This is a genomic window from Pseudomonas sp. NUPR-001, from assembly GCF_052147955.1.
Taxonomy (GTDB): Bacteria; Pseudomonadota; Gammaproteobacteria; order Pseudomonadales; family Pseudomonadaceae; genus Aquipseudomonas.
Window position 1 is genome coordinate 2,902,752 of the sequence record NZ_CP197353.1, and the last position, 57,671, is coordinate 2,960,422.

Consider the following 57,671-nt stretch of genomic DNA (forward strand, 5'->3'; position numbering starts at 1 on the left):
ATGGGAATCTGCGGCTCTCGTAGTCGACCCGTTCACCCGATCGCCTTGGTGCAGCCGGGGGAAAACTAAGACATAGCTAAGATTCTCTAGCCAACCGTGACAAAAACCGCAAAAACTAAGGTAAACCTTAGTTTTTAGATCCCGATCTTAGGCGGTGGGTGCCCAGCCGAATGCGTATGAGGCTCCCCCAGAACTCAACATTTGCTCGGTCGTGGGGAACCCTTCAAGACTGCAGCTGGAGTCCAGGGCCCAAACGACACATTACCCACCTACCCTCGCTTGCGACGGATGCGCTTCGCCGTTGGCTCATTTCTGACGATGAGCAGCTCGGAGTCCAAGACTGTACGCGAAATAAATGCGAGCGTGCGAAGCGTAGGCTCGCCATCGATTGCCCGCGCGACTTCATCTGGATTGACCGACTTGTGCCCGATCAGGCGCCGGCCTCTGCTTTTACGGAGCGCGTCAACGATCAGCTGGCCAAGTTGGCGAATCCCGCCCTCATCCAGATCCCGGGTGGCTCGTTGATCCCGGGAGGTACCTAGAAGATCACTCATCATGTGGGTTTTAACTTGCGATGGGTCATCCGAACATCGGTAGGCCACAGGGTGGCTATTGAACACGACGTAGTGCTCATCATCGTCAGGCAACACACCGATATCATTGGGGCGGAACCCGAATGAGTTGTCGACGATCTGCTTCGACAGGTAATGCGTATTGAGCTCGGCGCTTAGATGGAACGCTGGGGCTACGTAATAGACTTCGCTACCCGTGTTTTCGAGCTCCAGTAGCAAATCATGCTGCGCGGAATGCCGTAACGCATGCAGGTGCCAACGGTAGTAGGCGCCCCCCATCAGCGTGAATTCCTTGCAGTTTGTGCGCTCCAAGCGATGGCTCAGCTTGAACTGCAGAAACAGTGGCGATCCGAAAGGAATCTTGACGTCGTAGCCACCACCCGGTTTTCCCTCCTTCTGCAGTGAAGGAAACTCGGGGGCAGCCACTACATGAGCGCCAGGCGCTGTGATCAGCTCGTTGGTGAAGGCGAAGCCGTAGGAAAATTCTGACATCTCGGGTTTCATTATTGCTGCGTCCTTGCTGTTGGTCATTCATGGCAAAGCATCGGGCTTTACTGTCCGCACAGTGGCGGTCGGTGACTAAGGGGCGGGTGCTGACGCTGCAAGCTCCAGAATCGACCAGCCAGCTTTCTCAAGCGCAGCCCTGCGTTTTACCCCAGTAGCGCCCTCCCCCAATGAACTCTGGCGTATGGCCAAGCACAACATGTGCGACGGACGGGTCATCCCGACGTACATCAGCATCATGTCTTTCTTCGCTGTTTCCTGAGGCCTCTTGGTAGCTGCTTTTTTGCCCTCAAGACATGGCATGAGTTTCTGGATGAAGTGGCTGCCCCTAAAGGTCTCCAAGATTATCGTCGCTGCGTGCGTCTTGCCCTTTTCCGAGTGAATGGATGACATCCGGATATCGACGCCGGCGGAGACATCCTGGAAACGGTAGGTGTTTACAAGGGATCCCCCTGTTTCTCCGGCTTCAGTGGCAACCGGAGCCGGCTCATAGGCAAGGTATTGGCGGCCCAGGATTTCAGCTGCCACACCCTCAGAATCATAGAGCGCGGCAGCCAGCGCCATGAGTTTCGGTGCGATGACCTTGACCCAGTCCTGCTGAGTGATTTCGGACGGCACAAACAGCATCTGCTGGAGACACTCGCGGTACCGAGCGAAGGCTTCGGGCTTGGTCGTGAATTTCTCATGTACAGCGGCTTGGTGCCGACCTCGTATCTGAACCAGGCTACGAGGGAAAGCCAACTCACCGAGGTTGATCAGACACGAGGCCAGAAGCTCAACGGCTGAATTGGCCGTGGGCTCCTTCATCGCATAGCGGCGCGCGATATGTGCGCCCTCGGCAAACGTGCGGGGCTTGAACGACGTCTTGGTCGTGTCAGACCGATAGGATGGCCAATAATGCTCCAAGGCTTTCGGGTACTGGTTGGGTTTGAAGTTCTCAAGCCGATGCACGGCGCCGACGGCGAACACACCCTTCTCGCGGATATCTTCCGGTAGATGTTTCAGCACCAGCTTGCCGAATTCGTCCAGCACTCCGGTTGCATCCTTGTCCGGAAAGACGATGATCGTGTTCGGGATGGTGCTGGGTTCGCCTTTAGTCCGCAGCCCTTTCAAGCCATCTGTGATCGGGACATAGGCAAACGGGTTGGCAATCGACGCAATGGCCTGATCAAAGCGGAAGCTGCTGGCGATCTCCAACTGACGCTTTGGGTCAGGGAACGGATCCGACTGTGGTGTCTTCTTCTCAAAGATTTCCTGGTTTGGGTCGCCAACGCGGATGACGCGAACATCTGGGTCATCGTGGGGAAAAACCCGTTGCAGTATGCCCGCCTGGTCAGGTTGGGTGTCCTGCATCTCATCGATCAACACGCACGGGAAGCGCAGACGCAATGCGCCGCCCACAGCTGGCTCTTGGTCGAGTAAGGCGTGGCCCAGCACGAACACTTCATCGAAGCAGAAATAACCTGCCTTGGCAGCGCCGCTCAGCGATTTCACCACACTTTTGTAGGTGGCGGTGTGTGGCGCAAAACCGATTTCTTCATCCCCCAGTGGATGATCGAAATCAGCAGACCGGACTCGCAAGCTGTGGAGGCTTTTGTGCTTCATCTCAAAGGCCGTCTTAGCACCAAAATGCTCGCTATCCGTCAGCTTTCTTCGGCGTGCCTTATGCGTGAGGTCATCGTCAATGGCCTGCAGTGCAATCCCTTTCGAGCGCAGCCATGGTGAAGCCAAGAATCGTCCGGTGAAACCATGGATGGTGTCGATATAGTGAGGGAAGCGCAGCAGCCGTTGACCTACTTCCGTACCGCCGAGGCGTTTCTCGATCTCTTCCCTGGCCGCGTTGGTGTGTGAAAGCACGCAGATACCCTGCATACGGCTCTTCCAATGGCGAGCCAGGATGGCCAATTTCGCCACGACCAGGGTCGTTTTGCCGCTCCCCGGGCAAGCCGCTACATCGATGGTATCCATGGATTTCAAGAAATCACGACGAGGCTCGTCCAGCGTTTCCAGCCCCATGAGCTTGATGACCCAATCCACATCGGCATCAGTGATGGGGGCAACCAGTTGGCTAAGCGTCATTCGGCGACCTCTTCCAGCGGATCAGCTGAGCCTGCCGGTGCTGCCGACACCACGAGAGTGTGAGCCGGGCTGGAGGTTGTGGTCAGTGCGGCACCTCCGGTTGCGTACTCGATCGCGTGGACAACATAAGTGGGCAGCAGCCCACGCAGCGTCGTGGCGTCCAGGGTTTTGTTTTCAAACCGCTGGTCGATCAAATCGATCAGGTGCTGGGCTGCGATCGCTTTAGAAGCTCTTTTGAACAGTTTGTAGATCGCGGAACACCTTGCATCCTCGGTGGCATAGGTCGTCTGGATCTTGTCGAAAGCTGTCCGCGCCTTCTTCAGCAGCGTGACCTTGGTCTCCTTGCCTTCGTCGATCTTTTCCTCATTGATGGCCAGGTATGCGGCATGGTGGACTTCCTTCGAAAGCCCCTTGAACGCCAGGTCGTACTCAAGCGTCCAGTGATCCGCAACGAATGTGCGCACGCATTGCCCGTCACTTTCTGCTCGCTTCTCGCGGTGATCCTTGAGTCCTTTTTCAAGGTCAAGCGGTGTGGCACCGAAGTCTTTCATCGCGCGCCAGCGTCGATCGGCTTTGTCTGGCCATACAGCCCCTTTTACTCCCTTTAGACTCAAAATCTCGGGGGCACAGTCCGGCATCACGTCCATGTCCGTAATGCAGGCGGTAGGCACGGATATCTCGCCCTTGGAGGTGTCTTTTCGCTGCAGGATTTTCGAGTAGCGCCGCAAACCAACACCGCCCACGTTGATGATCGATACGCCATGCTTGGTGAGATCTTTGCCAAGTCGCCGAGCGAGCGACGGCAACAGAATGGCTTCGGCATCGCCTTCTACGACCAGCAATCCCTTGGCGAAGAACAGACCCGCTTTGGTCACGTCTAGGAAGCGGCTGAGGAAGCGATAGTCGTCAGGAGCAAGGCAGGTTTGCTCTTCTGCAAGGGAGAACGCCTGCTGCCGCTGCATCAGAACCAGGTTCTGCAACGGAATTTTCGAACTCAGGTTGGGGCTGTGCGTGGTCAATATGACTTGAACCGGCCTCAAGCCTGTAGCTGGCTGAGCCGCAGCCTCAAGAAACTCCATCAACTGGAGCTGGCGCTGAGGATGTAGGTGCGCTTCTGGCTCTTCGATGAGGAGCAACGGAAGTCCGTCGGGCTCCTTACCGAGCAGCAGTAGCTCACAGGCCATGAACAGCACGTTGTTCGAGCCCAGCCCATAAACGCCGCGGGCTTCACCTGTGGCGTGATCCAACAGCCCCAGCTCCAAACGCTCCAGGATCTGTTTGAGTTTGGCGGGATCCGTTCCCGCCTCCCCGAAACCAATGCGACTTGTCAGTGGCTGGCCAGCAAGGGAGAGCGGACGCAGGTAGGTGTCGTTGATTTCCTTCTGCGCGGAGACGATTGCGCCGTGGCTGTTCACCAGGTGGCGAAGATAGTCGCCCATGCCTGCAATACTGAGGGCCTCAGCGTCAGCAAGGTCAGCTGGAAGCGCCGCAGGATCAAAGGCGCTGCCGGCGTCAATATTCGGGAAACTACTGAGTACTTGAGACAGGCGGGAGTTTCTGCCCGGCGACATCTCTCGTTCTGCGTCGCGCAGCGGTTTCAGGTACGCGGTGGCCAGTAGTTGCCGTACACCCACGTCCAAGGACGGGCCTTCTCCGTTTTCACCCGAACGAATCGAGATGTCGACCCATTTACGAGTCGAGGCAGAGGCAACGATGCGGCGAGCCGACCAGTGAACGTAGAGCCTCCCAACACCATCCTTGTAGGTCACGTACTCAGCGAAAGCGCCGAGTTCCGCGGAGCTCAGTCCTTCCAGCGTACACCTGAGAGTGATGGCTTCCGCCTGGGTGCCATCGTTGGCGATGTGAAAGTCCTCAATCTGAAGCCTCAGATACTCAGCATCACGAGTCTGCAGAACGTAGCGAATCGCATCGATCACTGCGGTTTTACCCGCGTCGTTTTCACCTACGAGGGCAGTCACGCCTTCGTTGAACTGGATGTTCAACGCATGACCGCCTTGGCCGAACTGGCGGAAGTTTTCGATTTTCAAAGCCGAAAGATACACAGCGCTGCCCTCACCTGATTCAGTGGCAGGGAGAGGGTTGCTGAGCGTCAACCTGGCCGACACCATCCCTCCCTGGATGTGCTAGCTATATGCCATGAAAAATCCATTGGGGCTAGACGATTCGGCCGGTTCCTACCGGGGGGGTTGGTCATTCGGTATACCCGCGTGGTTGTGTAGCCGTCGCGGATATCAGCACAGCCCAAATTGATGGCCGCGTAGCCCGCCCAAGTCGTCAAGTTTCATTTACCATGCTGTCGGCCCAGGCCGGGCGCGAACAGGCCGAAAGCCCCAATACGCACAGGTATTTTCGTTTGGCAGCAAAACCACTAACAGCCCGCGAGGCCTATCAAATCCTGCGAGACATTGCTCTAGGGGTTCGCACGATGCGCCGCATTGGCCAGCAGTCTTGGGCTGAAATCCATTGTGGCTCAATGACAGTCGAGGCCGACGGCTGGGTGCTCACGTTCTACAAAGATTGCGACGCCCTCGATTACTGCGACAGCTGCTACAGCCCAGATGGCCGCGCGTACGTTTTCAATTCGTCGCAGTCGTACAGTAATGACCCTGTAGAGTTATTGAGCACTTGGGAGCATGCGCAGCTTGAAAAGCTGTTGAATGCCTCATAGCCGCCCATGAGAGAGCGACAGGGGTTTGACTTAGTAGACGGTCGGCTAAGGCAGCTAAGATAATCAGCTCCTCATCGCGGTGATTGCCCATGGACGATTTCGCCAGCCGGTTTTCTCAGCAGGGTTATGAACCCCACGCCGACGACCGCTCTCACCTTCTGAAGGCATTGAATGAACAGCTCGGCAGCCCAGGTGACGCTCCTCGTCTCCGACGCCTCTATGACTCATTGATCGATGCTGCAGGTGATGGCGCCGATGAAGGCATCTTGCGGCATGCGACGCAGCTAGCTGACTTAGTGGCTTCGCGCGTCGAGCCGGAGAACGGATGCCTCGTTTACTACTCATGTTCCAATGCATGGGCCGAGCTGAGGAAGCTGGAGGTGCAGTCATGGGAGGACGATACCCTAGAGCACCCTGCTCTGCTAAAACAGCTTTATTTCCTGCGTGCCTCTGTACAGCACTCAGGCTTTAAAGAGCTGGCACCAATGCTTCGATCGAGAATCCATTGTAATCTAGGCAATGCGCTCAGGGCGTGTGGACGTTGGATCGAGGCGCTCGGGGAATGGCGCAACGCCTTGGAAGACAATCCGATCCTGGGTATGGCGCTGGGCAACCTTGGCATTGGCTTGGCTCAATACGGCAGTGCGCTTTACGACCCTAATCACACCTATTGGCTCCTTGTGCATGCCCGACGCAAGCTGGCATCAGCCATCGAGGGTGGCGTGGGCCGTGATGGTGCGACCTATCCTGAAGCGATAGAGTTTTTCAAACAGCATCACGACAGGCTGGCCGAGTCCGTCGACGACGATGGTGACGCAGAGCTGTTAGAGCACAGCCTCGGCTCCTCGAAGGAGGAACGGCGTTACCGGCGATGGTGTCTTCAGGAAGAGCTATTCCTTAATCCCATGAACGACTTGGGAGCATTCCCCGCCGCCGCTCAAGACGTCCTGAGGTTACCCGGTCATGATGCCAAGGCTGGAATCACGTACCTCGGCTTTTACAACCAGCTGAAGCAGGAGTACGGGTTCGCCCGTCATTGTCTCTATTTGGGGGATCACGCCAAACCCGGTCATGTGGCGGACAGGGGCATGTCACTCGCCTTCAATTGCGATTACGCGCTCTATGGCATGGGGCTAGAGCAGATCAAGACTGCCTATCGCAGCGCCTATTCGTTACTGGATAAGCTTGCCTACTTTATCAACGCCTACTGGAAGCTGGGCATACCCGAGAAGGCGGTAGGTTTTCGGACTGTATGGTTCAAATCGGACAAAAATGGCCGTCTACTCCAGCCGCGGGTTGTGCGTGATGAGTTCGTATCCACGCGGAATCATCCGCTTCGCGCGCTGTATTGGGTATCCCAGGACATCTACTCCAAGGAGCTAAAGTATGTGGCTCGACCTGATGCTCAGGCGCTTGATGAATTGAGAAACCACCTTGAGCACAAGTACGCCAAAATCGTGGATTCTTGCCATTGGATTGGCGAGCATTCTGGGCTCTTGAGTGATCACTTGGCATTTGTGCTCGATAGGGATGACCTCTACGCGAAGAGCCTGTTGATGCTGAAGCTGTCCAGGGCGGCGCTTATCTATCTGTGCCTGGCAATGCATTTTGAGGAGTCGCAGCAAAAGCCTGAGGGCCCGGTTGGGGAGTTGCCAGTCGAAGACTACCCGGACGACCTCAAAACCTGAGGCTGGTGGCGACTGCACCGTCATCTATTTTGGCTTAACCAGCCGACAGAGAGAAATTTTGAATTCGCTGGCCGCGGGCTAACCCCTTCGATTAGGTCACAGGGCATTAGGGATACGTCCAGTCGCACGCAGCCCCGCGGGTTGCGCTACGAACACACGTCAAAGCCTGAGTTTGGATGACGACACCCAATCCCACACCCGTGAAGAGCTGAACTTTGTCACCAAACTCGGTCGCGACAGCGATCTTGTTCGATTGACGGTCAATCAGGCCTGCGATGCGAGTACCGGTGTTGTGCCAGTTGAACTGGGTGTCTCCCAGGGTGGGATGCTCATGATAGTCGTAGCCGCAGATCATGGCAGCGATCCGAGGGCTGCGCATCATCATCGGCGGAATATCTTGATCCGGCCACAGGTACCGGCGATCACGGTAAAGCTGCATGGTAACCTTTGGGTATAAAATACAGTCTGAGGGTTTTTAAAGTATCCATTAGATGGTGTAGGGCTGACTTGATAGAGGCGTCTTAAACGTGCTAAAACATCGTCGCGCCAAGTGTTAGGCATGAACTTAAATCTGCGAATCTTTCGCCTTACCCCATCAGGGAGTAGTATGGAAAGTATAATGACGCCAGCTCAGGAAGGATATGTTTTGCGGCTTGACCTGTTGAAAGATGGAGACGTAATTCTAGAGTCCGGCCACAAACCTCACAGTGAGATTATAAAGGCAAAGACTGGCAGCAATTACTCTCATGCTATGATTTATCTTGAAGGCACTATATTCGAATCAACTAAAGGAGGAAGTGTATTCACCAGAGTCCCAAATCGATTCTACGTTAAGAACGAAGATGATTTGAAGGTGATTAGATATAGCGGTGAGCTCAGTGATGAAGCACTAGCAAAGATGGCTTGGCACGCGCGGACAAGCGTCGCCACCACGTACAGCGTTCCAGAAGCTATACGCTCCTCTCGCGAAAAAAAGCCTAAGACGAAAAAATCAACAGGCCAGTTTTGCTCACGATTCGTCGCAGAGTCGCTGAATGCCGGGGGAATCAAGGCCGTAGATAATATTCACTACTGTACTCCCGCAGACATTGAAGGTGCTCACGATTTTAGTGTCGTACCTGATGTAATAAAGAAGGCGACCTCAGAAGAGATTCTGCACGCGGACGCATCTAAACTTCATCCAGCGCATCAGAAAGCGACTGTTCAGTGGACAAGAAAGGCCAAAACTCTACTTAGGCCAATTAACAATAGTGTCCAAACAATAAATGATATTTACCAGGCGCTAATCGACTCTCGAAACCCCAAGATCGACAAGGCCATTGCAAAAGCGATGATTGACAGTGGGTACACTAAAAACCTTGATGATGACAGAGTGGCGAATTCGTATCGGTACGACGAGAATGAGTTCTCCAAGCTACTCAGAGAAGGAAGGATCGATCTTAGTCGCGAGGTTCGGAAAGAGGTACACATCACCAGGCTTTTCATTCGAAACCACAAAATAAATCGCCACAACATAAAGATCACCCACGGAATGTTTAGATCCCTTGAGCTTGAATATGAAGTTAGTGCTGGAAATCTAATGGCCATCAACGATCGCATGGAGACATTAATTTCCGCGTGTGTAGACATGAATATCTCTACAAATAGCGTCGAAGTGGCTCGACAGATCACTCGATCCATTCAGGAGGCTCTGAATTATTAAGCTCGGGATTATCAAGAGCGCAGCTTGCCGAGACTAGTGTAGATTAACTTTCCGCTGCAATGCGGCAGGTTATGAATTGCGTGGTATTCATGCCTATCTGAGGCTTAACGTTGTTATAACTCGCTAACGGTGAAGCTTTCAAAGGCCGCTTCAAGGGCTCTGACGCCGAAGCGCGGGTTGATCACCTGCCGTCCGCAGAATGATCCCTCAGGTTGGTCGGTGGCTACAGTGCCTGTGGTACTCTCTGACGCTCTATATCGGGTCTTCCCGCTGCAACTGATGTGGGTGGGCCCTTCCCGCCTCTCCTTGGCCAGGAGCATGAATGTCGCTTAAAACAGGTTTCGCCACTGTACTGAAATCCATCCGAATTAGCCGCGGGCTCACGCATAAGAAAATGGCGGGTGCTAGCAGCCGTGGCTACATGCTGAAGCTGGAGCATGGGCTTTCAAGCCCAACTGTCGACAAGCTGATAGCCATCAGTGATGCGATGGGGGTGAGTCCTCTGACACTGTTCACATTGACGTTGAGCGTGGATAGTGGCGAACCAATCGAGGCCCTCGTGCAGCGACTCAAAGCTGACATTGCAGACCTCGAAACCAAGGACGCGCTCAAAAGCCTGGGTATCTCATCACTTCCAGATTTACGCGCGACAAGCCCTGCTCCATTCCACCGAAACAAAGTTGCCAGTTGTTCATCTCAAGCCGAACTGTGCGCCGCTGAGTAGTGGAAGGAACCACCGCTTCGGGGTCAAAGCCCTAGATCAATCGAGAACAGGGTGTCTCTGAGCTCTGCTGGCACAGCTTGGTCATTTACAAGGCGTTTGAGCACGTGATAACTCACATGAGACCGTAGTCGCTGCCGGACAGGGATGTAACTGCTATCCACGCGCGGCACATTTGCATTAGGCAGGACGTGGTCGAGCACTGCGAAGGCTATGGCTCCAACGTCTTGCTTGTAGATGCGAGTCAAACTGTCCATGCCAGGTTTCCGGCGGTAGCTGGTCACTGCATTAGTCACTATCGACGTGAAAAACTCGCGATAATACGCGGCGGCGCAAATCCACACCTGCGCCTCCTGTTCGACCTTCAATCCCCTGATGGTGGTCGTTTGCCATCACCTCAAGGAAGCACAGAGCATTTTAGTGGAGGATGTTGTTACAAGTGATGACTAAATGAGCGGTTGAGGGGCCCAGCCATCTTAGTGGTAAATGGCATCGTCGTATTGTGTCGACAAGCGCTCTTGGGAACTGGCAGATCCTACTGCCAGGCCCCATGCCAACTGGAAAGAGGACAGCGATCGACCGTCCTACGTTGAACCGCATAGAAGACCATTTCCCTGAAGCATGGAAGGAGTACATCTGTATCCCTGCGCATTATCGCCATCGCCATAAGGGCCTACTGCCCTTTCAATGGCTATCAGGGTTGCTCGCTCACCTCGAACCCGATTGCGGCGGAATCACGGGGCATTCCATCACGGCGGCTGCCTGCGCGATGCACGAGCGAACGGTGGCTGTGGTCTGCCTAGCCCTTGTTCAGCTGATGGCGCAGACACTTAGTCCAGGTGGTACTTCTCTCGCCGTTGTATGAAGGCCTCCTGCGCCCCTTCCATGATGTTCATGACTGCTCTAGCGGTTTCAATCCTGTCCATCCCGCCTTGAGCGAGTGGCCTACCTTTCCCCGCTACTGATTCGAGCGCCAGCACGAATTCAGCGTCGCCATTCACTGGGATGTTCACGTTATGGGTTGCAACGATAAGCTGTCGCTTCAGTTTCACGCGACGCAGGAGAGGCACGAGCTCGTGGTAAACGAAGCTGACATCCACGTCGTCTTCCGGCTGATCCAGAATCAGCGGGCCCCCTTCCATTACCAATAGCATGCAGAGTACGGCGGTATTGCGTTGCCCCTCTGAAAGGCGATGGCTGGACAGGCTACCGATAAGCGTGCGATCGGTTCGATACAGCTCAATATCCACGAGGTCAGGAATACGCTCAAGATTCATCTTCAACCAGGCCTCGCTTGAGCTACGGATGTGAGCAAGGAGCTCTTCCCGGAACTGCTCAAGTACTCCTGGAAGCGGCTCTCCGTTGTGAAGCATCGAGCCGATAAGGGCCCATGGGCTGGGGGCGGAAATTTGATCTTGGGAAAGGAAATGTTGCCGGAAAGCATCGCCGATACTTTTCCAGGCTGGGGCCATCCTAGAGTCAGTAGGTATCAATCGTTGCCACAGCGTGTCGAAGCTGACCTGAGCGCCCATGTACTTGATTGTCACCCGGCTGGTACCGGAAGTACGTTCGGTGAGCTGTTCGCATACTGCCGAGCGCAGGGCGAACTCTTGCGCCCATATCTCGTGGAGTCGCGCATGTGCCCTATTAAGCGAGGTCGGAGTGTCCAGAAGAGGTTCACGAGTTTTCCTCTTCCCATCCAGATCTGACAGTTTCGCCTGTCTCAGCCGATCCAATTCCTGGAAGCGGCTCGCATCTTCAGGCTTGAGGCCACGCTCCTCGCAGGCAGCAACGAATGTTGTATAGGTAGTATCGAGCTCACGCTTGATGGCTGGCCATTTGGTCGTATCGTCAAAAAGCTGATCTGACGAAGCCTCCATATCGGCCAGTAATTCGATCAATCTGAGCTTAAATCCATCTCGTGCCTGATTCACCTCAATGGTTTTTTGTGTAAGCCATTCGGCATGGGGCCAGGTCGCAGCTACCTCAGCGGGATTCCAGTTTGGAGCTGCCGCTTCAACGACTTGTTGAAGCTCTGCGACGTCTTTGCGCATTACTTCCTGCAATTGCTTCTGATATCGCTTGGAAAAGTGCGAACGCAGATAGCTCGATGCCTCCCCCTGTACATCTTTCCGGGCCTGCCACTCGCGATCGATTTCAGTCAGCTCCTGGATGATGTTGTTAATCTCAACGTCCAGCGCCAGAAGCTGATTTTGAGCAGCGTAGAGCCTAGCTATCTCCGCTTTCACCGAGAACTCTTCGTTCCGTAGGCTATCCAGATCCGCAGCGCAGCCCTCGTCGATCATTTGGAGCAGTTGAAGCGCTCCGTCGGGCATGGTGAGCTCTGATAGCTGCCGCTGGCTGTAGAACTGCACTGGGAAATGACGAAGGTAAGCCGCGACGTCGTGCGCGTCACCTTCCACCAGGGTACGTCCAGATTGCTTTGTGTAAGCGATGACGTCGCGTTGACCCGGCATCCCTTCCCAAGTGATTTGTAGCTCACTGTGGTCGTCCAGGACATTTCTCGCGCGATCGATTTTGTCTTGGATACGAGATGAGAGCGCATCTCCCTCATCCCTCCCGAGACCGATACGTAGCAGCTCAAGAATGGTAGATTTACCGGTTCCTGTGCCACCGATCAATGTATTCAGGTTCTCAGAGAACCAGATTGACTCATCTTCAAGGTTGCGTAATCCCTTCCATTCAATCGACACGATTCGCGGATGGATCTGCGTGTCGCTCGGTCGGCATTCGTCCAGAGAAAGCCGCGATTGAGGGTCTCCGAAGGCTTGCTTCAGTGCCGTGATTGAGGGGACAGAGCTTTTGACCCAGGTGTAGCGATAGCCCAACGAATTGGGCAGAGGCCGCCCCTCACTGTCCGTTTTGAGTGACTTTGCATCCGAGGACTGCACGTAGGCAGGCGGCTTATCTAACCTGCGCCAATCGTTGCTCTGCCCCTTGAGGATGCTCGCCATTTTGGTGCTCAGCGGGTACTGGGTCACCTCCACTGCAAGTAGATCCTTTTGGCGATAGTCCTGCCGGTTGGCGGAATCCTCGAACAAACCACGTTCTCGATCCGAGTGGGCTGCAATGACCACCCCACCATGCTTCCCTTGAACTATGTCCAGTAGCTTGCGCAAATTGACTCGGTCGCGCGGAAGCAGCGCGGGTTTCCCGTTCTCAAATCGATCACGCTCGAACATGCCAAGCTCAATAAGCACTTTGTTTACGCGCTGGACATCGGCAGTTTTTCGCGCGGGCTCGAACAGACACAACACGTGGTACCCGAGATCCAGCTCAAACCCTGGAAAGATCCAGATCGGATCACGGCCCAGCTCTTTAGCAACTGGTCTGTTCAGAGTCACCAGGTGAGTTAGGAACCAGTCCTCAGGTTCCTCCACACCAGAGAAATTGTGATCGGTGATGCCAATGATCTGAAGGTCGAGCTCATGGCAGCGCCTGAGAAACACTCTGGCTTTGCTTCTGATGTCATCAGCGCTGGCCTCTCCTCCGATTTTGGGCCTCCGTGGATTACCCAGCCTTAGATCGTGGTCTTTCCAATGTCTGCCATCTTCGGGGGTCTGAACCTGAAAGTCGGCTTTGAACCAACGGAAACCTTGATACATGAGCGATTGAGTCCGGATACTTAGGGCCGACGAGGGGCTGGGTGCAGCGCGAGGAATGCCGCCTACGATACAAACGCTACCTCAACTGAGGAAGTATTAGCTTGCTTGTCTGGTTGATCACCACATAAAACCAGCAGCGTCAGCGCCATTAGGGAGTCCGTTGCGGAACAAACAGCGCCGATGATCGCTGCAGCGACATCTATACCAATTGCGACGTACGGGCCGCGCTCAGGTGAGCCATTGTGAGTTGCTCGGATCCCAGCACCTAATCCCCTATGCCTGCAGAAGCAAGCAGAAGCCAGGGTCGCTGAAAGAAATTTGTACCTTTATCACTTGTTTTAAGCCCGTCGCACATTAGGATTGGTTAGAAATATCCAAGGACGGTCGAAATGGGTGGATTTTTCGTAGAGCAGGCGGGATCACTCAAGCTTCTTCAGCAAACCGACGCACCTAACAGCGGCTTTAGGCCGGGCCAGCTTGGCGCAATGCATGCAACATTGGCCCATTTCTCCGTGCAAGACGACCCCGCGATCATCTGCCTGCCCACTGGATATGGAAAGACATCATTGATGATGTCGCTACCGCTTCTACTTGGAGCAACCCGGATACTCATCGTCGAGCCATCAAGTGCTCTGCGCAAACAGGTGCACTCGCATTTTTCTACCCTTTCAACACTCAGGCGCATCGGTGCACTACCTGAAGACGGGCCGCTACCTTCCGTTCACTTGCATTCGGGGCGGCCGATAACGCTTGAGGCCTGGGAACAATTGCGGGAGTTCGACGTCGTGATCTCAACCCCCAGCAGCTCTTCACCAATGATTGCCCCGGGGGCAGCGCCCGATCTCTTTGACGTGGTGATTTTCGACGAAGCACACCATGCGCCGGCGGACTCTTGGGCAGCGTATCTGGATCACTACTCGACCGCTCGATTTATATTTTTGACGGCAACCCCCTTCAGGCGCGATGACCGCGTTATTCCGGGCAAGCTGATCTACCGATATCCTGTGATGAGAGCCGTGTCTGAAGGGGCGTTCGACCCTATCGTCTTCCGGGAGGCACCCATAGATAACGAGCTTGATGATGAGCATGTTGATCGGGCGATTGCCCAAACTGCAGTTGCACAGCTTGAAGAAGATATCGCTAACGGTTTTGATCATAGGCTTTTTGTACGTGCCTCGGCCATCTCTTCTGCGCAAGCGCTCGTACCGATATACGAGCAACTGGGCGTGTCCGTCGCCGCCATCAGCAGCCGACTGACGAAACGACAGCAGGACTCAATAGAAGATGGCGTTCTGTATAGGCTACGCACGTCAGGGTTCGGCAAAGGCTTACTGGTTAGTGAGTGAATAGCTGCTACGGGCGCTGGAACTACGTTACACATCGCGGCCCACCGCACCTCACTAGCTCAGACGCAGTGGTCTTGCCGTTGCTGGCTTAGGCCGAATTGCTAGGGGATGGACGTTCAGCACATCATGCCCGAGTGGCGCATGACGAAAGGCAGGCTGTATTTCGTGACCCCGTCAGCGCGTGTAAGGCCGAGGAAAGATAAGGCCCACTCTGATTTCTTTGCTGACCACCACTCGAGTCCGGCCTGGCAGCATTAAGTGTAAGGTTGGCGCTCGGAGGTTTTTGATAGAGAACTTGCCAGGAGTACATTTGTACGCCTTCGCCCGTCCCCTCACCCATTGCAGCTTTCTGACCTACTCCTTCGGGCTTTCCGCATTGCTTGAGGCTCGAAATTGCGTGATTTCAGCTTCAGCTATTGCGAGTTTCTGAACCAAATCGCTTTCCCTCCTCTGCGCCTCGGTGGCATCGGAGCGAGCTTTGCTAGCCTCTTTGGTCTTGGTTTCGAGCTGGTGAGCCAGAAGCTCTTTGGCCCCTTCCGCGCGAGCACTCGCAGCATTAGCGATGCCCAGGTCGCCTCTCAAATGTTCGATAGCATCGCGATGCTGATTAGCCTCTTTGGCATGCTGGCGGTTTTCCGCGATCAACCGTTCGTTGTCGCGGATCATGCGGGTGGCTTCCTCCTGCTTAACCATCAGTGTCTGCTGGAGCAGGGTCATCTCTTGCTGCATCTGGTAGATCTGAGTCTCGTGGCGGTTTAGATCCTGGTCGCGCTGTTCCTTTACTGCTATCCGGTAGTGTTCGAGTGCTTCTCTGGCATGCGAATGCTTCTCCTCCAGAGATTCGATCTGGGCGTCCTTCTCTTGGACACGAACCTCAAAGTCACTGCAGCTCTGGCTGATGCGGGCGTTACGCGTAATCTCGGTTTGAAGGCTGGATTGAACGGTCGTGAGCTCTTCATCCTGGGCCTGTATTGCAGACTGCAGTTTTGTGATCTCCCGTTGCGCCTGTTCTAGGTGACCTTGAAGTGTACTGCTCTCTGCCTTCATAGCTTTGCGCTCAACCTCGAATGCAGATCGCTCGTGTGCCAGCGCTTCATTCCCCTCCTCCAGCAAGCGCTCAAGCATCTTGCTCACCATCTCCGTGAGTTCATCACTTAGGCGCGAAGGCGAAGCGAATGGTCGGGGGTCGTGTGCTTCAATCTCCTTTAAATATCGCTGAATCGTTGTCTTTGAGCCGGTATTTCCAAGCTCGATGCGTATCGCGTCGATGCTAGGGTTCTGCCCTCTCGACAGCAGAGCTTCACGAGCCTTGCGCACCAGCACCAGGTTAATACCGCCTCTAGCCATGTCTGCCCCTACGATTTCGTACTGTTTTACGTTTCATGTAATTACGTGCCACTTTATCACTTTTTTAAGGTTAAAATCCCACATTTATTGGCAAGATATAATCGAGGATTATGGCTTGCCATACCCCAAACCGGGAGTAAAATGGCCCAGCAAGCGGTACAAGCCGCGAATGAGAGCCACCGGAGCTCAAAATGGAGGATTGGCGTGGTTGATGTGGCCAGCAAGGCAGATAAATACTTAGAGGCGAGCGTCCGAGAGAACACGTCGAAGAGCTATGCGGCTGCCCTCACCCACTACGAGGTGACCTGGGGCGGCTTTCTGCCAACCACCACCGAGTCAGTGGTGCGGTACATCGCTGAGTACGCTGACCAGCTGGCGCTGAGCACGCTCAAGCAGCGCCTGGCTGCACTCGCCAATTGGCATCAAAGCAACGGCTTCCCCGACCCGACTAAAGCCCCTAAGGTCAGGCAGTTGCTGAAAGGCATCCGGGCTCTACATCCCGTACAGCAGAGGCAAGCTGCCCCTCTTGCCTTGCTACATCTCGAAAAAGCGGTAGCCCACCTCGAAGATGAGGTTGCTCAGGCAAGAGCCGCGGGCAATATGGCTACCCTGCTCAAAGCGACTCGTGATATCGCTCTGCTCACAATCGGTTTCTGGAGGGGTTTCCGCGGAGACGAACTGGCTAGGCTCACGATCGAGAACACGCATGCGGAGCGGTACGTCGGGATTAGGTTCTACCTGGGGTCGAGCAAAGGAGACCGGCAGAACATCGGGCGGGAGTACAAGACACCTTCGTTGAGCAAACTCTGCCCCGTGGAGGCGTATCTCAACTGGATCGAAGCTGCCGGCCTAACCCGCGGCGGTGTGTTCAGGGGTATAGACCAATGGGGCAACATCAGCGATCGCCCGCTTGCGGCCCATAGCCTAATCCCTCTCCTTCGCGACATCCTGGATCGATGTGGCTTGCCGTCCGAGATCTACAGCGCGCACTCGATCCGACGTGGTTTTGCCACGTGGGCAGCGAGTTCAGGCTGGGACATCAAAACGCTCATGGAGTATGTGGGTTGGAGCGATATGAAATCAGCCCTTCGCTATGTAGAGCCGGCTCAGCAGTTTGGTGGGCTCATCAGGAAGCTGGAAGGGTGAGCCAGGGCAGCCGGCTGTACTGACCGTGAGCAAGAGGGAGATGCCTGAAAATCTTCTAGGTGTACCTCACGCCCGATTGTCAGGCCAGGCAGTACCATTCAGTCGGCATCTTCCAACTTGGAAGTGAAAGCTAAAGGCCCTGCGGGGGTAGCGCGATAGCTCTCTTGCCTTCCTTCAAACCACGTCTCGTAGCAGAACCTCCGCCAAAATGATATGGGCCCTTGTGCTGCGTCTTCGGACTACACCCGGCTTCGGTTAAAATACAGCCACTTTTCCTCTGCATTGGCCTACGGACTCGTCAAATGCCCGGTATCAACCGCAGCAATAGCACTCTTGCGTATTATGAGCACTTCACACAGACCATCACGCTGAAGCGAGCCGAAAAGCCCGACGTCGTAAATCTTGTGAATGCGGTCTTCAATCCCGATTGGAACGCCGGGCTGCTGCTCGTTGATGGCGCCGAAAAAGTGCTTGCTCCGCTAGCGCACGAGATGCGGCACTGGGTAGACATGAACTGCTCCATTAGAGGCCTGAGAACCCTTCAAAATATTTTTCGACTGATTGCTGACCCCAGCGACACGAATGCTGCCATCAGGCCCTTGAAGCAGGACTTGAAGCTGGATCATTTCGTTCAGCCGTATGATCACGCTGATCCTGCTGTGCAATATCCGTGGCAGGTGGGGTTCAGCCTGAGTCAACCGAACTTCCACGAGCCAATCGAGCATATCTCGCTATGCTTCTTTGACAGTCGTGACCTTCAGCGCAAGCGTGTGCTCTTCAAATCGCCTATTTACCTCGGCAGCATGCTCGAGACCTGCGCAACCTACCAGGAGCAGCGGGATGTCTTACCCCTATTCCTGGGCGAAAAGCTACCAAAGAATGCACGTCGCGACGCCGAGCATGCGGCCTTGAAATTCCTTCAGAATTCGACAGTGCCAGAGTACCACTCCATCATCAACGCAATTTCTGCCGCTGCGAAGCAGAGCGAGGCCGTTCACGGAGTATCGCTCGCCGCAGGCCTCTGCACCCTGCTCCTCAATATGCCGCCGCAGATGCTTAAAGAAAGCTGCCGGCGAGTAGAGGATGCTTTGAAGAATCGTAGGTACGGTGACGGGGCTGTTTCGGCCGCAGCCCAAATGCGCGCGATGGCTGCAATCAGTCCCGAGGCTGCTCTGATTCATAATGCGGTGACAGAGCTCGCCAGCCGCTCGAAATCCGGTGCCCTGTCCTATAGCGATGACCTGATTTTCGACTTAGTGCCTTTTTGGAAGAAGCGACAGAGCGAATTCTTCGAGCGCAGCCATGCGCATTTTGCCGCTCAAATCAATGCTATCCAGGGGCCGGAGTATTTCCGCACCTCTATTCCTGCACTGATCGAAAACAACAAATGGATCATGGAGCAGAAAACCTTAGCGTTGACTCTCAACCGGCTGCCCAAACGCCCGCCGATAATTTTCGGCGATGGCTTTGTCTTGGAGGGAGCTACAGAGTTTTGCGGCGTTGTGCCTCACTATCAAAGTGCCGACTTCTCGCTGGCAGGATCGAAGCTGGAGATCCTCGAACTAACACCTAAGGATGCATAAATCCGGATTGACTGCTCCGTGACTGACTACCTTCTGACCCGGCGAGCACCAATTCGCCGGCTTTGTCGTCGCTTCAAAAAAGCTCAACGCGGCAAGAGCAGAAAGCGCTGCTAGAAACCAACCTCTTTACGTAAACAGTTGAACGTATCAGATCAATCACCGACTCGGCAGTTTTGGCTAGTCGAAAGTTCGACAATAATATTATCGGTTCAACCTACACTAGCTTGACTAAATAGCGCGCATGAAGTGCACGCTTAGTAGTAACCTGTCGATCAGGCATCTGCTTCGATATAGGGCGCCTTGCCTGATCTTCTCACTCGACGCATGCATGCAGGGCGAGTAGCCGCTCGGGATGAACGATCCAAGCCAGCTGTCACTCCGGTGTTACCGAATACCTTTGACCAGAGGTTGAGACTGAACTTCGGTTTTGGATGTGAAGCGACCTGTCGAGAACGGCTGCTAACGACGCAAAGGGGAAATCTCTCTTCCCGAAACTGTTCGTAGCAGCTACATATAGCTCGATCTGATGCCAGCCATCATTTCAGATTCATGCAATGTTGTTGGTCACCGCTACAACCTCCTTGTCGCCAGGTTTTGACGATTTATGCTGATCTCGCAAATGAACAGCGGTTTGTTCGATGCTCGGATAGACCGTTGTGGCGTTGATGTTGATTCGGTCGAGCTGTTCGAGGATTTGTGCCTTGTTCTGAATTGTGACGCGAGTGATTTCAATGCCATCCTGGCCGGCATCTGGAAGCGCAGCCTCGTGCCCAAAAAGCAGGAATGCACCGGACTGCGATCGAATGCGAGTATTAGTGCGTTTTGCCTTCGCGCAGATGATAGAGCCTAGGTCATCCGGGACAATCCGCCCCTCGAAAAAGCCTTTCTCCGACTTGATATGGTGGAGTAGCTTTGCTGCGACGTCCGTTTTATTAAATGCATCCTTATCGAGGCTAAGATCGATATCATTCTTTTGTGCATACGTAAGGTTGGACAGATTTGAAAGACAACTAACGGTGTCCGAGTCAAAGTATTTCACTAAATCCGACTCGACGTTGAAAACGATGACCTCGCCGTCAAGCTCCGATTGTTCAGCCCTGCCGGAGCAGGCGAAGAAGAGCGCCACCAATGGATTGCTAGAGATGTCTAGCAGTCTCGTAGGTAAACCGTAGTGTTGCATGCGCACAAGGCGGTCAAAGCAATACTGATCTACCTGAAACTCGTCATGATGCGCTATGAGTAGCTCCTTGCAGAGTCGATCCTCGCTTGGCATGAATTGCCAGTCACCGTTTTCCCATTTGCGCAGCAGTGACGGCGTCAGCTCATAGCGATCATCGCTATGACCTCGGAAGAAAGTTTCGGTCAACTCTTTTCCAGGTGAGCCGTAGAGGAGCTTAAGGAAAGTCTCCACACTATCAGCTACACCAAGGATCTTTTTGTCACGGGGCGGAGGTTGAACAACTGCATCATCGGCATTGAGCGGTTCAGGCGTCTCAACAAGATCAACAAAGGCCGGCTTAATTTCGACCAGTCTACGCAGCACCACCTGCGAGTCACCTTCACGGATAGCCCAGTGGGTGCGGTGAAGCTGGAATCGATCGGCGCCGAACACCATCTGGGCTGACTTGATGTCGTCGAACTCTATCTCCCCGAAATCAATCACTGTCTCGAAATTGGTAGAGACTTCCTTCGCCCCGGAAGTGGTGTGGGAAATTCGACCGAATTTGATTAGCATCGAGACACCGTCTCGTGCTTGCATGATCTCGCTACACAAGAAAGTCGGCAATTTTTCAAGAAAGGCTATCGCTGTAGAATCTAGGTTCTCAAGCCGCTTCTCGATATCGGTTGGCGTGTATTCGAACATGCGCCCCCGCCCCATTGTGATCTCATTGACCTGCCCCGCAAGAAACTCTCGACTCCCCAAAGATATGTAGTTAAAGCTTTGCACTATGCGCCCCTGTCCCGTTCTCTAATGAGGTCTGACGCGCCAGCCCACGCAGTGGATTAGTGAGATAGCGCTTCCGCCCGGTAGGTTCATCCAGCTTAATCGTCGAAGACGGCTGCCTATATGTTGTCACCTAAACGGCCTGATGTACGATGCTGCCTGCCTAAGCCCCTTCTGCCTCGAATTCGGCCTGGAACACCTCAATGAGCTTCTGGTTGTAGTCATCGAGGTAAGTCTGAAACCCTGCACGGTCGACCAGTCGCACCGCCGCCGTAGCTGCCAGCTCCTTGGCTGACTTGGTGAAGTAGGAATTGGTGACAACCATCGCCTCATCACAACCGTAGAAGGCCTTAGCCGAAATCGCCTGCTGCACAGCAGCATTGCCGACAGAACCGCTGTAGTTCTTGGCCTGGATCACCATCGTCTTACCGAATCGGCTCACGAACAGATCCGCACCTTGGTCAGCCGTCTTCTGTGTCTCTCGGACGTCGTATCCAATGGTCTGGAAAATTTCCACCAAGAACGCTTCGAACTGGAAGCCGTCCATCGCGTCGACCAGGTACATGGTGATGAAGCGATTTGGATTGAAGTGCTCGAGCTGGCTCCCCAAACGCTCAACCAGGATGTCGAAGTAGATTTCTTCGCACAGACCTAATCCTGACTGGAATGTCTGAAGGGGAAGCAACGGAACGCCGGTTGTGGTGGCAGCCTGAGGGTTGAACTGCAGTCCCGGGAACGAAGCGTCGCTTTCCCACAAGTAGAAGTAAAACAGCGCTAGGTCAGCCCTGAATGTGGTTCCGGCTTCCTCGATCCAAGACCTCAGCGAGCTGGCCAGGTCGGATCGGATGTGGCGGCTGACCTCTCGAGAGAAGCCAGCGTACACAGAGTTGAATGCAGTCGTGAGCAGTAATTTATCTAGCAAGGTAGGTAGCTGTTCAAGCTCGTCAAAGCCCCTGCGAATCAGCACCTCCCTGAAAAGCTCTCGTTCGGCGTAAACGCCATTCATCCGTGCACCAGGAACCGCTGCTTCATCACCGCCCCCACCTACAGGATTGCGGGTGGTGTGAATGAAGTTAGTGAAATACGGCTGCTTTAGCTCTGCGTATTTTCTGAGAACGCTATTCAGCAGGTCGCTCAGCTGGGCCTGCTCCTTTTTCTTCCCCCAGATGTCCTTCAAGAACCCTTTCGACTGGTACTGGAAATCGGGGTAGAAGGATGGATCAAGCGGCGTCATACCTTGCTGAGTATGCTGAGGCTGTGTTGCCTGCTCTGAAGCCCCGCATCGGGAACAATAGGTCTCAAAGGTCGAGCGATGGCAATGATTGCATTGATAGATCACGGTATCCCGTCCCTGTCTCGTTAGCCGTGCGCGGCCACGCGCTCTTCTTGCTGAATAGCCGTCTTAGGCAATTCCATACGAAGGCTTTCACGGTACTGCTCTGCCGGCGCCTCATGGGTGACCTCTACGACAGCATCATAATTTTCCCGAATGATTCTCTCGATCTCAGCAATGTCAGCGCGGAAGAATTCTTTGCGCCCGTTGACCTTGTTGAGGCGACCAGAAGCGAAGTGATCGTGGAGCTTTGCTTCCAACGCGGGAGCATTGTTCGAGAACACCATTGCATGCACGTCGAACCAGAATGGCACCGATGCATCACCCAGCTCGTCTACTCGATCCATGGGTTCCAAGCGGCGAGTCATGCCAATCTTGTAGATGCCCTCTCCGAAAGCCCCCAGGTTCGAGATCACATACACATACCCGGCTTTGGCGTTCTGCTCGCGGTAATCAATGAGCTTTTCTTCGCTCTCCAGCTCGGCTCGGCCAGCCTCAACTTCGGCCAGCTTCACCAGCAGCGCTGTACGCTCCTCATCAGATTGCACCTGCTCAAGGCGAGTCTGAAGATCACGCATAGCAGTCGTGAAGTGCTTCCGCTCCTTGGCGATTTTCTCCCGCGCCGCGCGAATCTCTTGCTCGAGCTTCTGCTGCTCTCGCAGCTCTTCCCGGGCCCGTTTTGCCTCTTCCTTTTCTTCTTGCTTCTTGATCTGGAATTCATGAGCAAGGTGAAGCTCATCAAGCTTGAGATCGAGGTAGATGCCAGATATCTCTACGCTCATGATCTTGCCAAGCCGATTGCAAGCTTCAAATGATTTGAGGATTCGCTTCTCGCCGAGCTCGACGTTGTCAAATTTCACGTTAGCCACGCAGGCATCAGCTTCGTTGTTGAACGAGCGAATCACCAGCTTGATCATGTCGTTGACCAGCTTACGGCCTTGGGCCTGGCTGTTGTTCACCGTCCAGTTCATGTTGCCGGTGGCCGCCTGCCCATTCTTGATCAGGACTTTCTGACGATCACGGACGTGATCCAGTCGAGCCTTGTACTCCTGGCTGCTGGTTAGCTTGAACTTAGGCTCGTAGAGGGCAAAGCTTTCCAGGAGCAACGTCTCTTCCCAGACGAGTATCTGACCCTGCAGATCAGTGGAGCGCAGTGCGAGGGCAGCCAATTCCCTTTGAGCACATTGGGTCTCCTCGCGTACACCCGAGAGCCTGGCTTGCTCTTGCGCAATCAGCTGCTGGATATTGACTACGTCCATGGCGCCGATCTTAGTAACTAGTTCCTGCAGCTGCGAATGCTTTACCTGAAGCTCCGCAAGCTGTGCTTCAAGAGCTTCAGCCCGCTGTCGATGGGCTGGGCCTTTCAGATAGTCGCTAAACGACATGGGTTCCTTCCTCGTTTTGAGTCGAATGCATAGAGCGGAGAAGCACGAGGTAGGTATTACATCGCCCTGCAACGATTTGCCGTGCGGTGCCTAAACGGCTTTAGCTCAATGCGCCTCTTCCCTGCAGCGAATGAGCGTAACCGGAGTGAAGTCATAAAGCCATTACAGGATGGCAGCAAGGGTGAGAGGATTACGATCGTGCTGTGCAGCTCACATCAAGTTGCCGCCGTGCCTCACTCAGCTCCGCCTCAGCTTGCCGAAGCTCACTCTTCATGCCCGTCCACATCAAGACCAATGTGGCAATTTTCTCGCGGGAGGCCGTCAACTCCTCCCCCATTACGAGGTAGACAGTATGCATCAACAGTACTCCGACGTAGTGACGCGCATCCTCCAGCAACCTTGCCTAGTTAGTCGCGTAGCTCTGGGGGAGCGGCGGTTGCATCATAAAGATCACTGGTTAAAGGCATATTCGAAGGAGCCAATCATGTCACTGAAATCATCATTCGCCATTGTCCTTCGGGCGCTTCGCTGCAAGCGCAACCTCTCGCAGCGCGACTTTGGTGATACGAGTCGGACGTTCCTGTCCAAATTGGAAGGCGCTCGATCAAGCCTCACGCTGGACAAGCTCGAACAAGTGAGCCAACGGCTTGAGCTGAGCCCCTTGACTCTGCTGACTCTCACCCTAATCCAAGAGTGCGGCAGACCTTATCCACGACCTTCGCTCAGAAATTGAAGGCCTGGAATGCGACGGGGGTGTGCCAGGCTTGGAAAACGGCATCCATTCCATCACTGCTCGCAAGCCTCACGAACCCCAGGCCTCGCAGGCCCAGCAAACGCAGCCCTACTTTCCAGTGCCTTGACTGCTAAGAACATTCGAGCGATCCGCCCGCTGAAAATGGCATCAGATCAATCCAGCCCAGGCTTCGATCCTGATGAGAGTGTTGGCCACGGTTCATCATTGCTCCAGGTTTCTTCCAGGATCGTTTGAACACGCCACTGAGCCTAGGATGCTTACCCGCTGCCTGTAACTCTATTACAAGTGCCCGCAGATCATCAGCCTCTTGGGCTGTCAGGATCAAATCGTCATCGCTGGGTCGGCGAACAGATCCATCTGAACGCAGTAGAGCATCAAGCCATCTCCCTCCGAGGTCGAGTATATGGTCTCGAAATAGCTCTTGGCATAGACCTCGAGAGGCATTGAACAGACAGCGGCTAGCATCGTGCCCTGACACAGTCGAACGCTGCGCATGGCTCGCTGCTGTCGATCGTCGTTGAAACAGGGATAGCCTAATTTCTGGACATCTTTCTCGGGGTAAGCAAGGGCATTGGCCTGGAAGCAGTGGAGCAACCCCGTTGCTCCGACCGCCCCGGGACAGCAGCACAACTCCGGCAGCTCAACACACGCCCTTATTGGGTGATGTGTGGCGACCGACTGCGTGCTCCCGGCATAAGCTGTTCCATGTCCTTAACGAGGATGCAACGGCCTTGGATGGTGACTTCCCCATTTTCACGAAGCCGTTTGAGAACCCGCGTGACAGTGACCCGCGTAGTCCCCGTCAACGCTGCAATTTGCTTGTGTGTGAGAGAAATTCCAATTTCTCTCGTATTACCATCGCGCTGCCCGTACTGCTCGGCTAAGCGATGGAGCAGCTCGGTAATTCGCGCTTCCGGCTTCAACGAGGCGAGATACTGAGCCCGTACCGCGATTATCCGCTGCTTCATCGCGGTGATTCGGAGTAACGCAACAGCGATGTCCGGGTGCTCTGCGAAAGCGGCACTCATTTCGTCCGCTCGAAAAATCACCACTTCCACTTCCTCGAGCGCGATGGCAGATGTGAAACACGGCTTTCCATCGAAAGCTGCAGCTTCCCCGCAGACGGCGCGAGGCCCCATCATCTCAAGGGTGAACTCACTGCCGTCCTCACGTACCGAAGAAATCAAGATGTGCCCACGGAGGATGAGGTAGAAATAATGATCTACCTCACCCTGGCGATACAGATACTCACCCTTCCTGCATATCCGCCGTCTTCCGAGATGCAGGGCCCTCAGCAGAGGCCCGATGGCTCTATCGTCGAGGTACCAGGTTTCGACACATCGCGGCCTTTTGGACATCTCCAGTGCTCTCTTGAGTGGTTGCTATTTAGCGGCGGCCACAGCTTTGATTTCGATGAGCAGGTTCGAACGAGCCAGCGAGGCCACACCCAAAATTGTCCAGGCCGGGAAATCTCGCGTGATGTAACGCTCCTTGATCTCTCTGAATTGTGTGAGCTGATCGTCAATTCGAACGTGGTACGACACCAACTCAACCAAATCCTCGAAGCCGAGACCTTGGTGTTCCAAGATCGCGCCCAGGCGCTTGAAGGCAAGATCGATCTGTTCTTCGGCGCTATCAGGGATGGTGCCGTCAGAATAGATACCCACCTGGCCAGCGATGAATACCAGCCCGCCAGCCTTCACCGCGGGCGAATACTGAAAGACATCGAAGATCTTGTTACTGCCGAAGGTCGGATCATTCTCAGGCAAACGTAGACGTTCACTTTTGCTCATACTCATCTCTCCAGATTTAATCGTTCATGCCCGTGGGCAGCGAGCATCTGCTCGACTTAGAATCTAAGAGATTAGCGCGTGTGAGATCTGTATACGGCGATACGAAGCATGCCTAGGTTAGCTGCGCTTGCGATAAATCCTATATGGCTGTGAGTGCCAGCCTGAGTGCTCAAACTCGCTAACTCTGCCCACTCCCCCCCTGCCTTCATTCCCCAGACGCACTCTCGGCGCAAAGGCAGGGGTTTGCCCAGGTCGCAGGGCCCATCAACATCCTGCATAACAGGCCAATCAGCCGCTCACTTAATGTGCAGGTGCGGCCTAAAGAAAAAGCCTCCAAAAACCACAGTTGCCTGGCACGGAGATCCAGGCACAGAAATTGCTTTGATCGTACGGATTTCGCAATCCACAAATGCATTTGTGAATTTTTGACTCAACGACGTACTGCTTTGGAGCAGCGAGTCATGCATTTATCACCAAAGAGGTGCCGCACATGAGAACTTGCGTTGGGGCTGCCACAGAAACTTGGTACATGGATGAACAAGCCGCCAGGGCCTTCCTGGCGGCAGAGCACCTAGGGCGGAAGCGAGAGCTCTCCAAAGGCTCTACGATCTATCGTCAAGGTGATACAGGTTCGACGTTCTACTTTGTGGTTCGCGGACGAGTACAGGTCGAGATTTTTCAGGAAGACGGCGCGGAGTTTATCCTGGAGCTTATGGGGGCAGGAGCACTGATCGGCGAGGGGTCGGCCATGGCCAACCAAAGGCGGATGGCAACAGCATCCTGAACATTGGCGCCTTCATCGGTATCAACGCCTTCGGCCTGTTCGCTGATCGCATCGGCAAGCGCAATGCCACGCTACTGTCGCTTTTGGGCAGCTCAGTGATGCTCGCGATTTACGCACTGACCACTGACAACCAGGTGCTGTTCTGGCTGGGCCCGGTGTATGCCTTCTTCTATGCCTTTGCCAGCCTTTTCGCCTCCTATTTCAGTGCCCTTTACCCGGTGCGTATACGCACCCTAGGTGCCGGCTTCTGCTTCAACTTCGGCCGCGGCCTCGCTGCCTTCGCGCCACTGCTGCTCAGCGGCATAGCCAGCCACTACAGCCTGGCACTCGGGCTGCTGGTATGCGCCGGATTCTTCGCCGCTGGCATGCTGATCATGTGCTTCATGCCGCATGCCGAAGTTCCACTCGATAAGCCAGAAACACCCTTGAAACCGGCGCAATCCGCCACCTCCTGATCATCCACCCGTTAAATCACAACCTCACCACCCGACATTCGAGCTGTCGGATCGGGGCTGTTCGCCTGGAGAAAACCCATGATTACCTTGCAGCATTACATCAATGGCCAGCGCAGCGAGAGCGGCAGTGGTCGCTTCAGCGATGTGCGCAACCCTGCCACCGGCCAACTGAGCGCCCAGGTTGCACTGGCCAGCGCCGAGGAGCTGAACCGCGCCATTGCCGCCGCCAAGGCTGCCTTCCCGGCCTGGTCGGCTACCACACCATTGCGTCGCGCGCGGGTACTGAGCCGTTTCAAGGAACTGCTGGAAAATAATACCGAGCGACTCGCGACGTTGATCAGCGCCGAACATGGCAAGGTACATTCCGATGCCATGGGCGAGGTGGTGCGGGGCATCGAGGTGGTGGAGTTCGCCTGCGGCGCCCCGCACCTGCTCAAGGGCGAAGTGACCGAAAATATCGGTAGCCACATTGACTCTCACGCCATGCGCCAGGCACTTGGCGTAGTCGCCGGGATTACCCCGTTCAACTTCCCGGCGATGGTTGCCTTGTGGATGTTTCCGGTGGCCTTGGCCTGCGGTAACACCTTCGTCCTCAAACCGTCCGAGCGCGATCCGTCAGCGGCGTTACTGCTTGCCGAACTGCTGTCCGAGGCCGGTTTGCCCGACGGCGTATTCAACGTGGTCAACGGCGACAAGGAGGCGGTCGAGGCCATCCTGGCGCACCCGGACGTGCAAGCTGTCAGTTTCGTCGGCTCCACCCCTATCGCCCGGTACATCTATGCCACTGGCGCCGCCAACGGCAAGCGCGTGCAGGCCCTTGGCGGCGCGAAAAACCATATGGTGGTGATGCCTGACGCCGACCTCGACAAGGCCGTAGACGCCCTGATGGGCGCAGCCTATGGCGCCGCCGGTGAACGCTGCATGGCAATATCGATTGCCGTCGCTGTGGGCGATGCGACCGCCGACGCCTTGATCGAGCGCCTCGCACCGCGCGTGCGTGCCCTGCAGATCGGCCCGGGTACCGACCCGCAAGCAGAGATGGGGCCGTTGATTAGCCGCGAGCACCTCGAGCGTGTGCGCAGCTATGTCGATATCGGTGTTGAGGAAGGGGCGGCACTGGTGGTGGACGGCCGCGATTTTCGCATGCAGCAACCCGGCTACGAGAATGGTTTCTACCTCGGCGGCAGTCTGTTCGACAACGTTACCGCTCACATGCGCATCTACCAAGAAGAGATTTTTGGCCCTGTGCTCGGGGTGGTAAGGGTTCAGAGCTATCAGGAGGCGGTGGCCCTGATCAATGCACATCAGTACGCCAACGGCACCGCGATCTTCACCCGTGATGGCGACTCGGCGCGCATGTTCGGGCACGAGATCCAGGTCGGCATGGTCGGGATCAACGTGCCGATCCCGGTACCGATGGCCTTCCACAGCTTCGGCGGCTGGAAGAACTCGCTGTTCGGTGATCACCACATGCACGGACTTGAAGGCGTGCGCTTCTACACCCGCCTCAAGACCATCACCTCGCGCTGGATGAGTGGTATTCGCACCGGTGCCGACTTTGTCATGCCAACCATGAAGTGACCCCCGCGCGGCACTCGACCGCCCTTTCCCCCACGCCGCCTACGCGCAATCCCCGCGTCGGCGGCACGCAACCGGAAACGCACCTAGATGAACGCAAAACAATTACAAGAATGCATTTGCAAGGTACTGACCGCATTTACCCTGAGCAGCACTGCCGTTGCCGCCAACGCCGCACAATGGAGCGACACCTTCGTTGGCTTTCGCTACGGCGAGCATTACAGCGAGCCGCCAGTGGACAAGAAAATCCAGAAGGAGATCTACCAGCTCGGCCATTCCAGCGGTAATGAATGGGGCATGAACTTCTTCAACCTCGACGTGCTGAAGTCCGACAGCAATGATCCAAAGAAAGACAGTGACTCAGGTGCTGTCGAAGCGTACATGGTCTATCGCCACCAACTGTTCCTGAGCAAGGTGTTCGATCGCTCGCTGCGCTATGGCCCGATCAAGGACATCGCACTGACCGGCGGTGTCGAACTGAACTACAAGAACAACGACTTCTCCACCCGCAAACGCCAACTGCTCGTAGGCCCCACGCTTAAATTCGATGTACCCGGTTATCTGGATCTGAGCCTGTTGTACTCCATGGAATGGAATCACTGCGGCTTGCCCGCATGTAAAACCGAGAATATCGAGTTCGACCCCTACTATGTGGTGCACCTGGCGTGGGGATACCCCTTCCAAATGGGCGAAGTACCGCTCAAATTTCATGGGTTCGCCAGTTACAAAACCGCGAAGGGCAAAGATTACTTCGACGACGACACCGGAGAGGAAAGCCTGGTACGCGGTGCATTGATGGTCGATGTCGGCCAGCTGGTGTTTGGTACCAGGAATACGTTCTGGGCCGGCCCTGGGTATGAGTGGTGGCACCATAAGTACGGTGCAATGCACAAACCCGGAGTTAATACCCATGCCCCGACGCTCCATATGGAGTGGCATTTCTAAGCCCGGCGTAAGGTTTTACAAAGCGAGTGTCGGGGGAATGCACAAGCACTCCGCCGACATTCTTGGGCAACAGCTATTAAATCCAGACTTCATAAGCGCCCTGGGTTCAGAGCGGCTCCGTCGACTTCTGCTGCCTAAGCTGGCTGTTTAACTTGGCAGCTAAAGGACAGTTACGGGCCGTGCACCTGGGCGCCAGCAACGAAAGCCGGCAGAACCCGTCACGCGAAGGCGGCGAAACGGACTTTACCAAGTTGCAGGTCGATGCCCAGCGCTTGCAGGACCTGAGCGGTTTGATGGACGGTTTGAACCTGTATCTGGCCGTCACAGCACAGATATCCTTTGGTTAGGCGCTCCTTTCAGTGGAACAGTTCGGTGTCGGTGGCAGCGAGTTCGGCCGTGGCTACGACCCCTCGGAAATTACCGGTGTACCGTGGCTATTGCCTCTTTTAAGAAGTATCCGCCTGGAGTTCGAAAAGATGAAAGGTCACCTTGAAGTTCTGCAGCCCTGCTGTTTGAGTTGAGAACACCAGAGCTGGCTGTGCACATCGAATATATTGTCGTCCACATGGAACACGACGCCAGAGCGCTGGAAGCGCTTTATAAGGCACTTTGTAGATCCGGTACAACTCTTCGCTGGCGAGTTGATCGCCCTCACCTCAACCTGGCTGATGACCCTGGCCAGTCGCTTGCGCAAGTACAAGCCCGAGAGCATCCCGAGCTTCTACTTGCACAAGCGCAACACCGCTTTGCTCAACGAACGCCTACACTAATACATCAGGCTCGCCCGTACAGCGTGACCACACAAGCGCCACCCAGTCCGAGGTTGTGTTGCAGCGCTAGGTTCACCCCTTCCACCTGGGTTGCAGCCGCAGTGCCTCGCAGTTGCCGGGTCAGTTCATAGCACTGGGCGAGCCCCGTAGCGCCCAATGGGTGACCTTTGGAAAGCAGGCCACCTGAAGGGTTGGTAACCACCTGGCCTCCGTAACTGTTATCACCATCGAGCACAAAGCGTTCGGCGGTACCGACATCGCAGAAACCCAGGGCTTCATACGTCAGCAGTTCGTTATGCGCGAAGCAGTCGTGCATCTCGGCTACACGGATATCTCGCGGGTCGACCCCGGCTTGGTCGTAAACCGACTTGGCGGCGCGCTGGGCCATGTCGAAACCGACGACTTCGATCATCGAGCGGGCTTCATGCGCCACCGGGCGATCGGTGCTCATCGCCTGCGCGAGGATTACCACATCTGTGCGCAGGCCATGCCGACGGGCGAATGCTTCGCTGCAGATAATCGCCGCTGCGGCACCACAGGTCGGCGGGCAGGCCATCAGGCGGGTCATCACGCCTGGCCAGATCACCTGATCGTTCATTACATCTTCGGTGGTAAGCACTTTGCGGAACATGGCCAGGGGATTGTTGGCGGCATGCCTGCTTGCCTTTGCGCGGATGGCGGCAAAGGTCTCCATCTTCGTTCCGTACTTTTGCATATGTTCACGACCGGCACCGCCGAACATCTGCAATGCACCAGGAATGCCGGCGACATCGGCGGTGAGCTCATCGATCACGCCTTGAGTCATGTGTGTGGTGGCCCGTGGGCGGTCGTCCCAGTGGCCTTTCAGGGCACCAGGCTGCATCTGTTCGAAGCCCAGCGCCAGGGCGCATTCCACAGCCCCACTCTCCACCGCCTGGCGGGCCAGGAACAGTGCACTGGAACCGGTGGCGCAGTTGTTGTTGACGTTGAGCACCGGGATGCCGGACATCCCGACTTCATAGAGCGCCGCCTGACCGCAGGTGGAGTCGCCATAGACATAACCGACGTAAGCCTGTTGCACCAGCGCGTAATCCAGCCCGGCGTCCTGCAGCGCCAGGCGGGTGGCCTGGGCGCCCATTTCGATGAAGGTGCCGCTGGTGCCTGGCTTGACGAAGGGAATCATGCCAACACCGGCGACGTAAGGTTTCTGAGACATCGTTGTACTCCTATAGGGTGGGTTAGCGCACACCGGCATTGCGCAAGGCAGCCGGGGTGAAGTCGTTCAATGTCAGGGGCTGGTCGTACGTGATGGCGTGCCGGGTTTCATTGACCAGATTCATTGCCAGGTAGCGGCCCGCAACCAGGTCATAAAGGGTCACAGCGGACCAGGTATTGATGCCGTGCACGTAGTCGTTGTAGTTATGCCCCTCGGCAACCCGCCACAGCTGGCCACGGCTGTCGTAGTGGTCAACGCCTACCAGCGCCCAGGTGTCCTCGTCGAAGTACATGTGACGCTTGGCATAGATATGGCGCTGGCCAGGGCGCAGCGTGGCGACCACTTCCCAGACCCGGTGTAGCTCGTAGCGGGTGTAGTCGGGGTTGATGTGGCCGGGTTTGACGATGTCGGCATACTTGAGCGACGGCGATTGCAGCTGGTACTCGTTGTAAGGAATGTACATTTCCTTCTTGCCGATCAGCTTCCACTCGTAGCGGTCTGGCGCACCGTTGTACATGTCGCCGTTGTCGGCGGTACGCAAGCCGTCGGCAGCGGTTCCCGGCCCGTCATAGGCGACTTGTGGCGCACGACGTACACGGCGCTGGCCCGCGTTGTAGGACCAGGCCATCCGCGGTTCTTTGACCTGATCAACAGTCTCATGCACCAGCGTCACCGAACCGGCCAGGCGCGAGGGCGCGGTCACCGCCTGTTTGTAGTAGAAGAGAATATTGCTGGTGCTCTTGGCATCAGCATCGGCCATGTATTGCGGGAAACCTGCGTCATCCGTCATTTCCACCGGCGTGAACGCACCATTGACCTGGGGCACGACCTGGACGTGTTTACGGGTGAAGTTGGTGCCGCGATAGCGGGTCATGTGATTCCACACCACCTCGATGCCGGTTTTCGGAATCGGGAAGGCATACACCCGCGATTGCTCGAAGTTCTTCAGGTCGTTGCCACCGTTCAGGCTCTCGGTGGTGACTGCGCTCTTGCGCGCCGCGTCGTAGACGGCCTGAGGCGCCCAGGCGGTACGATGACTCGGGTACACCGGGATGCGGTAGGTAGTGGCATAGCGCTTGAACAGTGCCAACTGCCCAGCCGATAGTTTGTCTTTGTACTGCTCGGCAGTCGCTGCCGTGATGACGAACAGGGGCTTTTCGTCTTTGAACGGGTTACTGAGGAAACCGTTGGCGTCTACTGGCGCAGCCCCCGGTTTGAGCCCGCCGGTCCAGGCCGGAATGCTCCCATCGGCATTGCCGGCCTTTTCGCCACCCAACGGCGTCAAGGTGGTACCCAGTTGCTCAGCTTCCTGGGGAGAAACGGCGGCCAGTACGCTGGTCGCCAGCAAGGTCAGCGCTAACGCGCCGGTACGGATCAGTACGTGTTTCATTTGTCGTTCCTCTGCTGTTTGCCGTCAGAAGTTCCAGCCAAAACTGAGCGCAACGTAGTCGCGGTCACCGTTGGTGTTGAAATGCCCGCCAAAGAAGTCCGTGTAACTGAGGCTGGCGGTGTAGCTGCTCATGAAGTCAGCATCCAGGCCGACGCTCACGGCCTTCAGGCCTTCCTCGAAGTTCGGGCCGTTGCCGTCCACGTCATGGGACCAGGCCAGATTCGGCGCCAGGTTGATGCCAGCGATCACGTTCGGATAATCCAGGCGCGCACGCAGGCGGTAACCCCAGGAGTCAGTGGTGTAAAAGCCATGGCTGTTGCACTCCTGCTGCGGGTTGCTCGGCTGCAACACGTTCGCCGGTTGCCCCGGTACCGGGTTGAGTGTCCCGGCGCAGGTTGCCCGGCCAGCATCGGTGGCCAGCTGACCTGCGCCAAAAATGGTGCTGCGGCCGAAGCGCAGGTCGCTGCCATCGCTATCACCCAGGCCATTGATGCGGTTGTAGCCCACCTCCCCTACCAGGGTCAGGCGGCTGGCAGCCAGGACCTGATCGAAGAACTGCGTGGCGCTGAGCTGCGCCTGCAACACCGGCATGCGCTTGTAGCCCTGCAACGCCGTGCCGGCGCTGTTCGGTGCCCAGCCAGAGACGAACAACGGTGAGGTCGGATTGCCCACAGCGGCCAGGTTGAGGTCGGCACCGTTGAGCTGCAGCGGCATGTTCGGCCGATAACTGACTTCGCCGCCAATCGCCGTGCCCTGCAGGTTGGTGGAGAAGCTCAGGCCATAAAGGCGGATATCTTCGGGGTAAACCACGTGGTAGCTGGCCGAGCGCACCGCATTGAGCGAACCGGCCGTGGCCCCGAGGCCAGCCCCGGTCGGCGCGGTGGTGGTGGCGCGGGTGAAGTCCAGGTTGGGGTTGCGGCTGTGATAGTTGAGGTAGTAGACACTGAACTCGGTATCGCTCAGTTCCGGCACAAACCAGCGCAGGGCAAAGCCGTACTGGCCGCTGTCGCGAGCATCCTTGGTTTTGGTCCGCGGTACATAGGCATCGTCACTGCCGCTGAACGGGTTGGCGATGAGCGTGCCGCCAGCGTTGACACTGGAGCCGAGAATAGTTTGTAGATTGTTGCCAGTGTTGTTGGCAATCCCGGGAGCCAGGTCCAGGCCGGCAATCTGGGCGCGGTCAGTGCAGCCTTCCGGGGTCACATCATTGCCGAAGAAGGTACCGCAGTTATCCAGTACCGAGGGTTTCCATTCGATCTGATAGAAGGATTCCAGGTTGAGGTTTTCCGACAGCCCTTGCGAGACATAGAACATGTTCACCGGGACCAGTCCTTCCTTGACCTCCGACCCCGGCCGGCGCAGCGCCGCCACATCCACTGGGTTGATGCTGTTGATCGAGTTGCCGATGAAGGTGCTCTCGCCCCAGCTGACCACCTGTTTACCCAGGCGGATGTTGCCCGGCAAATCGGCCAGTTGATAGTTGTGGTAGATGAAGGCATCGAGGAACTGCGCGCCGGAGGCCTTCGCCTCGCGTTGCCTGCCGCTGTCGTCGATATCGTAGAAGGCGCGGTGTTCATCCTTCAGCTCGAAGTCATACCAGTATTTACCGCGCAGAAAGAGGCCGCTGTCGGCGTACTTGAGCTCAAGGTCATGGATACCCTTGAAGATCTTCGAGAAGGTTTCGCCCTTCTTGAAGTTCAGGCGGCCGTCGTCGCTGGTGCGTGAGGACGAATTGCCGCGCGCGTTCTGCGAGTTGAAGTTGGAGATAAAGTCCGGGTCCGCGCCGCGCACGGCCCAGCTCGAGCCGATAGACAACGAGGAATCGAACTGCCCTTCAAGTTCGCCAATCTGAAACTTGGCAGCATGGGCCGGGACGCTGCTGGCGGCGGCGATAGACAGGGCAAGCAGCTGCAGCGGTAAGCCGCTACGTGATACGAAATAGCTCATGGGTCGAGCTCCGCAAGAGTTGGGTGTTCACGCCGGGCAACAGGGCTCCCTGCCGGAGGCACCGACTGCGTCGTCAATCAGGGTGTGACGGGCGGCCAGGCCGCCCGTGGCCGGTCAGGAAATGCCGCGCCGGCGTCCCTCCCAGAACGGTTTGCGTAGCTCGGTCTTGAGCACTTTGCCCACGTTGGACAGGGGTAAGGCATCGCGGAACTCGACGCTGCGCGGTACTTTGTAGCCGGCGATGCGCTCACGGCAGTGGGCGACGATCCCGTCGGCACACGCGACGTGCCCGGGCTTGAGGATCACCACCGCATGCACCGTTTCGCCCCAGCGATCACTGGGGATGCCGATGACTGCACTTATAGCCACCGCCGGATGGCTGGCGATGGCGGTCTCGACTTCAGCGGAATACACGTTCTCACCGCCGCTGACGATCATGTCCTTGAGACGGTCGCAGACGTAGAGGAAGCCGTCCTCGTCCATGTAGCCGCCATCCCCCGTGTGCATCCAGCCGCCACGCAGGGCTTCGGCGGTGGCCTCAGGCTTGTTCCAGTAGCCGAGCATGACATTCGGCCCGCGTACTACGATTTCGCCCACGGTGCCGCGAGGTACCTCGCGATCCTGCCCATCGACGATGCGCACTTCAACGCAGGCATAAGGCTTGCCGGCCGAGTACATCTTGCCGCTTATGTGGTGCTCTGGCGTGTGGTACTCCGCTGTCAGGCAAGTGGCCACCGGCGCCAGCTCGGTCATGCCATAACCCTGGACAAATCCGGCTTTGGGGAACATCGTGCAAGCACGTTCCAGCAACGCTGGGGGGATGGGCGAAGCACCATAGCCCACACGCGCCAGCGAACTGAGGTCATAGTCCTGGGCAACGGGGGTGGCCTCCCGCCAATCCAGCAACATCTGGATCATGGTCGGGGCAAGGAGAATCTCATCGATTTTTTCATTGTGGATGGCCTCCAGCACCGCCTGCGGTGAGAACGCCGGCAACACCACGTGGGTACCACCACTGCTGAACAACGACACCATCGCGGCAAAATCTGCCAGATGAAACATCGGCATCGAGTGCAGAAAGCGGGTGCTAGCAGTGCAACGCCCAAGCTGCTGCGACGCCAACGAAGAGAAGGCGACATTGTTGTGGCTGAGCATCACCCCTTTCGGAAAGCCGGTGGTACCCCCGGTATAGAAGATACCGAGCAGGGCATCGCCGCCACGACGGGCGTCTTCCACCGGTTCGTTGTCGGCAATCAATTGCTCGTAGGACAGCGTGCCTTCGGGCGCGTCACCATCACCGGCATAGATCAGCACGCGCACAGTCTTCGACTCAGCCACGATGCGCTGGGCCAAATCTTTGTAATTGTCGTCCACCAGCAATACGCTGGTCTGCGAGTCGTCCAGCGAATAAATGATCTCGGCGGCACTCCAGCGGTAGTTCACCGGATTGACCACGGCATCGGCCCACGGCACGGCCTGGTAGTACTCGATGTAACGCAGCGAGTTGCTCGAGAGCATCGCCACCCGGTCACCGCTGTTCACCCCCAGTTTCTTCAACGCCCCGGCAAGTCGGGCAACGCGGTCGCCGAATTCGGCGTAGGTAATGCCGCGGCCCAGATAGCGAATCGCGGTCGCATGGGGCCTGGCCTGTAGATGGCGGTGCAGGCCTTGAGTGATATACATGCGAATCTCCTTTGTACTTGTTCTTGTTCAAGGACCGGCGAACGCAGTGCTCGCCTCGCAGCTTTTGTGCACGGTTCCGCCCGGGCGGCGTACGGACGCCGTCCAGGCGGAGGCAGCCGGTGCCTACCGACCGCCCCGGGGCCCTAGAGTGAGCGGGCCACCACCTCGCGCTGGATTTCGTTCGAACCGCCATAGATCCGCGCCACCCGGGCATCGGCCCACATGCGGCCGATGGGGTATTCGCTCATGTAGCCGTAGCCGCCGAACAACTGCAGGCAGCGGTCGAGCACTTCGCCCTGACGCTCGGTGAGCCAGAACTTGCCCATGGACGCCAGGGTGGTGTCCAGGCTGCCGTCAACCCAGCGCTGGGCGATCAGGTCGGCGAAGGTCTTGGACGCCAGCACCGTGGCCTTGGCATCCGCCAGCACGAAGCGGCTGTTCTGGAACTCGATCACCGGTTGGCCAAACGCTTTGCGATCCTTGGTGTACTCCAGGGTCAGGCGCAGGGCCCGCTCCATGACCGCAACAGCGGCAATGCCGATCTGCGCACGCTCATAAGCCAGCTGGTTCATCAACGTATAGAAACCACGCCCCTCGACACCGCCGAGGAGACAGTCTTCAGAGACCTCTACGTCATCGAAGAACATCTCCGAGGTGTCCTGGGCATGCATGCCGATCTTGTCCAGGCATTTGCCACGGCGAAAGCCCGCAGAGCGCGTGTCAACCATGAACAGGGAAATACCCTTGGCACCTTCACCGCTGTCGGTCTTGGCCACAACGAGGACCATGTCGCAGGTCTGACCGTTGGAAATAAAGGTCTTGGCGCCGTTGATCACATACTTGTCGCCCTTCTTCACTGCACGCGTACGCACCGACTTCAGGTCGGAACCGGCCCCCGGCTCGGTCATGGCGATGGCGCAGATGACTTCGCCGGTACCGATCCTAGGCAACCACTGCAGTTTCTGCGCCTCGGTGCCGGAATCAAGGATGTACTTGGCGACGATATGGCTCAGGCCGGTGCCCAGGCCGCCACCGTTGGCGGCCATGGTCTGCAGCACGCAAATGTAATGCCCGGCATGTCCGCCCGCACCGCCGTACTCTTCAGGAAAGTCTGGCAGGATCAGCCCCAACTCACCGGCCTTGAGCCAGGCGCTACGATCGGCATAGTGCTGCTCGCGCCATTTCAGTTCATAAGGCTCGATGAATTCCCGGGCAAAACGTTCGACCATGTCCTTGAACGACTCAAGGTCCTCGGTCAACCAGGGGGAACGGTAGTTTTCCAGCATGCTCAACACCTCAAATTCTCAGGAGGGCAGCCGCCAGGCGGCTGCCGTAACCGGACAACGCCTTAGAAGTTCGAACCTGGTCCACCGCCGCAGAACAGGGTCTGCCCGGACAGGTAGTTGGATTCCGGCAGACACAGCATGACCACCGAGCCTGCGGCCTCCACTGGCGTGCCCGGACGGCCCAGGGGAATCCCGGCCTTGGCTTTTTCCACCAGTTGCTGACTGATACCGACCTTGATTTCACGGCCTTCGATGTTCACTGTGGCGCTTTCAGCACCGGCGAACGGCACAGTCAGGCGCGTCTCGATATGACCGTAAGCGACTGCGTTGACGTTGACTTTGAGGCGGCCCCACTCTTTAGCCAGGGTTTTGGTCAGGCCCAGGATGCCGGCCTTGGCCGAGGAGTAGTTGATCTGGCCGACGTTACCGCCAGCAGAGCCGGAAGAAATATTCACCACCTTGCGGAACACTTCCTTGCCCTCGGCTGCCTCGGCCTTGGCGGCGGCGCTGATCACCGGGTAGGCGGCGCGCAGGATACGGAACGGTGCGGTGAGGTGGCAGTCAATGATCGCGTACCACTGCTCGTCGGTCATTTTCTGGATCACGTTGTCCCAGGTGTAACCGGCGTTGTTGACGATGATATCGATGGCGCCGTAGTGCTTGACTGCGGTCTGCACGAAACGGTCGGCGAAGTCCGCGGCGGTCACGCTACCGACACAAGCAACAGCGTCGCCGCCTGCGGCACGGATCTCGGCCACCACCTCTTCTGCCGGCGCGGCGTCCAGATCATTGACCACCAGCTTGGCGCCAAGGGCGGACAGTTGCAGCGCGACTTCACGACCAATACCGCGACCGGAGCCAGTGACCAGGGCGACTTTGCCTTCAAGCTTTTTCATTGTTCTGTTCCTGCAATCTGGAAAATGGGAGTGCAATCAGGCGAGGGCGACAACGGCCTCACCGACCAGCTTGTCTTCGCCGTACTGGTTGGCGCAGCGAATGGCCAGACGTACACGCTTCTCGCCATTGGCCTCGAACTTCTCGGTGACGGTACCGGTGCAAGTAGGCACATGACCCAGTTGGGTGATCCCGGTAAAACGCACCGACATTTCCCGCAGTTGTGCCTGCGGCACCCAGTTGGTCAGCAGACGGCCCAGGTAGGCAGCCGAGAGCATGCCGTGGGCGAACACATCGGGTTGACGCGCTTTGCGGGCGAAGTCGATGTCGATGTGAATCGGGTTGTGGTCACCGGAAGCGCCGGCGTACAGCGCCAGAGTGGTGCGGTTGATGGCCGGCAGCTTCAGCTCAGGGATCTGCGCGCCAACGGTGATGTCGTTGTAGTTCGGAACGGTCATGGCGGTTCTCCTTAGCTGCGGTGTACGAGCGAGTTGCGCACGTCGGCGACATGCTCACCGTGCTGGTTGGTGACCTTGGTTTCCTGCACTACGAACTGCAGGGCGCCACCCTTCTTTTCATACACATCGACGATATGAGTCTCTGCAGTCAGGACATCGCCGGCATAGACCATCTGGTGGTACACAAAGGACTGCTCGGCATGCAGGATTTTGCCCAGGTCCCACTCCAGTACGCTCATCAACCCCTGGATGTCGCCGCGCAGTTCGCTGAGCAAAGGCATCAGGAAGGTCGGCGGAATCGGCAGCGACTGGTGACCTTCGTCTTTGGCCGCGGCCAGGTCGCTGTACAGCGGATTGGTTTCGCCGATGGCTTTGGCGAAGAACTTCAGCTTGCCCTTTTCCACTTCGACGCTACCTTGCGCCGTCTGCCTTCCGATCAGACTCTTGTCTGCCATGTTTCATGACTCCTCTTGTTGTCTGGCGCGCCCATCGAGGGCGCGCAGGGGTTCAGTTGCGGCCGTAAAGCGTCACCACACAGGCGCCGCCCAGGCCGAGGTTGTGTTGCAGGGCGATGTTCACGCCCTCCACCTGGCGTCGGTCGGCACTGCCGCGCAGTTGATGCGTCAGCTCGTAGCACTGCGCCAGGCCAGTGGCGCCCAACGGATGCCCCTTGGAAAGCAAGCCACCGGAGGGGTTGGTGACCACTTGCCCGCCGTAGGTGTTGTCGCCATCGAGGACAAAGCGCTCGCCCTCACCCACCGGGCACAAGCCCAGGGCTTCATAGGTCAGCAGTTCGTTGTGGGCGAAGCAGTCGTGCAGCTCGACTACTTGCAAGTCTTGCGGGCCGATAGCGGCCGCTTCGTAAACCTGAGCGGCGGCAGCCTGGGCCATGTGGAAGCCGGCATAGGCAATCAATGAAGGTGGCTCGAAAGACGCCACTGGGTCGGTGCTCATGGCCTGAGCAAGGATCGCGACATCCGTGCGCAGGCCATGCTTTCTGGCGAAGGCTTCGCTGCACACGATCGCGGCCGCCGCACCGCAGGTCGGCGGGCACGCCATCAACCGCGTCATTACCCCGGGCCACATGAGTTTGTCGTTCATCACCTCTTCGGTGCTGACCACGTTCTTGAACAGCGCCAGCGGGTTGTTGGCGGCGTGGCGGCTGGCCTTGGCGCGGATGGCGGCGAAGGTTTCCATGCGCGTACCATACTTCTGCATGTGCTCGCGGCCGGCACCGCCAAAAGTGCGCAAGGCCTGCGGCAGCTCGGCGACGTCCGCAGTCAGGTCTTCCATGACATGCACCACACTGGCGCGGGTCCGTGGGCGGTCATCCCAGTGAGATTTCAAAGCACCGGCCTGCATTTGCTCAAAACCCACGGCCAGGGCGCACTCCACCTGACCACTGGCAACCGCAGCGCGAGCCAGATACAGCGCAGTGGAGCCGGTGGAGCAGTTGTTGTTTACGTTGACGATCGGGATGGCGCTGCGCCCTACCTCATACAGGGCCGTCTGGCCGCAGGTGGAGTCGCCGTAGACATAGCCGGCGAAAGCCATCTGTACCTTGTCGTAGCCAATGCCGGCATCGCGCAGTGCCAGGCGTACCGCCTCGGCGCCCATGTCGGTGTAGCTCGGGCTGGCTCCGGGTTTGCTGAAGGGGATCATGCCCACGCCTGCCACAATGACTTTGCCGCTCATCTATTTCGCTCCTACGAACCTATCCATCCCGGCCGGTGATCACCTGCTTCGGGCGTTGTGGTTCCCATGCTGGAGCAGTACAGCGACTTCAAGCGACCGTCGAAGGGATGAACTTGCCACGCCAGTGGATGGCGTTCGAACGAACCAATTGCGGGCGCTACACATCGTCCACTGATACTGCCTGCGCCCTGCCATCGTTCGAACGACCGACCGCCCTCGGCCGGCCTGCTTCATCCGTTCAGCGGAGGCGATGGATAAGGCGCTGCGCCTAGCATGGAGGGCCCCAGACGTCCTGTGCGTGGACGTCGTAGCGTCGTAGCCACTGAGAGCGAGGATTACCCGTGAGCGAATACCGACCGTCCTGGATGTCCGAAGACCTGGCGATGTTCCAGGCCAGCGTGCGTCGTTTTGCTGCAGAAGAGCTGGTGCCCCATGAAGAGCGCTGGGCCAAACAGCAGCATGTCGACCGCGCCACTTGGCTTAAGGCCGGGAGCCTCGGCATATTGTGCCCGGCCATTCCCGAGGCGTATGGCGGCGGCGGTGGCAACCATGCCTTCAATGCCGTGGTCGGTTACGAACTGGCACGCGCCATCGCTACCAGCATCGGTACTAACGTCCATAGTGCTATCAGTGCCCACTATCTGTTGCGTTATGCCAGCGAGGAACAAAAGCAAAAGTGGTTGCCGAAAATGGCCACAGGCGAATTGGTCTGTGCTATCGCTATGACCGAGTCGGGCGCCGGCACGGACCTGCAACGCATCAAGACCAAAGCGTTGCGCGATGGCGATCACTATGTGATCAACGGCTCCAAGACCTTTATCACCAATGGCCATCTGGCGGACCTGGTGTTGCTGGTGTGCAAGACTGACCCGAGCCTGGGCGCCAAGGGCATCTCTATCATCGTGCTGGAAACCGCCGACCTGCCGGGCTTCCGGCGCGGACGGATCCTGGAAAAGATCGGCCAGAAAGGCCAGGACACCGCCGAGCTGTTTTTCGACGACGTCTGTGTGCCGGTGAGCAACCTGCTGGGCGCCGTAGAGGGGCAGGGTTTTGTCCAGCTCATGCAGCAGTTGCCCGAAGAGCGTATGTTCATCGCCATGAATGCGCTTGGCTCAATGGAGCGCGCCGTGGAGGAAACCATCGCCTACACGCGCGACCGCAAGGTGTTCGACAAGCCTTTGCTGGACATGCAGAACACACGCTTCAAACTGGCGGAAATGCAAACCACGGTGAGTGTCGCGCGCGCCTTCGTTGACCAGTGCATGACCAAGATGATCAGCCACGAACTCGACTCGACCACCGCCGCCATGGCCAAGTGGTGGGTGAGCACCCAAGCCTGCGAAATCATCGACGAGTGCCTGCAACTGCACGGTGGCTATGGCTACATGCTCGAGTACCCGATTGCCCGGCTGTACATCAACACCCGTCCGATGCGCATCTACGGCGGCTCCAACGAAGTCATGAAAGAGCTGATCGCCCGCACCCTGTGACCCGCAGGCAACCGCTGGCTGCGGCCACGCGGTTGCCCATGGCCCGGCTATCGCCCTAATCGCGCTCCGCGCGCGCCGCCTTGAGGTCGCGCAGACAAGCGATTGCCTCGTCGCGGCTGTTGACCCCGAGCTTCTGGAAGATGTTCTTCATGTGCCATTTGACCGTCTCTGGCGAGACATTGAGCACACGAGCGATCTTCTTGTTGGGCAACGCCTGCGCCACCAATTCGAGTACTTCGGTTTCACGCTGACGCAAGCCGCCCAAAGGGGCGTCCGGCGCTAAGCTGCTGTCGCGCTTTTCCACCTCCTCGCCCAGGCCCAGCAGGCGCTGGGCGTAGCGATCAAGGACCGGATCCAGCGCGGTTGTGCCCCGCAGTTCCTCAATCAGTGCCGTGACCTGCGGTGCGACATCCAGCAAGCTGCGGTGCAAGCCCAGGCGATGCCCTTGGCGCAGCGCTTCCAAGGTATGTTGCAGCGCCTCATCCGCCTGCCCGGCGCCACGTTCGCCGAGGGCCAACTGCAGCGTCACGGCCACCACTCGACGCAGCCGGCCTTGTTCCTGGGAAAGACGTATTACCGGCATGGCAGTGCTCACCACCTCGGTCCAGCGCGCTTCGCTCAGGGCCACCATCAGTCGGGCGCGCTCCACCAGCATGTGCACTTCTGCATCCATGCCCTGCAATAGCGAGTTAGCGTCAAGTGCCTGCAAGCGCGCAAAACTGGCTTTGGACAGTTCTGTCTGCCCTCTGAGCAACTGATGCCGCAGGCGCAGGAACAGTGCATAGGCCAGCAGGCGCTTGAGCCCGTCACGCTCTGCATAGGTCTCAAGCCGATCCAGGCAGGCGTCGGAGGCATCGCGGCGACCCAGTTGCCAAAGGGCTTCGGCACGCACGCAGAGCACCTGAAACACCGTGTCGGGGATGGAGATGCGCTCTAGCAGAGCAAGGCGCGGCTCCATCATCTGCAGCGCGGCCTCGCACTGGTTCTGCTCGTACAACGAGATCGCCAGTAAACCAGCGGCCATCCCGGCAACGATGACATAGCCCGCGCCTTGACACTGCGCCTCCTCCAGAACATCCCGAAAAATGTGTTCCGCCTGGTACAGGCGCCCTTCCATGGCTTGGCTCATGCCAGCCAGACAGCGTGCCATAAGACTGCGTCGTGGCGAACCTGCCGGCCGGTCGCTTTCCTCCAGAATCGCCCGGGCCTGCTCGAACTGGCCTTGATACATCGCCAGCCAGGCCAGGTTGATCGCCCGCCCGGTGTGAATGAAGTCGTCGACATCTTCGGGAATAGCCTGCAGCGCCGGCGCCAGCCGCTCCATTGTCAAGCTGTCGTCCAGGTGCAGAGCCCTTTCGGCATACAGCAGCGTCAACGCATGGCACTGCTGAGGTTCCAGACGCTGGCGTTGGGCCTCCAGGTACGCCAGGTTCTTTTGCAGTTCAGCGAAATTGCGTGCATAAAGCTGCAAATGAGCCATCAGAATGCGCAGGCCCAGACGCTGATTCAATGCCTCGTCCGGTAGACGCCGCAGCAAACCGGACAACTGCGCCAAGTTGCCCCGCGAAAGCAGTTCGCTCGCGCAGCCTTCAATGATATCGGCAGCAACCTGCGGATCGCCTGCCTGCACGGCATGGCGCACCGCCTCGTCGACATGGCCGCGGCAGTAGAACCAGTCGCGAGCGATGGCATGCAACGCTTGCAGATCGGCCCCCTGTTGCGGCATGCGGGCGCGCAGTACCTCGCGCAGCAGCGGATGCAGACGGTACCAGGTTTCCCGGTCATGGCTCTTGACCTGTGTGATGAACAGATCACCGTTATCCAGGCGTGCCAGGCGGTTCAGTATCCTCGGCAGGGACTGCGGCGCGCCCAGCAGCGTCGCGCATAGCGAGGCGCAGAAACGGTTGCAAATCGACGCCACGCTTAGCGCAGCAAGATCCTCACTGGCAAGGCGGGTCAACACTTCGCGCTCGAAGTAGTCGCCGAAGGCACTGGCGTCACGCATTTCCACTGGCAGGAAGTGGTTGCCCTGCTTGGCTTTGAGGTCGAGCGCGAACAACTGCAAGCCGGCGACCCAGCCATCGGTCAGAGCGTGCAGACGCTCGACTTCATGCGGGTCAATTTGCGCGAACTGTTCGCGCAGAAAGCGTGCCGACTCCTCCAGGCTGAAGCGCAGGTCACGCAGGTCGAATTCGCTCAGCAGGCCTTGAGTGCGCAGGCGCGCCAACAGTTGCGGCAGCGCCACCGGATGGCGTGTGCCCAGCACCAGATGAAAATTGCTTGGGGCGTATTCCAGAAGGTTTTGCAGGAGCAGCAGCAAGCGCGGTTCTTCCAGGTGGTGCAGGTCATCGACCATCAACACCAGGTCGCGGGCTGGTTGCCATGAGGCCAGTCCCTGAGCCAGGGTGATCGCCCAGTTTTCCAGCGCCAGTTCGTCGCTGTCGCGCCCGAGCAAAAGACTGGCTTCCCGGACCAGCTCGGGGCTGACCTCGGCCAGGCTAGCCAGCAAGCAATCAGCAAACCGCGTCAGCTCGTTGTCCTCGGCCATCAGCGACAACCAAGCGACCTCGAAATTGAGCGGCAACAGTGCGCGGCGCCAGGCCAGTAGCGTGCTGGTCTTACCTGAGCCGGCCGGTCCCTGGATCACCACACAACGCTGGCGCCGAGCCTCCAACAGGCGGGCCAGCAAGGATTCCCGTGGCACCATACGGCGCGCGCCGCGTGGCGGCACGACCTTGGTATCGGGAATCGATTGGGCGAGGTGCTCCGGGAAGGAATGGGCACGCTGGCCGGGCGCAGGGGAATCAGACATACGGCTTTCTCGTTCTTATGTAGCTGCAGTTTAAAGCGAGTTCCGGGCAAATGCCGATACGCGATTAGTATGGAGCGAGACAAAAAAAGTATTTCCTCGGCTCGCTGGCCGTCCCTAGGATCCTCACACCCCCTCAGGAACCTGCCAAATGTCCTGCGTCACTCTCCTCCTTGCTTGGCAACTACGCTGATGAGCGGTCCACTCGCTGGTATCCGCATTATCGACATGACCAGCGTGTTGATGGGACCCTACGCCACACTATTGCTCGGCGACCTGGGCGCGCAGGTGATCAAGGTGGAAGCCCCCGGCGGTGACACGGTGCGCAATATCGGGCCCGCCCGTCACCCAGGTATGGCAGGGGTATTTCTGCAGGCCAACCGGGGTAAACGCAGTGTGGTTCTCGACCTTAAGTCGGCACAGGGCCGCGAAGCATTGCTACGCCTGGCTGCCAGCGCCGATGTACTGATCTACAACGTCCGCCCGCAAGCTATGGCACGCCTTGGCCTTGACCATAGCAGTGTAGCGGCGGTCAATCCACGTATCCTCTACGTCGGGGTCTACGGCTATGGCCAGCAAGGTCCTTATGCCGCCAAGCCGGCCTACGATGACCTGATCCAGGGTGCGGTAGCCTTGCCTACCCTCGCTCTGCAAGCAGGTGCCGAGGTACCGCGTTATGTGCCCTGCGCAATGGCCGACCGCATCGTCGGCATGAGCGCGGTCAACGCAGTGACGGCCGCCCTCTTTCACCGTCAGCGCACGGGTCAGGGCCAGGCCATCGAAGTGCCGATGTTCGAGACCATGGCCCAGTTCGTTCTCGGCGACCACCTAGGTGGCTTGAGCTTCGACCCGCCGACAGGCCCGGCAGGCTACGCGCGCCTGCTCAACGAGCATCGCCGGCCCTACGCGACGCTTGATGGTTATCTGTGCGTGATGCTTTACAACGACCAGCACTGGCGACGCTTTCTGGCTTTGGCCGGTAAACCCGGCCTGATGGAGCAAGACCCGCGCTTTGCCAATATCGGCCGACGCACCGAGCATATCCACGCCTTGTACGCACTGGTTGAGCAGATCCTCGCTACGCAAACCACCGCCCACTGGCGCGCAGTGCTGGAACAGGCGGATATTCCGGTGATGCCCCTGCACACCGTGGAATCGCTGTTGCAGGACCCGCACCTGCAGGCCGTAGGCTTCTTCGAACATATCGAGCACCCGAGCGAAGGCCAAGTGCTGTCCATGGCAGTGCCCTCGCGCTGGTCCGTTTCCCAACCACAGCCTGGACGCGCCGCCCCGCGCCTAGGCGAGCACAGCCAGGAAGTGCTCGCCGAAGTCGGCTATGACGATGCCCAGATCCAGGCCATGGCCGCGCTTGGCATCACCTGTTTGGACAGCTCTCAGCCAATACCGGCGACGACAAGCGCCTGATCGATGAAATGCTGAGCGGTGGGAGTAATCGCCTCAGGCATCACCGCCATTGCGGTCCCCACTTGAAAAACGTCGTTGCCGGCGACCAATGGCACAAGGCGCAATGCCTCGCCACACAAGCGCGCCGCGGACTCCGGCACAAGGGCCAGGCCCACCCCTCCCTCCACCAGCCCCAACATGGTCTGCACCTGAACCGCCTCCTGGATGATCCGCGGCCGTACGCCCAGCTGCTGGAAAGCCTGCAGTGTCAGCAGGTGCATCGTCGATGAGCGGGTGCGGGAGTAAATGATGAATGGCTGGTCCTCCAGGGCCTGTAACGCTACTTCGCCAAGCCCGGCGAACACCGAATCAGCCGGTACGGCGAGCATCATGCGTTCGCGTTTGAGCAAGGTGATGCTTGCCGGACTGGTAAGCAGCACCGGAAAACGCACAAAGGCCACGTCCAGCGAGTGCTCCTGCAGACGGCGCAGTAAATCGCTGGTAGACGACTCCTCCAGCGACAGTCCGACCTGAGGGAAGCGTTTGCGATACTCCCGTAGAATCTGCGGCAGCAGTCCGTGAGAGGCCGAACCTACGCAACCCAACCTCAACTGCCCCTGCTCCCCCAGTGTCAGCTCGCGGGCAGTACGACGCAATTCCTCGGCATGAAACAGGGTCCGCCGTGCCAGGCCCAACAGGGTATGACCCGCTGTCGTCAGTTGCAGGCCGCTGGGCAGGCGTTCGAACAGCAACAGGCCGAGCTCGCCTTCCAGCTTCTTGATCGACGTCGACAGTGGCGGCTGGGCCATGTGCAGGCGTTCCGCGGCGCGATGAAAGTTGAGGGTGTCGGCGAGCACCAGTAGCTGCCTGAGCTGGCGGAGTTCCATAGAAAGAGCCCTTGCATAGAGGTATCGGCCGATCCGAATCCAGTATTGGACCCATCGATCAGCGCATTGCACATTGAAGCCAACCACGGTACCCACGCGGGTGGGCGCCATCCTTTCGACCATTTAGGACGACGTGACTATGGGCCCCTTGGCTGGCATTAAGATCATCGAACTGGCCGGGATAGGTCCCGGGCCAATGGCTGCCATGATGCTGGCGGATCTCGGCGCTACCGTGCTGCGCATCGAGCGCCGCGAGCCGGTGGAGCTCGGTGTGAGCAAACCCTTGAGGTACAACTTGACCCTGCGCAATCGCCAGGCAATCGCCCTGGACCTCAAAGACCCACAGGCGGTGCGCCTGGTGCTTGAACTGCTCAAAGACGCCGACGCCCTGATCGAAGGCTTTCGCCCCGGAGTTACCGAACGCCTGGGGCTGGGCCCCGACGAATGCCTCGCGGTCAATCCGCGCCTGGTGTATGGCCGCATCACCGGCTGGGGCCAGACCGGCCCACTGGCCAAGGCGGCCGGGCACGACATCAACTACATCGCACTGACCGGTGTGCTCAATGCAATCGGGCGTCAGGGGCAACTGCCCAGTGTACCCTTGGCGTTGCTGGGGGACATGAGCGGCGGTGCGCTGTACCTGACCATCGGCATGCTGGCGGCGATCCTCGAGGCACGCCAGTCCCGGCTTGGCCAGGTAGTGGACGCGGCCATCGTCGATGGCGCGGCGTCCATGGCCACCCTGTTCTACGGCCTCGCGGCCAGCGGCCAATGGCGTCCGGAGCGTGGCAGCAATGTGCTTGATTCGGGCGCCTACTTCTACGACGTCTACCCTTGCCGTGACGATTTGCTGGTCTCCATCGGACCGATCGAAGGACGCTTCCACGCCGACTTGCTGCGCTACCTGGAGATCGACCCGAGCGACATCGGCGAACAAAACGATCCACGCAACTGGCCCAAGGCCCGCGAATACTTCGCCCAGGCGTTTCGCCGCCGTGACCGCCAGGCCTGGTGCGAATTGCTCGAAGGTACCGATGTGTGCTTCGCGCCAGTACTGTCGTTTGAAGAGGCGCCGCAGCATCCGCATCTGCAAGCACGTGGCACCTTCATCGAGGTAGACGGTGTATCGCAACCGGCCCCCGCACCGCGTTTCAACCGTACGCCGCAAGCTCATCCCACAGCGCCCCAGGCAGCCACTTATGCGGGTATCGAGAGTGCCCTGGAAGGCTGGCTGAGCGGCGCCGATATCAGCCATTGGCGCGCGACCGGGGTGATGGGCAACGCCTGAACCATCGCCCACAGCGCGGTTGGGGCTGCCGACAACGGTAGCCCCAACAGGGTGTTCAGTCACGGATCGGCGCCTGATCACTCAGCGCGACGGCGCATCATGCGCAGCGGCGTGTACACCAGCACGGTTTCGCCGCGCTGGTTGACCACCGTGTTACGGGTGCGCACCAGCCCTCTGTCGCCCCTGGACGTCAAGCGGGACTCGATTACCTCGCATTCCACCCGCAGCGTATCGCCCACCAGGGTTGGCCCGTGCATCTGCAGCTCAGCGCCAAGAAACGCCAGACCTGCAGCCTGAAATGAGGACGATATCAGCCCCTCGGCGTAGGTGTAGACCAGCCCGCCCGGCACCACCCGCCCGGCAATTGCCATCTGGGCCCGGTCTTGTGGATCTGAATTGGTAAACAGTGCCTCGGTCAGCCAGGTCAGATTGGTGAAATTGACCAGGTCAGCCTCGGTCACGCTGCGCTTGCCGCTGCGAAAACAGGTGCCGACGCTCAGGTCGTCCCAATAGATATCCAGTTCAAGGGAAAGTGCCCTCGGGCTATTCATTGGGTGCTCCTCAGTAAGACTTGGGCAGGCCGAGTACTTTCTCGGCAATGAAGCAGAGAATCAGCTCACGGCTGACCGGGGCGATCCGCGGAATCAGCGCTTCGCGCAAATAGCGCTCGACGTGATACTCCTTGGCGTAGCCATAGCCACCGTGGGTCATTACCGCGGTCTCGCAGGCTTTGTAGCCGGCCTCGGCGGCCAGGTACTTGGCGGCGCCGGCTTCCACACCGCACTCCTCCTGGCGATCGAAGCGCGCGGCAGCGTGCAACGTCATCAGGTTCGCAGCCTCAAGTTCCATCCAGCGTTCAGCCAGCGGATGCTGGATCGCCTGATTGAGGCCGATCGGCCGATTGAACACTTCGCGCTCCTTGGCGTACTGAGTCGCACGGGCCAACGCGGCCCGGCCCAGGCCGACCGCCTCACCCGCCACCAGAATGCGCTCGGCGTTCATGCCGTGGAGGATGTAGCGGAAACCCTTGCCCTCCTCACCGATCAGATCGTCCTTGGGCACCCGCAGGCCGTCGATGAACACCTGATTGGTGTCGATCGCCTTGCGCCCCATTTTTTCGATCTCGTGGACTTCGATGAAACGCCGGTCGAAGTCGGTGTAGAACAGGCTCAAGCCCTCGGTCTTATTGCGCACTTCCTCCAACGGCGTAGTGCGCGCCAAGATCAGCATCTTCTCGGCCACGCTGGCGGTGGAAATGAACGTCTTCACGCCGTGCAGCACGTAGTGATCGCCATCGCGCACAGCACGGGTTTTCAATTGGGTGGTGTTGAGGCCGGTGTTGGGCTCGGTCACCGCGAAACACGTGCGGTGCTGCCCGGCGATCAGCGGCGGCAGCATGCGCTGTTTTTGCGCCTCGGTACCGAAGACCACCACTGGGTTGAGGCCGAAGATGTTCATGTGCACCGCGGAGGCGCCACTCATGCCGGCGCCGGATTCGGCGATGGCCTGCATCATTACGGTCGCTTCGGTGATGCCCAGCCCGGAGCCACCATAGGCTTCCGGAATACAGATTCCCAGCCAACCATCTTCGGCCAAGGCCTGGTGGAAATCGCTGGGAAATCCACCCAGACGGTCCTTTTCCAACCAATAGTCGGCGTCGAAACGCTCGCAGATGCGCAAAATGGCGTCACGTATTTCTCGGTGTTCAGGGGGCAGTTCAATTGTCATGGGACCTCCTCGCAATCACAGTGGGCTCAATGGGGTGTCGCATCGGGCAGGCCTTCGGGCCAGAGCAGCCGGACGGCTTCGCCTTCTTCGCGGTAGGCGTGGCAGGTACCAATCACCCAGGGCCGTACCGCAGGACGGCGCTGCTCGCCTCTGGCGGCACGTTCGCTGGCCTGGCGGCGATAGGTGGAAAACAGGGTCTGCATCGCGGTCTTGGCCATGCGCTCAAGCAGTTCGGTCATATGCGTACAGCCGCACACTCCGCCGACCACCGCCTTGACCGCCTTGATGAAGCCCGGTCCGATGCGCAACCCGGTCAAGTTCCGGTAAGCCGGAACCACGTCGGGGCAGAAGGGGCTGGCGCCGGTGGGCATGCGCGCCTCGATATGACGAATCAACAGGTCACTGTCGATGGTCATCACCAGGTGCATGTCGTGAATGTGGCCGCTGGGCGGTACGGGGTGGAACGGCAGGTCGGTAGCCGCGTTGGTCAGGTCTTGCAGACGTCCTTCGATATCGTAAAGGCCATCATCGCGAAGATAGCCCCGGCATTCGATCCAGCGGGTATGCAGCAAAGTACGTGCAGTGCTACGTGGCGTGCTGTTGGTCATATCAACTCCTGATAGGGCCGCGCCCTGCAAACACCGCCTGGCCTTTCCGGGCCAGGCGGCAAGGCAGCGTCAGCGCGGACCGCCAGCGCAGTACAGAACCTGACCGGAGCAGTAATCAGATTCCGGCAGGCAGAACAGCACCACAGAGCCTGCGGCTTCCTGCGCGGTACCCGGGCGGCCCAACGGGATCCCACTCTTGGCGCGCTCCACCAGCGCCTCGCTGATGCCGACCTTGATTTCGCGGCCCTCGATGCTCACCGTGGCGCTCTCGGTGCCGGAAAACGGTACGGTCAGACGGGTTTCGATATGGCCGAAAGCGATGCAGTTGACGTTGACTTTAAGGCGTCCCCACTCCTTGGCCAGGGTCTTAGTCATGCCCATGATGCCGGCCTTGGCCGAGGAGTAGTTGCTCTGGCCGACGTTACCGCCCGCAGCACCGGAGGAGATGTTGACAATCTTGCGCATGACCTGCCGGCCTTCGGCAGCTTCCTGCTTGGCGGCGGCACTGATGACCGGCTGTGCGGCCCGTAGGATCTGGAAGGGTGCGGTCAGGTGGCAGTCAATAATGGCGTGCCACTGCTCGTCGCTCATCTTCTGGATCACGTTGTCCCAGGTGTAGCCCGCGTTGTTGACGATGATGTCGATACCGCCGTAGCTGTCCACGGCGGTCTTGACGAAGCGTTCGGCGAAGTCCGGTGCGGTCACGCTACCGACGCAAGCGACAGCATCGCCGCCACTGGCGCGGATTTCAGCCACCACCTCTGCGGCTGGTGCGGCGTCAAGGTCATTGACCACCACCTTGGCGCCGTAGGCGGACAATTGCAGAGCGACTTCACGACCGATGCCACGGCCGGAACCGGTTACCAGCGCGACTTTTCCTTCAAGTTTTTTCATTGTTGTTGTCCTTGGATAGAGATGTCAGCCTGCGCTGGCGCAGGCTGGCCTTTTTGGCGTGGGCTCAGAAGCCACCGCGGCCACCGCCGCAGATGATGGTCTGGCCGCTGACGAAATTGGATTCGGGAATGCAGAACATGAACACCGAGCCCGCCGCTTCTTCCGGGGTACCGAAACGCCCCAACGGCGTGTCGCGATAGGCGGCGGCGATGCGGTCAGGATGAACGCCGACCTTGATGTCGCGGCCTTCGACCTGCACGGTTTTCTCTTCGGTGGTGGCCTGCGTCAGGCGTGTTTCAATGGCGCCGAATGCCACGCAGTTGACGTTGACATTCAACCGTCCCCACTCTTTGGCCATGCTTTTGGTCAGGCCGACCACGCCCGCCTTGGCGGCGGCATAGTTGGCCTGACCCGCCGCGCCCTGGGTCCCGGCGACCGAGGAGATGTTGACCACTTTGCGATACACCACTTCGCCAGCCTCGGCCTCGGCCTTACTGGCCTCGCGGATGTACGGATAGGCAGCGCGCAACAGCATGAACGGCGCTTTGAGGTGACAGTCGACTACCGCGTCCCACTGCTCATCGTTCATCTTCTGCACCACGTTGTCCCACGTGAAGCCGGCGTTGTTGACGATGATGTCAATGCGCTGGAAGGCTTCCAGGGCGGTTTTCACGCAGCCCTCGGCGAAGCCTGGTGCGACCACGTTGCCGCACCAGGCCACGGCCTCACCGCCCAGGGCCTGGATCTCGGCCACCACCTCGGCGGCCGGTGCCGGGTCAAGGTCGTTGACCACCACACGGGCGCCTTCGCTGGCGAACTTGAGGGCGATGGCGCGACCAATACCGCGGCCGGAACCGGTGACGATGGCGACTTTGCCTTGCAACTTCTGACTCATGCGTTGTCTCCTGTTGAACGATCAGTTGCGGCCATACAGGGTCACCACGCAGGCGCCCCCCAGGCCCAGGTTGTGTTGTAGGGCCAGGCGCGCATCGTCCACCTGGCGCCGATCGGCAGTGCCGCGCAGTTGGTGCGTCAGCTCATAGCACTGGGCCAGCCCCGTGGCGCCCAAGGGATGGCCCTTGCACAGCAAGCCGCCGGAAGGGTTGGTGACCACGCGGCCGCCGTAGGTGTTGTCGCCTTCCAGTACGAACTGTTCAGCCGTGCCTTCAGCGCACAGGCCCAGGGATTCATACGTCAGCAGCTCGTTGTGGGCGAAGCAGTCGTGCAATTCCACCACGTCGATATCGCGCGGCCCGACATCGGCCTGTTCGTACACCGCTTGCGCGGCCCGTTGAGACATACGGGTACCGACGAAGCCGATCATGGTCGGGGGGTCGAACGACTCCACTGGGTCGGTCGTCATGGCCTGGGCGAGAATCGCAACGTCAGTACGCAAGCCATGACGCCGGGCAAAAGCTTCAGTGCAGAGCACCGCCGCAGCGGCGCCGCAGGTGGGCGGACAGGCCATCATGCGGGTCATCACCCCGGGCCACATCAAGGTGTCATTCATGACTTCTTCGCTGCTCACCACCTTGCGAAACAGCGCCAGCGGATTGTTGGCCGCATGACGACTGGCCTTGGCGCGAATCGCGGCAAAGGTTTCCATCTTGGTGCCGTACTTGCGCATGTGTTCGCGGCCGGCACCGCCGAAGGTGATCAGGTTGCGCGGGATATCACCGGCATCGGCGCACAACTGGTCCTGAATCGGCAGATAGTCGCCCCGGGGCAATGGCCGATCGGGGAAGTTGGAACGGGTGGCGCCTGGCTGCATCTGCTCGAAGCCCACGGCCAGCGCGCACTCCACCGCGCCGCTTTGCACCGCCTGGCGCGCCAGGTAAAGGGCACTGGAACCACTGGCGCAGGCGTTGTTAACGTTGAACACCGGGATCGCACTGCGGCCGATACGGTAGAGCACCGCCTGACCGCAGGTCGTATCGCCGTAGACATAACCGGCAAATGCCATCTGTACCTTGGCGTAATCCAGGCTCGCGTCTTTGAGGGCCAGGCGCACGGCATCGGCCCCCATGTCGATGTAACTGGGGCTGGCGCCCGGCTTGCTGAAGGGGATCATGCCGACCCCGGCCACCACTACGTTGTTGCTCATGGAATAACTCCGGACTGTGGCGCGGTGCCGCCGCGCGATGGGCAAACAGAGCTTCAGGCTTCCCAGGCTGCCGCCAGGTCGCCACGTGCAAGCGCGGCCATGACGCTGCTGGTGTGTTCGCCGCGACTGGGAACGGGCCCGGGGATTTTTACTTGGTTATCGAAACGTGGTGCGGGAGCGGTTTGTAGCAGACCGTCACGCTCGAAATACACCCCGCGTTCAACCATGTGCGGGTGGTCTGCGGCTTCGCGTGGGCTAAGTACCGGGGCGAAACATACATCGCTGCCTTCGAGCAACTCGCACCAGGCGGCGCGGCTGCGGCTGGCAAAAATCTCGGCCAGGTATTCGCGCTGTTGCGGCCATTGTCTGGCGTCCCACTGCCGGCTAAAACGCGGTTCATCCGTCAGCCCGAGCTTGTCCAGCAGCAACGCGTAAAATTGCGGTTCCATGGAACCGAGGGCGATGTACAAGTCATCGGCGCAGCGGTAGGTAGCATAGAAATGCGAGCCGTCATGCACGCTGGCGCCGCGTTCGTCTCGCAGCAGCCCACGCCCCCGCAAGGCATTCATCAGTTGCATCATGTGCGCCGAGCCGTCGACGATGGCGGCATCCACCACCGTGCCGCGCCCTGTGGCACGCGCACTGAGGATGCCGGCCAGCAGGCCAACGGCGAGGTACAACGCGCCACCGCCGATGTCACCAATCAGGGTAATCGGTGCCGACGGCGCCTCGCCTGCGGTGCCGCTGTGGTACAGCGCCCCGGACAAGGCAATGTAGTTGTTGTCGTGGCCGGCAGCCTTGGCCATGGGGCCAGATTGCCCCCAGCCGGTCATGCGCCCATAGACCAGACGCGGATTACGGGCCAGGCACTCCTGCGGCCCCAGGCCCAAGCGCTCCATCACCCCGGGGCGCATGCCCTCGACCAAGGCGTCGGCCCCCTCGATCAGCTTCAACAGGGTTTCCCGGCCTTCAGCGGTCTTGAGGTCGGCCACCACCGAGCGCTTGCCGCGGTTCAAGGGATTGAGCGTGGCGTTAGCTTCACCGGTGATGGACACCGAGGCTTCACGCTCGACAGCGATTACATCCGCCCCCAGGTCGGCCAGGTGCATGGCGCAAAACGGGCCGGGGCCAATACCGCAGATTTCGACGACTTTGATACCGCTGAGCATGTGCATCCCTCATGAAGCGTGGGCGATACAGCACCCCGTTGTAGGTGACACTCACGGTAACAAGTCGAAACATCCAAGCTCAGCCACCCTTGCTGGGGGGCGACAGCGCTGGCGAAGGGTGCCCCCCACCGTGGGGGGCCGACGCTGCGGGTAGTCATTTGTATGGTCGAGGTGGCAATGCATAAGTGCTCCACCCTGTGGCGCACCGAGAACCCCATCGACAACAAGAGAACAATGAAGATGAAAGCTGCTTGCTCCCGCCTTAGCCTACTGGCGACTTGCCTTACTCTGCCCTTGCTCGCCGGTGCCCAGGAACAGATGCCACCGTCCAATCCCTATCTGGCCCAGTCGTACAACAACCAGACGCACTGGAATGATGGCGCATCGGACAGTACTGACATCGCCGTCGCCCACGGTTCGTTCAAAGTGACCCCCGATTCCTACCGGGTGGTGCCCAACGAGTCCACCGGCCTGATGCAGTTCTATGACAAGGTGAATGGTACGGATGTCTATTGGTATTGGGCGGGCTTCTCACTGCGCAAGCTAAAGATTGAAGATGATCTGCGCATTACCGAAATCGCTCGTGTCGACTTGCCGGTTACCCTGCCGAACTACCGGCAGATCACTTCTGAGCAGCGACTGGAGCAAGCGGCGCAAACTCGCAAGTATCTTGAAGCTGCCGATGAGAAAGGTCTGCTGACTTACATGCAGGGCCAACCCAACCGCATGGTCACTGCCACGACCGATCAGGTATTGAACGGTAGCATCTACGCGCTGCTGACCCGTGAAAACGCCTTCATCGGTGCTAGCGGACGCCAAGTGTTTCGCATCGATCAGGATGATTCGAAAAACGCCACTTCGGGCATGCACCTCAGCAGCCAGGTCACGCTGCCCAAAGAGCTGTTCAGCGACGCGAAGATCAAGAAGGCGCTGGGCCTGCCTGCCGACGTGACCTTTGGCATGGGGATGACCGCGAACGGTTTTCTGGTGATAAATACCATGGGCGGTACTGTCGCCACCCTCGACCGCAATAGCCTGGCACTAATCGACAGCTACCAGGTAGAAGGGACCGACGAAGTGTTCCTCAACTCCTTCGCCACCGGTCCGGAACTTGAGGGGGGGGCGGTTTATGTTGCATCGAACCAGAACATGTACCGCCTAGCAGTAGACGCGAAAGGCAAGATTCACGCGGATGAAAGCAGCGGAGCCTGGAAGGCCGCCTATGATCGCGGCGTTCTTTTCGACGCGGTGAAGATCGCCGATGGCACCGGTGCCACCCCCACCCTGATGGGCTTCGGCCCGGACGAAGACAAGTTGGTGGTTATCACCGACGGTGCCAAGAAAATGCGTCTGGTGGCCTTCTGGCGTGACGGTATTCCGGCTGGCTGGAAGCAGAAGCCGGGTACCCTTTCGGCACGTATCGCCGACCAGAAGGAAGTGGACGTCGGCGCGGGCATCGATACCGTACAATCCGAACAGTCGGTAGCGGTGTACAGAAACTACGCTTTCGTGGTTAACAACATCCCTGCGCAACCCAAGCCCACCGAGGTCAAGTCGAACTACTACGTGACGCTGCTCAATGGTGTCACCCGGCCAATGCCTCAGGGTGTCGCCATGCTCAAGTGGGACAGCGCCAAGGACGCGTGGAGCCAGCAGTGGGCCCGCAGCGACGTCAGCTCGATCTCCGTGGTGCCGATGATCAGCGGTGGCGGCCACATGGCCATCATCAATGGCTTCTACACCCAGCACCCAGGCCAGGGTTATCACATTGGCATGGACCTGGACAGCGGCAAGACCACTCTGGAAATCGCCTCCGGTAGCGATCCTGTGTTCAACGGCATGTATGCACCGGTAAAAGTCGACCGTCAGGGCCGCCTGATGTATGGCATGGCCTTCGGCCTGGTACTGATGGACACCTCGCGCATGGAGAAAGTGAAGCCCACCGAGCTGTCGCAGCGCTGACTCGCAGCGCCCCTGGCAGTTTGCACCCGCGCACC

The 57,671-nt window shown here is 58.2% G+C and carries 47 protein-coding genes; 18 read left to right on the plus strand and 29 right to left on the minus strand.

Going from position 1 to position 57,671, the window contains the following annotated elements; translation table 11 throughout:
- Positions 1 to 269 precede the first annotated feature (269 nt).
- The 3 genes from ACP6KB_RS13085 to ACP6KB_RS13095 form a co-directional block, all read right to left on the minus strand.
- A complete protein-coding gene (locus ACP6KB_RS13085) occupies positions 270 to 1,076 on the minus strand; it encodes a hypothetical protein (protein WP_442114143.1) in 807 nt (268 codons plus the stop codon).
- 75 nt (positions 1,077 to 1,151) lie between these two features.
- The gene (locus tag ACP6KB_RS13090; protein WP_442114144.1) at positions 1,152 to 3,155 is read right to left on the minus strand and encodes a UvrD-helicase domain-containing protein; all 2,004 of its coding nucleotides are present in this window, start codon (positions 3,153 to 3,155) and stop codon (positions 1,152 to 1,154) included.
- Complete coding sequence (locus tag ACP6KB_RS13095) at positions 3,152 to 5,269, minus strand: ATP-dependent nuclease (RefSeq protein WP_442114145.1); 2,118 nt, start codon at positions 5,267 to 5,269, stop codon at positions 3,152 to 3,154. The genes ACP6KB_RS13090 and ACP6KB_RS13095 overlap by 4 nt, the downstream gene beginning before the upstream one ends.
- Positions 5,270 to 5,529: 260 nt before the next feature.
- Here ACP6KB_RS13095 and ACP6KB_RS13100 point away from each other — a divergent pair, with 260 nt between their 5' ends.
- Both ACP6KB_RS13100 and ACP6KB_RS13105 read left to right on the plus strand, forming a co-directional pair.
- Positions 5,530 to 5,844, plus strand: coding sequence for a DUF7693 family protein (locus ACP6KB_RS13100; protein ID WP_442114300.1), 315 nt, complete (start codon positions 5,530 to 5,532; stop codon positions 5,842 to 5,844).
- An 89-nt stretch (positions 5,845 to 5,933) separates the two neighbouring features.
- A complete protein-coding gene (locus ACP6KB_RS13105) occupies positions 5,934 to 7,532 on the plus strand; it encodes an LA2681 family HEPN domain-containing protein (protein WP_442114146.1) in 1,599 nt (532 codons plus the stop codon).
- Positions 7,533 to 7,638: 106 nt separating this feature from the next.
- On the opposite strand, the gene ACP6KB_RS13110 is transcribed toward ACP6KB_RS13105, so the two are convergent.
- Positions 7,639 to 7,971: a hypothetical protein gene (locus ACP6KB_RS13110; RefSeq protein WP_442114147.1), complete on the minus strand. Its 333-nt coding sequence runs from the start codon at positions 7,969 to 7,971 to the stop codon at positions 7,639 to 7,641.
- Between the two features lie 180 nt (positions 7,972 to 8,151).
- On the opposite strand from ACP6KB_RS13110, the gene ACP6KB_RS13115 reads away from it, so the two are divergent.
- Together ACP6KB_RS13115 and ACP6KB_RS13120 are read left to right on the plus strand one after the other, a co-directional pair.
- Positions 8,152 to 9,234, plus strand: coding sequence for a hypothetical protein (locus ACP6KB_RS13115; RefSeq protein ID WP_442114148.1), 1,083 nt, complete (start codon positions 8,152 to 8,154; stop codon positions 9,232 to 9,234).
- A 322-nt stretch (positions 9,235 to 9,556) separates the two neighbouring features.
- Entirely contained in the window at positions 9,557 to 9,958 is a 402-nt protein-coding gene (locus ACP6KB_RS13120; RefSeq protein WP_442114149.1) for a helix-turn-helix domain-containing protein, read from the plus strand.
- 827 nt (positions 9,959 to 10,785) lie between these two features.
- Here ACP6KB_RS13120 and ACP6KB_RS13125 read toward each other — a convergent pair.
- On the minus strand, positions 10,786 to 13,581 hold the full coding sequence (locus tag ACP6KB_RS13125; RefSeq protein WP_442114150.1) for a TrlF family AAA-like ATPase: 2,796 nt from the start codon (positions 13,579 to 13,581) through the stop codon (positions 10,786 to 10,788).
- A gap of 389 nt (positions 13,582 to 13,970) precedes the next feature.
- Here ACP6KB_RS13125 and ACP6KB_RS13130 point away from each other — a divergent pair, with 389 nt between their 5' ends.
- Positions 13,971 to 14,927: a DEAD/DEAH box helicase family protein gene (locus tag ACP6KB_RS13130; RefSeq protein ID WP_442114151.1), complete on the plus strand. Its 957-nt coding sequence runs from the start codon at positions 13,971 to 13,973 to the stop codon at positions 14,925 to 14,927.
- Positions 14,928 to 15,281: 354 nt separating this feature from the next.
- Here ACP6KB_RS13130 and ACP6KB_RS13135 read toward each other — a convergent pair whose 3' ends face one another.
- A complete protein-coding gene (locus tag ACP6KB_RS13135) occupies positions 15,282 to 16,274 on the minus strand; it encodes a DNA-binding protein (RefSeq protein WP_442114152.1) in 993 nt (330 codons plus the stop codon).
- Positions 16,275 to 16,478: 204 nt separating this feature from the next.
- Between ACP6KB_RS13135 and ACP6KB_RS13140 the strand changes: the two genes are divergently transcribed.
- Both ACP6KB_RS13140 and ACP6KB_RS13145 read left to right on the plus strand, forming a co-directional pair.
- The gene (locus tag ACP6KB_RS13140; RefSeq protein ID WP_442114153.1) at positions 16,479 to 17,420 is read left to right on the plus strand and encodes a tyrosine-type recombinase/integrase; all 942 of its coding nucleotides are present in this window, start codon (positions 16,479 to 16,481) and stop codon (positions 17,418 to 17,420) included.
- A 302-nt stretch (positions 17,421 to 17,722) separates the two neighbouring features.
- Entirely contained in the window at positions 17,723 to 19,003 is a 1,281-nt protein-coding gene (locus ACP6KB_RS13145; RefSeq protein ID WP_442114154.1) for a hypothetical protein, read from the plus strand.
- A gap of 547 nt (positions 19,004 to 19,550) precedes the next feature.
- Here the strand turns inward: ACP6KB_RS13145 and ACP6KB_RS13150 are convergent.
- From ACP6KB_RS13150 to ACP6KB_RS13170, 5 genes are all read right to left on the minus strand, one after another.
- Entirely contained in the window at positions 19,551 to 20,951 is a 1,401-nt protein-coding gene (locus tag ACP6KB_RS13150) for an FRG domain-containing protein (protein WP_442114155.1), read from the minus strand.
- 160 nt (positions 20,952 to 21,111) lie between these two features.
- The gene (locus ACP6KB_RS13155) at positions 21,112 to 22,287 is read right to left on the minus strand and encodes a restriction endonuclease (protein ID WP_442114156.1); all 1,176 of its coding nucleotides are present in this window, start codon (positions 22,285 to 22,287) and stop codon (positions 21,112 to 21,114) included.
- Between the two features lie 20 nt (positions 22,288 to 22,307).
- Positions 22,308 to 23,666, minus strand: coding sequence for a DUF4041 domain-containing protein (locus tag ACP6KB_RS13160; RefSeq protein ID WP_442114157.1), 1,359 nt, complete (start codon positions 23,664 to 23,666; stop codon positions 22,308 to 22,310).
- A 1,407-nt stretch (positions 23,667 to 25,073) separates the two neighbouring features.
- Complete coding sequence (locus ACP6KB_RS13165) at positions 25,074 to 25,778, minus strand: Crp/Fnr family transcriptional regulator (RefSeq protein WP_442114158.1); 705 nt, start codon at positions 25,776 to 25,778, stop codon at positions 25,074 to 25,076.
- A 24-nt stretch (positions 25,779 to 25,802) separates the two neighbouring features.
- Complete coding sequence (locus ACP6KB_RS13170) at positions 25,803 to 26,213, minus strand: RidA family protein (protein WP_442114159.1); 411 nt, start codon at positions 26,211 to 26,213, stop codon at positions 25,803 to 25,805.
- A 529-nt stretch (positions 26,214 to 26,742) separates the two neighbouring features.
- Here ACP6KB_RS13170 and ACP6KB_RS13175 point away from each other — a divergent pair.
- The 7 genes from ACP6KB_RS13175 (at position 26,743) to ACP6KB_RS13205 (ending at position 30,745) form a co-directional block, all read left to right on the plus strand.
- Positions 26,743 to 26,997, plus strand: a complete 255-nt coding sequence (locus ACP6KB_RS13175; protein ID WP_442114160.1) for a cyclic nucleotide-binding domain-containing protein — start codon at positions 26,743 to 26,745, stop codon at positions 26,995 to 26,997.
- Between the two features lie 50 nt (positions 26,998 to 27,047).
- Complete coding sequence (locus ACP6KB_RS13180; protein ID WP_442114301.1) at positions 27,048 to 27,452, plus strand: hypothetical protein; 405 nt, start codon at positions 27,048 to 27,050, stop codon at positions 27,450 to 27,452.
- A gap of 78 nt (positions 27,453 to 27,530) precedes the next feature.
- A complete protein-coding gene (locus ACP6KB_RS13185) occupies positions 27,531 to 29,033 on the plus strand; it encodes a CoA-acylating methylmalonate-semialdehyde dehydrogenase (protein WP_442114161.1) in 1,503 nt (500 codons plus the stop codon).
- 87 nt (positions 29,034 to 29,120) lie between these two features.
- On the plus strand, positions 29,121 to 29,975 hold the full coding sequence (locus ACP6KB_RS13190; RefSeq protein WP_442114162.1) for a hypothetical protein: 855 nt from the start codon (positions 29,121 to 29,123) through the stop codon (positions 29,973 to 29,975).
- A 152-nt stretch (positions 29,976 to 30,127) separates the two neighbouring features.
- The gene (locus ACP6KB_RS13195; RefSeq protein WP_442114163.1) at positions 30,128 to 30,322 is read left to right on the plus strand and encodes a hypothetical protein; all 195 of its coding nucleotides are present in this window, start codon (positions 30,128 to 30,130) and stop codon (positions 30,320 to 30,322) included.
- A gap of 12 nt (positions 30,323 to 30,334) precedes the next feature.
- On the plus strand, positions 30,335 to 30,496 hold the full coding sequence (locus tag ACP6KB_RS13200) for a hypothetical protein (protein WP_442114164.1): 162 nt from the start codon (positions 30,335 to 30,337) through the stop codon (positions 30,494 to 30,496).
- 120 nt (positions 30,497 to 30,616) lie between these two features.
- Positions 30,617 to 30,745, plus strand: a complete 129-nt coding sequence (locus ACP6KB_RS13205) for a hypothetical protein (protein WP_442114165.1) — start codon at positions 30,617 to 30,619, stop codon at positions 30,743 to 30,745.
- A gap of 4 nt (positions 30,746 to 30,749) precedes the next feature.
- Here ACP6KB_RS13205 and ACP6KB_RS13210 read toward each other — a convergent pair whose 3' ends face one another.
- The 9 genes from ACP6KB_RS13210 to ACP6KB_RS13250 form a co-directional block, all read right to left on the minus strand.
- Positions 30,750 to 31,940 carry a lipid-transfer protein gene (locus ACP6KB_RS13210; RefSeq protein WP_442114166.1) on the minus strand — a complete coding sequence of 397 codons (1,191 nt, stop codon included), beginning with the start codon at positions 31,938 to 31,940 and terminating at the stop codon, positions 30,750 to 30,752.
- A gap of 22 nt (positions 31,941 to 31,962) precedes the next feature.
- Positions 31,963 to 33,330, minus strand: a complete 1,368-nt coding sequence (locus ACP6KB_RS13215; RefSeq protein ID WP_442114167.1) for a DUF1329 domain-containing protein — start codon at positions 33,328 to 33,330, stop codon at positions 31,963 to 31,965.
- Between the two features lie 24 nt (positions 33,331 to 33,354).
- Positions 33,355 to 35,277 carry a DUF1302 domain-containing protein gene (locus tag ACP6KB_RS13220; protein ID WP_442114168.1) on the minus strand — a complete coding sequence of 641 codons (1,923 nt, stop codon included), beginning with the start codon at positions 35,275 to 35,277 and terminating at the stop codon, positions 33,355 to 33,357.
- A 114-nt stretch (positions 35,278 to 35,391) separates the two neighbouring features.
- On the minus strand, positions 35,392 to 36,960 hold the full coding sequence (locus ACP6KB_RS13225; RefSeq protein ID WP_442114169.1) for a long-chain-fatty-acid--CoA ligase: 1,569 nt from the start codon (positions 36,958 to 36,960) through the stop codon (positions 35,392 to 35,394).
- 143 nt (positions 36,961 to 37,103) lie between these two features.
- Entirely contained in the window at positions 37,104 to 38,246 is a 1,143-nt protein-coding gene (locus ACP6KB_RS13230) for an acyl-CoA dehydrogenase family protein (RefSeq protein ID WP_442114170.1), read from the minus strand.
- Positions 38,247 to 38,308: 62 nt separating this feature from the next.
- Positions 38,309 to 39,142: an SDR family NAD(P)-dependent oxidoreductase gene (locus tag ACP6KB_RS13235; protein ID WP_442114171.1), complete on the minus strand. Its 834-nt coding sequence runs from the start codon at positions 39,140 to 39,142 to the stop codon at positions 38,309 to 38,311.
- A 36-nt stretch (positions 39,143 to 39,178) separates the two neighbouring features.
- On the minus strand, positions 39,179 to 39,598 hold the full coding sequence (locus ACP6KB_RS13240) for a MaoC family dehydratase (protein WP_442114172.1): 420 nt from the start codon (positions 39,596 to 39,598) through the stop codon (positions 39,179 to 39,181).
- 11 nt (positions 39,599 to 39,609) lie between these two features.
- Positions 39,610 to 40,053 (minus strand): MaoC family dehydratase N-terminal domain-containing protein, encoded by a 444-nt coding sequence (locus tag ACP6KB_RS13245; RefSeq protein ID WP_442114173.1) that lies wholly within the window; start codon positions 40,051 to 40,053, stop codon positions 39,610 to 39,612.
- Positions 40,054 to 40,105: 52 nt separating this feature from the next.
- Positions 40,106 to 41,293: a lipid-transfer protein gene (locus tag ACP6KB_RS13250; RefSeq protein WP_442114174.1), complete on the minus strand. Its 1,188-nt coding sequence runs from the start codon at positions 41,291 to 41,293 to the stop codon at positions 40,106 to 40,108.
- A 365-nt stretch (positions 41,294 to 41,658) separates the two neighbouring features.
- Between ACP6KB_RS13250 and ACP6KB_RS13255 the strand changes: the two genes are divergently transcribed.
- Entirely contained in the window at positions 41,659 to 42,783 is a 1,125-nt protein-coding gene (locus ACP6KB_RS13255; protein ID WP_442114302.1) for an acyl-CoA dehydrogenase family protein, read from the plus strand.
- 55 nt (positions 42,784 to 42,838) lie between these two features.
- Here the strand turns inward: ACP6KB_RS13255 and ACP6KB_RS13260 are convergent, their stop codons facing one another.
- On the minus strand, positions 42,839 to 45,595 hold the full coding sequence (locus ACP6KB_RS13260; protein WP_442114175.1) for a LuxR C-terminal-related transcriptional regulator: 2,757 nt from the start codon (positions 45,593 to 45,595) through the stop codon (positions 42,839 to 42,841).
- Positions 45,596 to 45,784: 189 nt separating this feature from the next.
- Here ACP6KB_RS13260 and ACP6KB_RS13265 point away from each other — a divergent pair, with 189 nt between their 5' ends.
- Entirely contained in the window at positions 45,785 to 47,017 is a 1,233-nt protein-coding gene (locus tag ACP6KB_RS13265) for a CaiB/BaiF CoA transferase family protein (RefSeq protein ID WP_442114176.1), read from the plus strand.
- Here ACP6KB_RS13265 and ACP6KB_RS13270 read toward each other — a convergent pair.
- Positions 46,987 to 47,883 carry a LysR substrate-binding domain-containing protein gene (locus ACP6KB_RS13270; RefSeq protein WP_442114177.1) on the minus strand — a complete coding sequence of 299 codons (897 nt, stop codon included), beginning with the start codon at positions 47,881 to 47,883 and terminating at the stop codon, positions 46,987 to 46,989. The genes ACP6KB_RS13265 and ACP6KB_RS13270 overlap by 31 nt on opposite strands.
- A 139-nt stretch (positions 47,884 to 48,022) precedes the next feature.
- Between ACP6KB_RS13270 and ACP6KB_RS13275 the strand changes: the two genes are divergently transcribed.
- Positions 48,023 to 49,171 carry a CaiB/BaiF CoA transferase family protein gene (locus ACP6KB_RS13275; protein ID WP_442114178.1) on the plus strand — a complete coding sequence of 383 codons (1,149 nt, stop codon included), beginning with the start codon at positions 48,023 to 48,025 and terminating at the stop codon, positions 49,169 to 49,171.
- A gap of 77 nt (positions 49,172 to 49,248) precedes the next feature.
- Here the strand turns inward: ACP6KB_RS13275 and ACP6KB_RS13280 are convergent, their stop codons facing one another.
- The 7 genes from ACP6KB_RS13280 to ACP6KB_RS13310 all read right to left on the minus strand — a co-directional run bounded on the left by ACP6KB_RS13280 (position 49,249) and on the right by ACP6KB_RS13310 (position 55,674).
- Positions 49,249 to 49,722 carry a MaoC family dehydratase gene (locus ACP6KB_RS13280; protein ID WP_442114179.1) on the minus strand — a complete coding sequence of 158 codons (474 nt, stop codon included), beginning with the start codon at positions 49,720 to 49,722 and terminating at the stop codon, positions 49,249 to 49,251.
- A gap of 10 nt (positions 49,723 to 49,732) precedes the next feature.
- The gene (locus ACP6KB_RS13285) at positions 49,733 to 50,899 is read right to left on the minus strand and encodes an acyl-CoA dehydrogenase family protein (protein ID WP_442114180.1); all 1,167 of its coding nucleotides are present in this window, start codon (positions 50,897 to 50,899) and stop codon (positions 49,733 to 49,735) included.
- Between the two features lie 26 nt (positions 50,900 to 50,925).
- Positions 50,926 to 51,507, minus strand: coding sequence for a DUF2889 domain-containing protein (locus ACP6KB_RS13290; RefSeq protein WP_442114181.1), 582 nt, complete (start codon positions 51,505 to 51,507; stop codon positions 50,926 to 50,928).
- A 69-nt stretch (positions 51,508 to 51,576) separates the two neighbouring features.
- Positions 51,577 to 52,401 (minus strand): SDR family NAD(P)-dependent oxidoreductase, encoded by an 825-nt coding sequence (locus ACP6KB_RS13295; RefSeq protein ID WP_442114182.1) that lies wholly within the window; start codon positions 52,399 to 52,401, stop codon positions 51,577 to 51,579.
- 64 nt (positions 52,402 to 52,465) lie between these two features.
- Entirely contained in the window at positions 52,466 to 53,296 is an 831-nt protein-coding gene (locus tag ACP6KB_RS13300) for an SDR family NAD(P)-dependent oxidoreductase (protein WP_442114183.1), read from the minus strand.
- A 21-nt stretch (positions 53,297 to 53,317) separates the two neighbouring features.
- Complete coding sequence (locus ACP6KB_RS13305) at positions 53,318 to 54,505, minus strand: lipid-transfer protein (protein WP_442114184.1); 1,188 nt, start codon at positions 54,503 to 54,505, stop codon at positions 53,318 to 53,320.
- Positions 54,506 to 54,558: 53 nt separating this feature from the next.
- Positions 54,559 to 55,674 (minus strand): CaiB/BaiF CoA transferase family protein, encoded by a 1,116-nt coding sequence (locus ACP6KB_RS13310; RefSeq protein ID WP_442114185.1) that lies wholly within the window; start codon positions 55,672 to 55,674, stop codon positions 54,559 to 54,561.
- A gap of 318 nt (positions 55,675 to 55,992) precedes the next feature.
- Between ACP6KB_RS13310 and ACP6KB_RS13315 the strand changes: the two genes are divergently transcribed.
- Complete coding sequence (locus tag ACP6KB_RS13315) at positions 55,993 to 57,636, plus strand: hypothetical protein (RefSeq protein WP_442114186.1); 1,644 nt, start codon at positions 55,993 to 55,995, stop codon at positions 57,634 to 57,636.
- Positions 57,637 to 57,671: the final 35 nt, after the last annotated feature.

Coding starts and splice junctions, on each gene's coding strand:
- ACP6KB_RS13085 (WP_442114143.1), bottom strand. CDS start 1,076: ATGAAACCCGAGATGTCAGAATTTTCCTACGGCTTCGCCTTCACCAAC.
- ACP6KB_RS13090 (WP_442114144.1), bottom strand. CDS start 3,155: ATGACGCTTAGCCAACTGGTTGCCCCCATCACTGATGCCGATGTGGAT.
- ACP6KB_RS13105 (WP_442114146.1), top strand. CDS start 5,934: ATGGACGATTTCGCCAGCCGGTTTTCTCAGCAGGGTTATGAACCCCAC.
- ACP6KB_RS13110 (WP_442114147.1), bottom strand. CDS start 7,971: ATGCAGCTTTACCGTGATCGCCGGTACCTGTGGCCGGATCAAGATATT.
- ACP6KB_RS13115 (WP_442114148.1), top strand. CDS start 8,152: ATGACGCCAGCTCAGGAAGGATATGTTTTGCGGCTTGACCTGTTGAAA.
- ACP6KB_RS13120 (WP_442114149.1), top strand. CDS start 9,557: ATGTCGCTTAAAACAGGTTTCGCCACTGTACTGAAATCCATCCGAATT.
- ACP6KB_RS13125 (WP_442114150.1), bottom strand. CDS start 13,581: ATGTATCAAGGTTTCCGTTGGTTCAAAGCCGACTTTCAGGTTCAGACC.
- ACP6KB_RS13130 (WP_442114151.1), top strand. CDS start 13,971: ATGGGTGGATTTTTCGTAGAGCAGGCGGGATCACTCAAGCTTCTTCAG.
- ACP6KB_RS13135 (WP_442114152.1), bottom strand. CDS start 16,274: ATGGCTAGAGGCGGTATTAACCTGGTGCTGGTGCGCAAGGCTCGTGAA.
- ACP6KB_RS13145 (WP_442114154.1), top strand. CDS start 17,723: ATGCCCGGTATCAACCGCAGCAATAGCACTCTTGCGTATTATGAGCAC.
- ACP6KB_RS13160 (WP_442114157.1), bottom strand. CDS start 23,666: ATGTCGTTTAGCGACTATCTGAAAGGCCCAGCCCATCGACAGCGGGCT.
- ACP6KB_RS13165 (WP_442114158.1), bottom strand. CDS start 25,778: ATGTCCAAAAGGCCGCGATGTGTCGAAACCTGGTACCTCGACGATAGA.
- ACP6KB_RS13170 (WP_442114159.1), bottom strand. CDS start 26,213: ATGAGCAAAAGTGAACGTCTACGTTTGCCTGAGAATGATCCGACCTTC.
- ACP6KB_RS13175 (WP_442114160.1), top strand. CDS start 26,743: ATGGATGAACAAGCCGCCAGGGCCTTCCTGGCGGCAGAGCACCTAGGG.
- ACP6KB_RS13185 (WP_442114161.1), top strand. CDS start 27,531: ATGATTACCTTGCAGCATTACATCAATGGCCAGCGCAGCGAGAGCGGC.
- ACP6KB_RS13190 (WP_442114162.1), top strand. CDS start 29,121: ATGAACGCAAAACAATTACAAGAATGCATTTGCAAGGTACTGACCGCA.
- ACP6KB_RS13210 (WP_442114166.1), bottom strand. CDS start 31,940: ATGTCTCAGAAACCTTACGTCGCCGGTGTTGGCATGATTCCCTTCGTC.
- ACP6KB_RS13215 (WP_442114167.1), bottom strand. CDS start 33,330: ATGAAACACGTACTGATCCGTACCGGCGCGTTAGCGCTGACCTTGCTG.
- ACP6KB_RS13220 (WP_442114168.1), bottom strand. CDS start 35,277: ATGAGCTATTTCGTATCACGTAGCGGCTTACCGCTGCAGCTGCTTGCC.
- ACP6KB_RS13225 (WP_442114169.1), bottom strand. CDS start 36,960: ATGTATATCACTCAAGGCCTGCACCGCCATCTACAGGCCAGGCCCCAT.
- ACP6KB_RS13230 (WP_442114170.1), bottom strand. CDS start 38,246: ATGCTGGAAAACTACCGTTCCCCCTGGTTGACCGAGGACCTTGAGTCG.
- ACP6KB_RS13235 (WP_442114171.1), bottom strand. CDS start 39,142: ATGAAAAAGCTTGAAGGCAAAGTCGCCCTGGTCACTGGCTCCGGTCGC.
- ACP6KB_RS13240 (WP_442114172.1), bottom strand. CDS start 39,598: ATGACCGTTCCGAACTACAACGACATCACCGTTGGCGCGCAGATCCCT.
- ACP6KB_RS13245 (WP_442114173.1), bottom strand. CDS start 40,053: ATGGCAGACAAGAGTCTGATCGGAAGGCAGACGGCGCAAGGTAGCGTC.
- ACP6KB_RS13250 (WP_442114174.1), bottom strand. CDS start 41,293: ATGAGCGGCAAAGTCATTGTGGCAGGCGTGGGCATGATCCCCTTCAGC.
- ACP6KB_RS13255 (WP_442114302.1), top strand. CDS start 41,659: ATGTCCGAAGACCTGGCGATGTTCCAGGCCAGCGTGCGTCGTTTTGCT.
- ACP6KB_RS13260 (WP_442114175.1), bottom strand. CDS start 45,595: ATGTCTGATTCCCCTGCGCCCGGCCAGCGTGCCCATTCCTTCCCGGAG.
- ACP6KB_RS13265 (WP_442114176.1), top strand. CDS start 45,785: ATGAGCGGTCCACTCGCTGGTATCCGCATTATCGACATGACCAGCGTG.
- ACP6KB_RS13270 (WP_442114177.1), bottom strand. CDS start 47,883: ATGGAACTCCGCCAGCTCAGGCAGCTACTGGTGCTCGCCGACACCCTC.
- ACP6KB_RS13275 (WP_442114178.1), top strand. CDS start 48,023: ATGGGCCCCTTGGCTGGCATTAAGATCATCGAACTGGCCGGGATAGGT.
- ACP6KB_RS13280 (WP_442114179.1), bottom strand. CDS start 49,722: ATGAATAGCCCGAGGGCACTTTCCCTTGAACTGGATATCTATTGGGAC.
- ACP6KB_RS13285 (WP_442114180.1), bottom strand. CDS start 50,899: ATGACAATTGAACTGCCCCCTGAACACCGAGAAATACGTGACGCCATT.
- ACP6KB_RS13290 (WP_442114181.1), bottom strand. CDS start 51,507: ATGACCAACAGCACGCCACGTAGCACTGCACGTACTTTGCTGCATACC.
- ACP6KB_RS13295 (WP_442114182.1), bottom strand. CDS start 52,401: ATGAAAAAACTTGAAGGAAAAGTCGCGCTGGTAACCGGTTCCGGCCGT.
- ACP6KB_RS13300 (WP_442114183.1), bottom strand. CDS start 53,296: ATGAGTCAGAAGTTGCAAGGCAAAGTCGCCATCGTCACCGGTTCCGGC.
- ACP6KB_RS13305 (WP_442114184.1), bottom strand. CDS start 54,505: ATGAGCAACAACGTAGTGGTGGCCGGGGTCGGCATGATCCCCTTCAGC.
- ACP6KB_RS13310 (WP_442114185.1), bottom strand. CDS start 55,674: ATGCTCAGCGGTATCAAAGTCGTCGAAATCTGCGGTATTGGCCCCGGC.
- ACP6KB_RS13315 (WP_442114186.1), top strand. CDS start 55,993: ATGCCACCGTCCAATCCCTATCTGGCCCAGTCGTACAACAACCAGACG.